Below are 57,671 nucleotides of genomic sequence, written 5' to 3'. Positions count from 1 at the left end.
CGTGATCTGGAGGCAGCTATCCTGCGGCAGGATCCGGCACTGGATTCGACTGCGTCACCCGGCCGGATTTCGCTGTCCGACGCGCGGATCGAGCGGGCGCGGCTTCCCTCGGTCGCCTCAGTGGTGGTCGGACGCTCCGAGGAGCTCGGCTTCATCAATGCAGTACGCGACAGTGCCGGTGCGGAGGCCACAACGTCCGCGGTGGCGATCACCGGCATGGCAGGCGTCGGCAAGTCGACCTTGGCACTGCGTTGGGCTCATGATGCCTCGGCAGGCTTTCCAGATGGTCAACTTTACCTCGACCTTCAGGGCTTCAGCAGTGTGACGATGCCGCTCGGTTCGGAGGAAGCGCTGAGGAAGCTTGTCAGCGCGCTGGGAACAGCGCCGGATCTGCAGCCGGCAGACCCAAGCGCTCTTGACAATCTCTACCGGACACTGCTCGCGGGCCGTCGCGTGCTGATCGTTCTCGACAATGCCGGGAGTGCTGAGCAGGTCCGGCCCTTACTGCCGAGCTCACCGGGATGTATGGCCGTCATCACCAGCAGAGTGGACTTAAGCCCGTTGGCGGTCACCAACAGTGCCCATCAATTGCGCTTGAAGCCGTTAAGCGCGATGCACGGCCGTGAATTGTTCCGCAGTCGGCTGGGCATGAACCTGGCGGCCGATGGTGGTGCTGACCTCCAGGAAGACATCCTGCGCCTGTGTGCCGGTCTGCCGCTCGCACTGGCGATCGCGGCCAGCCGGTGGCCGAACCTGCCCTTCGGCTGGTTCGGCAAGCCGTGCCTACTCTCAGGAGCGGATGTGCTCGACGCGCTAAGCGGGGGCGACGTGACGACCGATCTGCGAGCTGTCTTCTCGGCGTCCTACAAGGCGCTGAGTGAGTCGGCCGCCGCACTCTTCCGGCAATTGGCCACAGGCCATCAGAACGGCTCGGTGGTCTTCGCGGATCCTTCCCGGAAGACCGAGTTCGGTGAGCTCGTCCGGGCGAATCTGATCGAGGTCGACGAGCGCGGCTGGCTGACGATTCATCCTTTGCTCCGCCGCTACGGTGAGGAGATGGCTGCCGAGGCGGAGAAACGCGCCGAAGGTAGCCGCGCCGGCGAGCGCGGCTACCTGGATGGCTGTCAGCTGCCGGAATGGACTTGGCTCACGGGCCAGGAACGACGTTCAGACAATTCGAGTTGAGGAGCACATCCGTGCTGTCCACCACCACCGTGTCGAGTCGAGGCTCGCCAGTGCCGTTGCCGCAGGACACCTTGTCCCGGACTCCCGGATCGTTGAACACGTAGATGTAATCCACCCCGCCATCGGCATAGATCGTCTTTGTCCCGGTACCACCGTAGAAGGTGTCATTGCCGTTTCCGAGAGAGATGATCGTCGAGTTGCCACCGGCTGTTCCCACCTCGCGGGAGTGCGGAATCCGGACTGTGTCGTTGCCACTTCCCACATCCACGTGGGCAGCCAACGTGGGAATGTCCATTGTGATGTCGTTGTCCGCAGCCGAGGCGTTGGTGACGCTCACCTGGGCAACCGGGTAGCCGTTGAAGGTCGTCGGGCAGACGGCTGTGTCGACCGCGGTCTGCTGGCACGGCGCGGAGATGACCAGACCGCCCGCGGCCGCGCTGGTCAGCTTGACCGTGACACTGCTCGAATCGGCTGCCTCAGTAGCCGTCACCGTGATCGGATCCGCGGGGTTGCCTACGAAACGCACCCCGCCGATCTTGATGAAGCTTGCCCCGATGAAAGGGATCGAGCTCATTTGCACGTAGTCGCTGTTCACTCCGGCCGCCTGCGCGGTGACGGGCGGCATCAGTGCGGCACTGACGACGATCAGCGCCGCTGCGGCCGCGGCCATCAGGCGGGATCGAACTCGCGTTCTAAGGGTCAAAATCAAAGCCTTTCTTCATGCGACCTCCACGCCCTGAAGCAACGCTGCTGTTCCAGCCGATAAGGCTTCAGTCGCTGGGCACAGAGAATCGTGGACCGGGTGACACCGTGGGCGAGAATGGTCAGCCGAGGTGCTGACGGCTCGCTGAATTCGAGCTGACTCGCAATGAGCTGGGGTGTACGACGGTCTTCAATTGATCCGTGCTTGGACCGTGAGGGTTCGCTGGATGCTTTGCCCGCCGCCAGTGGCGGTCAGCAGGTACCGGTGCACTTGGCTGGAGCCGGGAGTTCCGGCACAGCCGAAGGGCAATTCAGCGGAATGTGTGCTCGGATAGCTTTCGTAGACGCCGGGGCCATCGATCGAGATCGTCACCTTGTCGGTATCGACGGTCTGCCATTCCAGTACCACGGGGCTGCCCGGCGTTGACGCGTTCGGTCCGCTGCTGGGACAACTCGGGCGGGTCTTGATGATGAAGGTGTTGATCACCGGCCGGTTGAGGCTGGGCGATGGCGACCCGGCTCCCTTGCTTGTGGGGCTGCTCTTCGGGCTTGTCGGGCTGCCCTTCGTGGGCCGTGCCCGCGATGGCGTCGGGACACCGGTCACTGTGCCGGTGGGCTTGTGAGTGGGCGACTGCTCGACTGGCCTCTCACTCAGAACCGGCGGCGACGCCTCGCCACCAGTGCTCGAATCGGCGCAGCCGGTGGCCAGGACAGCCATGGCGATGACACCCGGAATGACAGACCGACGGAGCATGTGGATTCCTTCCCAGCCAGCTGTGGACAACCTTGACAGCATCTCGCTTCAGCCTGATGCCGGGCTGGAGTTTCACTTCAGCGATCCTTCAGTTACGCATCAGTTTTCGCTGGACCCTGATCGTGCTGACCGACCGAAGGGGTAGGCATGGCACCGGACTTCATGCGGGTGAGATCTACTGGCCGTCGCGGACGGGCAGAGATCTGGTATACGACCATCACGGACCCGATCACCGGTGCGGGGGTCTGGCTCCATCACGAGTTGATCGCTCCGCTTGACGGGGCGGCACCGTTCACACAAGGCCACGTCGCGGTGTTCCTGCCGGGCGAAGATGTCGTCTTCGAGCGCTTCGGCCCGGAACCCTGGACCGGAGCGCCCGCCTTCGCCAGTGGCCCGGTCTCTTTCGATCGGGAACGCGCCGCCGGATCCGCTGGCGGTATCAAGTGGGATCTGACCTGCGCGACCGCAGGCCCGCCGCTGTTCACCTTCCCAGTTTGGGCCTGGCGCACACCCGTACTGCCCGCTGCACACATGGTTCCCGTTCCGGCCGGCAGCTACACAGGTGTCGTGCAGGTCGGCACCTATCAGCTGACGTTGCGTGACGCACCTGGAGCCACTGGGCGGATCTACGGACACGGCATGGCTCAGCGGTGGGCCTGGTTACACGCGGATCTTGGTGGCGGTGACGTGCTGGAAGTGGTGGCTGCGATCGCTCGCCGGCCGCCGCTGAATAAGCTGCCTGCGCTGGCTTTCGTGCGGATGAGGCTCGACGGCACCGAGTGGCCGAAGGGCGACCAGCTGCTGGCCACCAGGCTCTTCCGTACGGAGCTGTCCTTGCCGGTTTGGCGGGTCGTCGGCGGGACCTCGCAGCGTCGGCTCGACGTACAGGTGACACTGCCGCCGGAACGGGTGGTCGCGGCGCCGTTCACCGATCCCGACGGAAGCCAGGGGACGTGTCACAACAGCGAACGCGCTGACGCGGAGGTACGGCTCGAACGGCGGCTGAACCGGTGCTGGTCGGTCGAGCGGCAATGGGCCCTGCAGGGGACCGCTCATGCGGAGGTGGGGGTCAGGTAACACCATCCATCGGTTGACGAGGAGGACCCGGATGCGTATTCCAGCTCTGATCTGTGCCTGGCTGACCGCGCTCGCGGTGCCGTTCATGACGGCCCCCGCAAGAGCGCACGCGGTACCCGACGGCTACCTCGATCCACCCTTCGGCGCGACTTGCGAGATCCACCGCTTCGGTGAGGGGGAGTGGCCGCCACTGGAGCTGTGGACCCGGAACCCACTGTGTGTGGAGTACTCCAAGCGTGACATCACGGCCGACAACGGTGGTGCCCTTCGCTTCCTGCTCGCCGAGCCGTCTCGCTTCGCGATCGCCATACCCTCTTGCCGCTACTGGCAGCAGGACCACTGGAGCGTACAGACCACAACTGGTGCGGTCGCGATCGTCAGCTGGGACGGCAGCTACTGGTTCGACAAGCGCGATCGGATCGCCGCCGCACGGTTGACGAACTTCCGGATCAACGGAACAACGGTGGGGATCGGTGACGTGGTGCTCGCCTTGCGGGCCGACTTCCCCGAACTCGCGGCGGCCCTGTCGGTCTACGGGACCGAACACGGTGAGACCGGGCTGGCAGCCGCTTTGCCGTACTCCCTGTGGTGTGGCTCGAGGTGAAGGCGTGTACCGGCGTAGCTTCCTGACCGCCGCCCTTGGCGCGGCCGTCGCCGCCGCGGTGCCGACTCCCGCCATGTCCTTGACCACGACCTGGTCATGGACCGTTCAGACTCTCGAAGCCTTCACCGACACCCTCATCCCAGGCGCCAAGCGATATCCCGGTGACATCGCGGTGGCAGGATCGGCACCCGGGCCAGGTGGTGCCGATGCGGGTTATCTGGCCTTGCTCACAGACCCCGCCGTCGGCACCTCTCACTTGCTCGGTACGGTGGCGGGTTTGCTCAACGTTCGCGCGACGGCTTACGCACTGAACAAGGGCATCATTCTGCCGTCACTGTACCCGCCGTTCGTCGGCCTCGCCTTCCGTCATCGCACGGCCGTGGTGCACGCGGCGTTCGGCCTTTCCGATCCGGACCGGGATCTGTGGGTCATCATGGCGCTGCTCTCGAGCCTTTCTTTCGATGCCGCAGTCCATCTGCACACACGCACCGCGCTCCAGCAGCATCATCCGGGACTGCGCTGGCTCGGGTTCCCCGATCCCGGTGCGGATGGGCTCTGGCGCTATCCGGAGCACTCCTATCGCCGGGTGCTGGCCGATCTTCACCCTGGCACGTCGAGTGGAGGGAACCCCGCATGAGCAGCGCATCCGCACCTGACTTGTACGACGTCGCGGTCATCGGCTCAGGCTTCGGCGGTGCCATCCCGGCGTACCGTCTGGCCGCAGCCGGTCAGCGGGTGGTGATCCTGGAACGTGGCCCGCACCTCACGGCCGCCGACTTTAGCCATGATCTCCGGTTGGGGACCTTCAGCCGAATCGTCGACGCGATCAAAGGCGACGGCATGACCGTTGTCGCAGGCAACTGTGTCGGTGGCTCCAGTGTGGTCTACTTCGCCGCCTCGCTGCGGGCTCCCGCCTTCGCTTTCGAACGGATGGGTGGAACCGGACGTCGATTGTGGCCTGTCGCGATCACGCGTCAGTCCCTCGACCCCTACTACGACCTCGTCGAGCAGACCCTTCCTGTCGCGACGCAGACCTGGAACGACGTGAGTTACGCAGGTGGCTTGTTCGCCGCGGCTTGCCGTCATACCGGGCATACCGCCAATCCCATACCGGTGGCGGTGGATCTCGCGACCTGTACCAACTGCAATTGGATGCTCTCCGGCTGCCGCTTCGACGCGAAGCGATCTCTGCTGCTGAACTATCTCCCCGCGGCCACCGCGCACGGTGCCGAGATCCGGGCGCTGCACGAAGTCCAGGTGATCACGCCAGCCACCACGCCGGGCTACCGCTACCGGGTCGCCTACACCACGGTCGACTCCACCGACTACCGACAGCCGACCGGCGCCGGGTGTGTGGAGGCACGCACGATCGTGCTGGCCGCGGGTGCTGTCGGCACACCGGTGATCTTGCGGCGCTCGGCACCGTTCCTCGGCCCGATGCCGGCCGCCGTCGGCAGATACCTGTCCGGCAACGGAGATCGCGTCTATCTGGCCACGGTGAACGAGCGGAACGCCGAGGCTGTGCTGGGCCTACGGCGCTCCGCAACCACGGCGTACGAGGCACACCACATTGGTAAGGCCATCAACACGATGACGTACGACTACCTCGACCCTACGCTGACCGAGCATCATCGAGCCGGCTTCCAGCAGATCGCGCTGCCGGCGGTGACGAATCTGCTCGCGGCGGCGCCTGCGTGGTACGGCGTGGAGAAGAAGACGCTCCGGGCTCGCTGGCGGTCGTGGTTGACGCTGCTGGCGATGACTGAGGAGAACGGCACCGGCGTGTTCGGCGAGCCGCCCTTGAGCGGATCATTCACCCGCATTGGGCCGGGTCTAGGGCTGGGGCACTTCGGTTATCGTCCGGACGTCGCTACGACGGCGGGTTGGCGGCAGGCGGACCAGCGGCTTGGCTCCATCCTCGAGCCGGACGGGGTGGCGACGGTTGAGCCATGGAGCAGTGATCCAGGTGGGGTGGTCACAGCTCATCCCCTGGGGAGCTGCCGGTTGGGCGAGGACCCCTTGACCTCAGCGCTCACGGCCGAGCATGAGCTGCGTGGACATCCGAACCTGTTCGTCACCGACGGCTCGGCGGTGCCGACGGCATTGACCGTCAATCCGTCGCTGACCATCGCCGCCCTAGCCGAGCGGGCGAGTGGACATCTTGTACGGCGCTTACGGCGCCCGCCGCCGCCGTTGGTTCAGGGAGAGATCAGTACGCCTTCAGGCGCAGTAGTCACGGTTCGGTAGGTATCCGCCTGCCTGTGAGTCCTCGCAGCGGATCGACTACCAGCCGAGGGGGACGGGTGACGGATCAGCTCATGGTGCGAGTGCTGGGGCCGATCGACGTCGTCAACGGCGGTGCGATCCATCCAGTGGCAGGCGTACGGCGCAGCGCCGTCTTGGCCATCCTCGCGCTGCAGCCCGGACAGGTGGTCAGTGCCGAGCGTCTGATCGATCTGGTGTGGGCTGACGATGCGCCCGCCACCGCTCTCAACACCCTGCAGAGCACGGTCTCATTTCTGCGCCGCACTCTCGGGCTCCGTGACACGCTGTTGGCCAGGTCGTCGGGCTACGTGCTGTCGGTCGGCGGTGAGGGGGTGGACGCCGTGCTGGCCGAGCGGCTGATCCGCGAAAGCCGGCATCTGGAGGATCCGGCGCAGATCGTCAAGCAGCTCGGCTCGGCGCTGGCGATGTGGCGCGGCGAGCCGCTCGGAGGGCTGGCCGGCCAGTCCTGGTTCGACGATCACGTGGGCCGGCTCCAGATGCTCCGGCGGAGCGCGCTCCAGTCGCTCACCGATGCGAGGCTTGCACTGGGGGAGCACGCGCTGCTGGTCGGCGATCTGGAGCAGGCTTGTGGGCGAGAGCCCTTGAACGAGGAACTGCACGCGCAACTGATGCTCGCCCTTTATCGTTGTGGCAGGCAGGCGGAGGCTCTGGCCGCCTTCCACCGTTTGCGCCGCAGGTTGGCCGACGACCTCGGCCTGAGCCCCGCTCTGAGCGTGCAAGACCTGCACACGGCGATCCTGCGACAGGATCGGGCTCTCGATCTGAGCGTCGGTGAACCGGTCGAGGTCAGTGTGACGCGCCCTATCGTGCCCGCGCAGCTCCCGGCCGTGACCGGGTCGTTCGTGGCCAGGGAACAGGAGCTCCAGCAGCTCGATCAGTACCTCGACGGCCGCGCGACGGGCACCGTGGTGCAGGCGATCTCCGGACCGGCCGGCGTGGGGAAGACCACGTTGGCCCTGCATTGGGCGCATTGGGTCGCGGCCCGCTTTCCCGATGGCCAGCTATTCGCGAATCTGCACGGTTATGACCGCCAAGGCCGTGGCCGTGATCCCTACGACGTGATGGCCGGCTTCCTCGAAGCTCTTGGGATACCGCCAGCTCGGATACCGGCGGAGCGTGATACCCGTGCCGGGCTGTATCGCAGCGTGATGGCAGGGAAGGAGATCTTGATCGTCCTGGACAATGCCCACGATGCCGAGCAAGTCCTTCCGCTGCTGCCGGGGGCGGCGGAGGGCATGGTCATGGTCACCAGCCGGGACCGGCTCATTCCGGTCATGGTCGCCGTCGATGCCCGGTCACTTGTCCTGGAACCGCTGAATGAGCAGGATTCGCGTGCCTTGTTGTCGGCCCGTCTAGGGGAGGCACGGCTGACGGCAGACCCACGTGCCGGCGAGACAATGGTGTCGCTGTGTGGTGGATTGCCGCTCGCTCTAGCGATCGTCGCTGCTCGCGCTGCCACCGAGAACAGATCATCGCTGACGGCCCTCGCACACGAGCTGGTCGAGAGGCCGTCCCTGCTCGACGCGCTGACGGTCGGCGATCGCAGGACCGACGTGCGCTCGGTACTCTCCTGGTCCTACCAGTCGTTGGATCGCTCCAGCGGTGACTTGTTCCGGCGGCTTGGGGCCCATCCGGCCGGGGACTTTTCGGCGCGGACGGCGGCGAGCGCCAACGGGAAGCCGCTGTCGCAAACCGAGGAAGCGCTATCCGAGCTGACGCGGCGCCACCTGATCCTGCAGGATCTGAAGGGCCGCTATCGATTTCACGATCTCGTACGCAGCTACGCCATGGAACTGCTGGATCAGCGGGCTGAGGACCGGGCCAGAACGATCCGCCGCGTCATCGATCACTATCTGCGGTCCGCGTTCGAAGCCACCCTGCTGCACACACCGCAGCGACACCCGATCATCGTGGTGGAGTCGGCGGAGGGTGTTTCGCCATACCATCCCGCGAGCCTGGGGGAGGCGCTCAGTTGGTTCAGCGCGGAACGAACGGCCTTGGTCTCCTGCGTGGAGCTCGCCCTCCAGCACGGCTTTCTCGAACATTGCTGGCAACTCGCGTGGTGTACGACCACCTTTCTCGATTGGGTCGGTGCCTGGCGGGAGCTGGCCATCGTGCATCGAATGGCGTTCAAGGCAGCGGAGACCCTCGGTGATGAGGCCGCGCGAGCGCACGCGGTGCGGGGATTGGCCTTCGCCTGCCGGGCCAACGGTCAGTACGACGAGGCTGCTCATCACCTCGATGACGCCATCGAGGTTTTCGCCCGACTCGGCGACTTGAAGAACGAGGCGCGGCTACATCTCAACTACGCGAACCTGCATGATCGCCGCAGCGATCCGAGTGCCGCGCTCGAGGAGGCGTTGGAGGGCCTGCGGTTGTACCGGCGGGCCGACGACGTCGTCGGGGAGGCACATGCGCTGAACGCCGTGGGCTGGAGCCGCCTTCGGCTCGGCGATCCCGAACTCGCGCTCCAGCACTGCGAGGCCGCTCTGCGGATCCTGCGTCAGGACGGCCATCCGGATGGCCAAGCCGTCACGCTGGACAGCATCGGCTACATCCATCATCTGGCCGGTGCGGCACCGCGAGCGATCACCTATTTCCGCCAGGCGATTGAGATGCATCGCGCCCTTGGAGATCGCTTCAACCAGGCCGATTCCCTGGACCACTTGGGGGACGCGCACTGGGAGGTCGGTGACGCCGCTGCCGCTACCGAGGCCTGGGTCGCAGCACTGGCCATCCTGGACGAGCTCAAGCATCCCGCGGCGGAGAGGATCCGGGCAAAGCTGTGAACTTCAGCGTCGCATCAGCGCTCGGTCAGGGCGGGCCGTCAAGGTGAAGGGCGGTCGTATGTCTGCGGCCCATTTACCCCTGACATCTAGGAGAAACGTTGAGCCAGCCGAACGGGATGGTTACCCCCATGCCAGCCGAGGACCGCAGCCGCCCAGGTGCCTTGAAAGCCGCGCGTATTCTCGCGCTGCTGGCGGCCGCGTCCGGGATCACCGCCGGTGTCGCCGCGATCGCCGGCGGCAAGGAGGCGATCAGGCAGTTCGTGACCGATACGGTCGGCGGATCGCTGAGCGGCGAGCTGTTCCAGACTTTCATCGAGAAGGAACTCGAGTCCGCCTATTCGCTCGTCGTCACCAAGTCCTCTATCGCGATTGCCGTCGCGGCCCTGGTGGCTGTACTCGCGCTGGCGGTTGGCAGCGCTAAGCGGTCGGTGCGTGTTCTGCTGGCAGTTCTTCTCATCGTCAACATGGTGACGAGCGGCCTGCTCGGTACCGAGACCGAGGTGCTGCCCGACTTGGCACTCTTCGGTGCCTTTCTCGCGGTCGTACTGAGCATCGCCACCGTTCCCTTTCTGTTTACCCGGGCAGTGGGGCGCTACGGCTCCCGGCGTGCTTGGAAGGCGAAGGCTTAGCCCACCGGCACGAGCCGGCCGCGGTTCCCCGGGGGCGCCGCAGCCGGCTCATCAGAACGCGGTCATAGGTCGAAGGGCGCCGGTACCATTAGCCGGGTATTGCGGTCAGCCAGGGCGCCGCGTCGGTCAACCGGGTGGCGCGCCTGCCAATCGTTGGCGGCCAACTCGCGGCCGAGGGAGGCCAGCATCCTGGGATCGCCAAGATCGCCATTGTGGGAGAGTTCCGCGTCGAGGTCGACCATCGTGGTATGAATCGAAACCACGCCGCTGCCTGCGCTCAGCTCGATAATCCGGCTTTGCTGAGGCCAGTCGATATGCGACGCGGTGTTCACCTCCCAGAAGCCTCCGGCGGCTGCCCAGGCGGACGGCCTTGCGTGCGGTGTGATGGTGTTGCGATGGGTGTGGCCGTTCACCAGCAGTACAACGTTCGGATAACGCAGCAGGAGTTTGCGGACCTCCGCGCCCGAGTAGCGCTTCGACCAGTCGAGCCAGCCGTTGTCGGTGTTGTCCATGGTGTTGAGCGTGTGATGGGCGAAGAGCACGAACAATCGGTCGTGGACGTCCTGCGTCACGGCAACACCGTCCGGCCGCAGATACCGCGAGCTGCCGGCCCGTAGTTGTCGCTCGAGCCAGGCGTACTGAACCTCGTCGAGTGAGCCGGCCCGGCCGCCGTGCAGGTTGGTGGTATCGAGCACCAGGCACCGGACCCGGTCCCGATCGAAGGCGTAGTACGCCGTTCCGCTCGACGCCGAGCCAAATCCATGGCCGTTCGGAGTGCCCGTGGTGTCGAAGTGCGCGTTGATGAACTGGCTGCGTGACAACAGACGCCTGGCAGGGTCCGGTGTCACCGTCCGAATTGTCGACGAGGTGAGGGCGTCGTAGATCTCCGCGGCGCTGATGCCGTCGCCGCCGTCGGGCACGGGGAAGGCCACCGGTTTACGCGAGCCGACGGCCAAGGCTTTCAGGGGGTCGCCGGGCAGAAAGTCCGGTGCGATATTGCCCTGGACAAGACCGTCGTGATTACCGTACGCGGCATACCAATCCATCCCGAGTCCATGGCTTTGGAAGGGACGCCGGGCGTACATCAGCAGACCGTTCAACTGTGGGTACCCGAAGGTTGCGGTCGGCCGGTCCAAGGGATGCAAGGGGGGCCGGTTGCCATGTGGATGCCAATAGTGGGTGTCGTAGCCGAGCGAGTAGCCGGACACACTCTCGTCGCGCGTCAGGTCCCCGGAGTCAGGACGAACGAGTCGCCCGTCGAGGAGGTCGATGTACCAGCGGACCTCGTTGTACTGACAGTTGTCAGCGCTGTCGCCGGTGACCACGGTGAAGCCGAGTGGCAGCCCGGTGCCGGGACCGGCGGTGATCCCGGCCAGCGCTCGGCACATCGCATCCACCGTGTGCAGCGACAGCATTTCCTGCGGGCGATACGCCGCGTCAAAGGGGAATCGCCGGTAATAGGGGAAGCCGTCGTCAGCGCCGCGGTCAAGGAACTCGACCCTGAGCGGTGACTGGTGGTCGACGACGTGCAGATCGGTCATTTGGGCGAACGCCAGAACCGGGCGAGGCGTCGCCGCGTTGATGGCGAGGTCGGTACGGACCAAGTGCGGTTCGGGCGGTCCGGTCACGAGCGGTCGGTAGCCGCCAGGGCCCGCCGGTCCGCGCAGAAGGGTGCGATCGAGAGTTGTGATGGACGGCAAGTTGATCGTTCGGTGTGTGGTAGCCGCTGATCGATCGAGCGAGATGACGTTTGATAGGCCGCTGAGGCTGAGGCTGAGGAGAAGGGTTCGCCGGGACAGGTGCATCGGGCCTCCTTGGTGAGGCGGAGTCGCCCGGAAGCGACTCGGCGGGCGGATCCGGCCTCCCACCGTCCCGGTGGCGCTGATGTGTCGCTGATGTCCCACTGACGCCAGAGTGCCGTGCCGGTGCGGCACTGTGGCCATTGCCGGTAACTCGGCGTAATCACGCTGGCTGCTTCAGTGACACTCCAGTGGCGCGCCAGCCAGCCAGCTCATGCTCATCGAGTCGACGCGTTACTGCTCCGTAGCCGGAGCGACGGGGGTTCTGCTCACGACTTGCCTAGGAGAAGGTGTTCCCCTTGACCAGCGCTCAACTGACATTTCAACGCATCCCGGCCGGACTTGGTCCGGCGACGAACCGCATTCCCTTCCCCGTAACACCCATCGTCGGTCTTCGCTCGTTGGCGCTGTTCGCGGCAGGTGCGATGCCGGTCTTGTCCATTCCGCTGCACGTCGCCGGGCTGCTACAGCTGCGAGTCGCCGCGCTCATCCTCGTCATACCGCTGGCGATGGTTACCGTCTTGCTGATCCGCGCCGGCTCGCGGGAGGCGAACTGGGCGGGCCGTGGTCTGCTCGCGGGACTGGTGGCGGTCGCCATGTACGACGCCGTCCGGATGCCGATGGTCTGGACCGGCATCTGGCCGGACTTCATTCCCGCCCTCGGCGGTTGGATCACCGGTGCTGGAGGGGAGAACGCATCGGTGGGCTACCTATGGCGATACCTAGGCGACGGTGGCGGCATCGGCATGGCGTACTTCGTGTTCTGCGCAGCCGTGTACAGCCTTCGCCCGACCTGGGTTTCACGCCGCCCGTTGCTGCTGTCGGTGTCGTACGGTGTTTTCATCTGGACCGGTCTGGTCGGCACCGTTGCCGTGCTGCCCAGGGGCGAAGAGATGATGTTCAGCTTGACGCCCGCAAGTCTGGGACTCAGTCTGCTCGGTCATCTCATCTACGGCATGACACTCGGCCTCTTCCTCCGGCGGATCTGCCAGGAGTCCCCTCGTGACCTCCCCCTCTCGCTTCATTTCCTTCCGTTCGCCGTTCGCCGTGCTTTGGGCAGCGCGAGGCGACCCGAGTGATCACCATCATGCCTGTGATCGCTGAAACCGACCTGGAATCGCCCTGAGAGCAACAGTTGGCGGTATCCGCCCCGCCGCGGAGGCGCCGCCAACCAGGTCAGCAAAGTCTGGAGGCCGGCATGGTCCGTACGCGGTGGTTGATCGGGCTTTATCGCACTCTCGCAGTTCGCAGAGGCATGCTCGCCCTGGTGGCGGTGTGTCTGGCCGTGACCGGGGCGACGCCGGCCACCGCCGCTCAGTCCGGCAGGTTCGCGGCCGGATCTGCGATGGAAACGCCGGCTACATCGGTCGCGTACGGTCGGCAGACGGTCCGGATCGATCAAGCTACGCAGGTGCAGGTCTTCGTGGACGCCCTGGCGACACCCAACACGACGATTCTGCTGGCCGACCACGTCGAGCTCGACTTGAGCGGCCGCCAGTATCTGGATGTCATGCCGGGGGTGCATATCATCGGCCGGCGCTCATCGACCAACTCTGGTCCCAGGCTTTTCACCACGACGAAACCGGCCGTCCTGCTGAGGATCGGGTCCGGCTATGAGTATCACCATGCCGATGGCGTGCGGATCAGCGGTATCCGCCTCGACGGCGGCAATCTGGGCATCGCCGGCGCGAGCGCGCCCGGGCCGATCGGGATCTCGGTCAACTCCAGTGTGAATATCGAGATCGCGAACAACGAGATCTACGGCTGGGCGGGCATCGGTGTCCAGGTCCTCGATGACCAGCAGCGCATCAGCCTCGCGAATGCGACCGCGGTCCGCATCCATGACAACTACATCCATCACAATCGGCACTGGCGCCAGCAGGGTTATGGAGTCCAGGCCAATAGTGGCGCGTACGTTCTGATCGAACGGAACGTCTTCGATTACAACCGGCACGCTATCGAGGCCTCCAATACCGATGGCATCGGATATCTGGCGTACGCCAATCTCGTGCTGGAGAACGGCGGCGAGAACTGCTGCTACGGCGTGCCAATCCAGTACACGCACCAGTTCGATGTTCACGGCACCGATACCTGCGGCTTCAAGACGTACTACTGTGGCGAGGCGGGTGAGTATTTCGACTACCGGTACAACGGACTGGCCTACACCTCCGGGGACGCGCTGAAGATCCGCGGCGAGCCCGACATCGGCGCCGATGTCGCCAGCAACGTGTTCGCCAAGTGTGCGTACGGCGAGGCAATCGTGCAGACCGACGGCAATAACCTCAAGGACCACGGCAACAACCAGCTCTGCCGCTTCAGCGAGCTGCGAGAGGTCGAGGCCCGAGCCTGCGACTTCGACGCCGACGGGTATCCCGACGATTTCCGGTCGACCGGCTCGACCTGGTGGTTCAGGGGTGCCACCCGGCAATGGCAGCACCTCAACACCGAGTTCGGCAGCAACTGGGACAGCCAGGCCGAGGATCTCCTCGAGTTCCGTGACGTAGACGGCGATGGGCATTGCGACGTACGACATCGTCTTACTGGCAAGGTGTTCGGCGGTGGCCGTTCGAACTGGCTGGTGAATGGTACTGAGGCCGCGCTCAAGCGAACCGACCTGGTCTGGCAGGCGGCCGAGGGGGGTGGCGCCACGGTCTGGGAGCTGAATTCCACTCTGAGCGGTGTCGCCAGAACCAGAAACCTGGCGATCCTCTCTGGCCAGCGAATTGTCGCGACCGGTGACTTCAACGCGGACGGCAACGCAGACGTGCTGACTCGAAGTGCCGCCGGGCAGATCGCCGTCGTACTCCTGGATCAGCGCGGGACGGCCATCGCACCGATAGGCGACAGGTCTCCGATCAAGGGCAGCGTGCCGTCGGCCACCTCGCTGGCTGGGACGGGCGATTTCAACGATGACGGCAGATCCGACCTGCTCTGGCGGCATGGCAACGGCCAGCTCGTGATCTGGTTCGCGGGCGAGAGCGGCAATAGCGCGAAGGTGAGCTGGAACAACGAGACCGACACGAACGGTGCACCGGCCGATGACCCCGCGCCCAACCTGGCCTGGCAGGTGAAGGGCGTCGCGGACTTCGACGGTGACGGTTTCAGCGACATCCTCTGGCGGCACGAAGGCGGCCAGGTCGCGATTTGGTTCATGGTCCACGGCATGCACGTCGGTGACGCCTATCCGGGTACCAGCGATCCGCAGCGGCTGTGGGCCATCCAAGGCATCGGTGACTTCGATGGAGACCAGCACAGTGACGTTCTTTGGCGCCACAACGGCGGCGCGCTGGCGATTTGGCGTGATGGTCAGTACGACACCGGCTGGCGGCCCAGCTGGGAGAACCGGCCGGGCTGGGTGGTCGGCCAGGACTGGACGATCAAGTCGGTCGGCGACTTCAGTGCCGACGGCAAGGCCGACATCCTGTGGCGCCACGACGACGGAACCGTGTCCATTTGGCGGATGAACGGTGGTTCGTACCTAGGCGAGTCGGCCCGTCTGCCCATGGACAACGAGTGGAGCCTGCGTGCCCTTGGCAGTCAGCGAATTCGGACCTTGTTCCTGCAATAGGCGGCGGCTTCAGGCGTTCTTCAGCCTGAGGCATGGCATCGATGTGACGATGCCGTGATCAGATCGGCGCCCGTGCCTCACTGCCCTGGCAACGCGACGCCGTGGTTTGGTCACGGCTCGTGAGCAGCGCTTCGGATGGAAGGATCTCGGATGAACCGATGGCTGAGTAAGTCTGCCGCAGTGGCCTCGTCACTGGCATTGCTGATCACAGGAGCAGCGGCGGTAGACGCCCCTGAAGCGGTCGCGTTACCGACTGCACCACCCCAACCGATGAGCAGTTGCTTGCCAGGTGTCGCTCCGAAGGCAGCCGGAGCCGTGTCGCCGGATCGCGAGGAATTCGTGAGCCCGGCGGCACCGAAGGCCCAAACCATTGGCTTCGGTGGCGCTCAGGTTGTCGTGCGTCCGGCCGCAGTGTCCGAGCCGGTCAGGATCGGGATCTCGGCGCTGACCGGCACCGAGGTTCCCAGCATTCCCTCCGCAATGACCAATGTCACCGGGCGGGCACACCGCAGCGGTTTCCGTTTCACGCCGCACCCGCACAAGTTCAAAGCCCCGGTCGAGGTGACCTTGCCGTATGACCCTGCGCTGCTGGAGCCTGGGTTCTCGGGGGCGGACATCCGCACGTACTTTTTCAATGACGTGGCGCAGTGCTGGCAGGCGCTCGAGCTTGTGACAGTCGACCAGACGAAGCACACGGTCACCTCCCGAACCGATCACTTCACCGACATGGTCAACGCGACCGTCACGGTGCCTGAGCATCCGGAGAACACGTCATTCAACCCGAACCAGATCAAGGGCATTCAGGCCGCCGACCCGGGATCCAAGGTCAATCTGATCGCGCCACCGACCGCCAACAACGCCGGTGACAACCGGCTCAGCTACCCGGTTGAACTGCCGCCCGGCCGGCTCGGGGTACAGCCGCAAGTCCGCCTCTCGTACTCTTCCGCGGCGAGCAACGGCTGGCTCGGCGTGGGCTGGGACCTGGCCGTACCGAGCGTCACGATCGATACCCGCTGGGGTGTCCCGCGGTACGACGCGACGAAGGAGACCGAGACGTATCTGGTCGACGGTGAGCAGGTGACGCCGGTGGCACATCGTGGTACGCCGGTGGCTCGCACCGCAGAGAAGGTCTTCCACAGCCGCGTCGAAGGTGGCTTCGCCAAGATCGTTCGGCACGGCAGCAGTCCGAAGACGTACTCGTGGGAGATCACCGACAAGTCGGGTACCCGTTGGATCTATGGCGGCGCCGGTGCCACCTTGTCGGACGACGACGGCAACGGATTCCTGTGGGCACTGCGCGAGCGGCGTGACCGCCACGACAACCTGGTTCGGTACCACTACGCGCTGGTCGAGGACGCGGGCATCGACGGCAGCACTCAACTCGGCCGGAACCTGTACCCGCGGAAGATCACCTACACCGGACAGGGCGGGACCGAGGGACGCTATTCGGTCACATTCATTCGCGATCGCGAGCTGAATGAAGCAGCCCGGGTCGACAAGATCATCGATGCCCGGGGCAGGTTCAAGCGCGTGACGGCGGACCGATTGCGCCGGATCGAGGTGAAGCTGGACGACGAGCTGATTCGTCGTTATGAGCTGACCTACACGACCGGGGCGTTCCACAAGACCTTGTTGCGTGAGGTCGCTCAGCAGGACGACAAAGGTGCCTTGTTCAACAAGCACGAATTCAGCTACTTCGACGACATCCGTGACGCCAGTGGCAAGTACCAGGCGTTCCAGTCGGCACAGTGGACCGTACCAGGCGACGGGCTGACCAACGGCAAGCTGAACTTGACGCCGGACAACGGCGGCGATGCGAGCGCGCTGCAGGCGAACCGGGGCAGGGACGCCGGTGGCCATCTCTACGTGGGTGCTGGCCTGTCGCCGACCAAGTCGGGGTCGATCGGAGTGAAGGTCGGGGGCAGTCACGCGTCGCACGACGGCGTACTGGCCTTGATCGATGTCGACGGAGACGGGCTGTCCGACAAGGTCTTCCGCAACGGCGGTGTCGTGAAGTACCGCAAGAACCTGTCCGGACCGAACGGCCAGGCGCGGTTCGCCGAGACGGCTCAGACGCTGCCCTTGCCGGGGATCATGAGTGAGTCGAACGAATCCATGACGTTCGGTATTGAAGGCTACAAAAGTGGCGTCGCGGCTCAGCTGAACTACGTCAACGCCTTCGCCACCACGGACCGGTACTTCCATGACGTGAACAACGACGGAATCACAGACCTCGTAAATGGGACCAGTGTGTTGTTCGGCCGTCTCGGCGGCAACGGTGTTCCGGTGTACGGCGTGAGCGCTGATACGCCCGTCGAGATCAAACACGGCACCCTCGACACCAGCAAGCTATTCGGCGATTTCGCGCAGGACCGCAATCGCCTGACCGAGTCGTTCCCGCTGCTCGACACGGTTCGCCGCTGGGTCGCGCCGTTCGACGGCAAGGTACGGATCGACGGTGCCGTGCGGCTTGCTCCGGAAACGGAGGACGAGCGTGCGACGTCGAAGACCGCCGACGGCATCAAGGTGTCGATCCAGCGCGAGGACAGCGTGCTGTGGTCGCAGGCCATCGGTCCTCGCGACAATGCGGAGTACCAGCCTGAAGATGTCGCCGAGGTCACCGTTAAGCGTGGCCAGCGGTTGTACTTCCGGGTGCAGTCGGTTTTCGACGGCAGCCTGGACGCGGTGTCGTGGAATCCCAGGGTCAGTTACGTGGGTGTACCGGACCGCGCCGATGTGAACAACCTGCCGTCGTACCGGTATGAGGCGTCCCGTGACTTCACGCTGGGCGGGCGCAGTTCGGAGCTCAAGGCTCCACTCACCGGCACGCTGCGTCTCAGCGGTGACCTGAAGAAGATGAAGCCCACCACGGACGACGTGACGGTTCTAGTCACTCGGGACGGCCAGCCGGTGTTCCAGCAGACGCTGGCCGCGGGCGTCGCCGGTACGGTGCCGATGAACACCGACGTCGTAGTGCACAAGGGACAGACCCTGAAGTTGCGCGTGAAGGTCGATTCGCCCATCGATCTGGGCGTTCTCGAGTGGATTCCGCGCGCCCATTACACCGTCGCGGAGGGAGTGGACCGGGTAACGGACCAGGACAGCAAACCACTCATCGAGGTCCTCCCGCCTTTTGACGTGGACATGTACCCCGTGAATGGGCTGGAGCAGCCGCAAACGCCATGGATCGTGGACACCGCCGACGGCGCTCCGATCACCGTTCGCCCCAAGCTGGCATTCAACTTTGAGGGTCAGAAGCCGTCCGGACGGGTGACGTTCACGGTCAAGCGTGCGGGCGCTGAGTATGGTGAACTGCTGGCCAAGTCGCACTTCGACATCGTCAATGGCGTCGTCACGGCACCAGACCCGGTGCATCCGTTCGTGTGGCCGGGCGACAAGCTTTACTTCGACTTCAGCACGACGAATCCCAAGCTGCGGCTCTTTCTTTCCAACCAAACGGTGGCGGTGGACGAGGCCGTCAACCCGGTGCACAGCACGTTCCACAGCGCGGACGAGGAGGGCGCGTTCGCCCAGGCCTACCGCGGCTGGGCGGCGATCGGCTACAACGGCAACCGCGACCGTGCGACCAAGCCGATCATCCAGAGCGACCTGGTGATCGACGAGAGCTACACCTCGGACCTGCCCGATGAGGTGGACCCGCAGGCGCAGAAGGATGACTTCGGCAAGGACCCTCGAGTCACTCCACCACGGATGGTGATGTTCGTCCCCTCACCACAGCAGCGTCGCTGGGGTGTTGGCGACCACTCGTGGGTCGCGGCAGGGCAGGCCAGTAGTTCACGGATGGGCGCACCATCCATTTCACTGCCCGGGACCGGTGACCTGGCCGGCGCCATCGCCGTACCGCGGGTCGCGCGCTCGGAGCAGATCTCGCTGACCGGTTCACTGGGTGGTCCGGTCGGTTCGGTCGGAGGAAGTATCGCCACCGGCAAGTCGCAAGGACTGGTTGACTTCCTTGACATGAACGGCGATGGCTTTCCTGACGTCGTCGGTTCTCGCGGCATCCAATACACCGATCCCACGGGAGGCCTCGGCACTACGAGCGGCCTGACACCCGATGGCGCCGTACGTCGCAGCAAGAACATTGCGGGCAATGCGAGTGCCGGTAGTGCCGCGCGCACCATCAGCACCGGTCGTGGCGCCGGTTCACCGGGCCGGACGCCGGCCGATACCGCGCGGGCGGGCAACGACATGCCGCCGCTCGGGGTTGGGCTGGCCCTTGGCAGCAACAGTTCTGATGCCGAGTTCGACCTGCTCGATGTCAACGGCGACGGATTGCCTGATCGGGCCTACGAGGACGGCCAGGTGGCGCTGAATTACGGCTACCGCTTCGGTGCTCCGGAGGCCTGGCGGAACCCGGCCGCCCTCACCAAGGGCAGTGGAACGAATACCGGTCTGAGCCTCGGCTTCAATACTGACTTCTACGGTTTCGCCGGTGGCGGGTCGTATCACCAAGGCGTAACCTCGGCCGCCGGAACGCTGGCGGACATGAATGGGGACGGTCTCGCCGATCGCGTCTTCAGTGGCAGCCCGATCAAGGTCGCGTTCAATACGGGTAACGGTTTCGAACCCGCCGTCGAGTTCCACGGGAGCCTGGCGGGGATCAGCAAAGACCGCAACGCGACTCTTGGCGGCGGCGCCTACTTCACCTTCCCGATCTGCTTCATCGCGGCCTGCGTGGTGATCAACCCGGGAGTCCACGCCTCGACCAGTGCCAGCCGCAGTGAGCAGGGACTGCGGGACCTGAACGGTGACGGCTTCGTCGACCACGTGGCATCCACCAAGGATGACCAGTTGGTGGTCGCGCAGAACCGTACCGGGCGCACGAACCTGCTCCGTGGCGTTTCCAGGCCGCTGGGCGGCAGCATGCAGTTCAACTACACCCGGGACGGCAACACCTACGACCAGCCGGGGTCGAAGTTCGTGCTCTCCGAGGTCAGCGTCAACGACGGACGGCCGGGTGACGGGCAGGACGTGCAAGTGACCACCATCGAGTACAGCGGTGGCGTCTATGACCGGCTCGAGCGGCAGTTCCGCGGCTACGCCAAGGTGGTCAACCGGGTCCGCGATGCCGGTGCGAACAAGGCGGTTTACCGCAGCGTCACCGACGAGTATCGCGTCGACAGCGTCTACACCCAGGGACTCGCGACCCGCTCGACGGTGACCAACGCGGCCGGTGCCAAGTTCCTCGAGACCGAGAACACCTACGCGGTCCGCGACGTTGGTAATCCCACCGGTACGGCTGACCTGTCCAGTACGACCGCCACGTTGTTCCCGCACCTTGTCCGGACCGACAAGCGCTTCTACGAAGGGCAGGACACGGCGGGTAAGGCGACGTACAGCACTTGGGCGTACGACGAATTCGGGAACCTGAAGCGTTCCTTCGACGCTGGGGACACAGGCACGGCCGACGACCTCGAAACACTGGTCGGGTACGCAGTCTGTCCCGCCACTCACATCCTCGGTCTGCCGAATGACAACGAGGTCCGGACGGGTACCGCCGTGCGGCGCAAGCGCCAGTCCACCGTCGACTGTGCGACCGGTGACGTGACGCAGGTGCGTTCGTACCTGGCCGACGGCAGTGCCGCGGTCACGGACATGACGTATTTCGGCGACGGCAACCTGCGCACTGTCACGGGGCCGGCCAACAAACACGGGCAGCGGTTCCGGCTGGAGTACGGGTACGACAGCACCGTCGGCGTTCACGTCCAGTCCGTGACCGACAGCTTCGGCTACAAGTCGAGCTCGACCTATGACTTCAAGTTCGGCGAGGTGACGAGCAGTACGGATACCAACAACCAGGTCGTGACGAACGGGTACGACTCGGTGGGCCGCCTGATCGAGGTGACCGGCCCTTACGAGGCGCCGGAAAACCGTGCGACGATCGGGTTCGAGTACCACCCGGAGGCCGCCGTACCCTATGCGGTCACCAGGCACGTCGACAGGGAGGCCGACAACACCGTACGCACGGACACGATCGACACGATCGTCTTCGTGGACGGCCTTGGCCGCAAGATCCAGACGAAGGCCGACGCGGCGTTGTCGACGGGGGAGAACACTCCGGCGGCGGACAGCATGGTGGTCTCGGGCCGGGTGTTCTACGACTTCGCCGGCCGTGCGGTCAAGGAGCACTTCGACGTCACCGAGCCGAAGGGCGCCGCGAATACGTCGTACAACGCGACGGTCGATCCCGTCCAGCCGACGGTCACCAGTTACGACATCCTCGACCGCGTCACCCGCACGGTGCTGCCGGACAACACGACGGCATCCATGGCCTACGGATTCGGCCCCGATCGGGCTGGCCTGACCCGCTTCGAGACCATCAGCACCGACGCCAACGGCAAGTCGTCGCGCAGCTACCACGATGTGCGCGAGTTGCCTACAGCCGTTAAGCAGTTCAACCCAGTGGGCGGACAGCCCGTCATTTGGACGAGCTTCGGGCACAACGCACTGGGTGAACGCACCTCCATCACCGATGACCACAACAACGTCACCACGATGGAGTACGACAACTTCGGCCGCCGGACCGCCGTGGCGAGCCCGGACTCCGGCCGTACGGAGACCGAATACGACCTCGCAGACAACAGGATCAAGACGATCACTGCCAAGCTGGCGGCTCAGCAGAAGGCGATCGAATACGACTACGAGTTCAACCGGCTGAAGCGGGTCAGGTATCCGATCTTCACGGCGAACAACGTGACCTACACCTATGGCTCGCCGGGCGCACCGAATAACAGCGCCGGCCGGATCACTGGCATCGTGGACGGAGCGGGCAGCGTCGCGCGCGAGTATGGACCGCTGGGTGAGGTCACGAAGGAGACTCGCGTCGTGGCGGGACAGGGCAGCCATGTCTACAACCTGACCACTCGCTACCAGTACGACACCTGGAACCGGATGCTCAAGCTGACATACCCTGATGGGGAGGTGCTCTCCTACCACTACAACAGCGGCGGCGAGGTCGATTCCGCTCGCGGAGTCAAGGCAGGCAAGACCTATCCGTACTTGGCGCGCCTTGAGTACGACAAATTCGGGCAGCGAGCCCTGGTGGACACCGGGAACGGCACTCGTACCCGGTACACGTACGACCCGGTGACCCAGCGACTGGAGAACCTGAAGGCCAAGCTGGCCCAGGGATACGAGTTCCACAACCTCGAGTACACCTACGACAACGTCGGCAACATTAAGACGCTGAAGAACAACACGCTCGCGCCGACCGCCTCCGTGAAGGTCGGTGGCCCGGCGTCGGAGACCTACCAGTACGACGATCTGTACCGCCTCACGAAATCTCAGGGCAGCTACCGTCCGAAGGCGGCAAAGACAGATCAGTACAGCCTGGTTACGACCTACGACAGCATCGGCAACACCACGAACAAGAACCAGTTGCACACCATCACGTCGAACGGCGGCACCCAGGTCGATGCCAAGCTGACGTACAACGATAACTACGCCTACAGCAGCACCCGACCGCACGCGGCGGCGACGATCGGAATCTATACGTTCCAGTACGACGCCAACGGCAACCAGGTCAGCCGCAATCAGCAGTCCGGGCCTCGGCGGCAGTTGGTTTGGGATGAAGAGAACCGTCTCGCGTGCAGCCACGAGAACGTTCAAACCCAGACGCTGCCCCAGATGCCGGCCTCTTGCGACAACGCCGGTGGCACGACGAGTAGCAGATACCGCTACGACGACCAGGGCGAGCGGGTGGTGAAAGACGAGGCGAACTTCCACGTCTACCCGAACCAGAATTTCTCCCTCCGCGGCAACAAGGAGTTCAAGCACGTCTACATCGGCGCGACGAGGCTGGTCACCAAGACCGTGGAACCCGTGCAGCAGGTGGAGGATCAGCAGTTCTACGCTCACAGCGATCACCTCGGCTCGACCGGCTTCGTGACCGATTCCGCAGGTGCGTTGGCCGAACACCTCAAGTACATTCCCGGCGGCGAGACCTGGGTGAGTGAGCAGCCGTCTCAGCCGGTGCCCTACGAGTACACCGGCAAGGAGTTCGATCCGCAGACCGGCTTCTACTACCACGGTGCGCGCTACTACGACCCGCGCACTTCCAATTGGCAGGGCACCGACCCGGCCTTGCCGGACATGGCCAAGAACTCAGGCCATCTGTCCACCTACTCGTACGCCGGCAACAACCCGATCCGCTTTGTGGACCCGGACGGCCGCACCCCGCGCTTCCCATCGGATACCGGACTCTCCGGGGCGGACGCGGCGCGGTTCTGGCCCACCGGCGAGATAATCCCGAACGCGATCCCCACCCAGGGGCAGAGGGTGCTTAACATGATTCGGGAGAAGGGACACAAGCCGCATGGCTACACAGGCGGACAGGTCTTCAGCAACGCCGGTGCCGATCCAAGGACGGGAAAGCCGAGTGCGATGTTGCCGAAGCAAACCGCATCAGGGGCCGCGATCACTTACAGGGAGTGGGACGTAAACCCTCATGTCAAGGGGGTCGATCGTGGCGGCCACCGGCTCGTGACGGGCAGCATCGATGGCAAGACGGTGCACTCGGCCTATTACACGGCCGACCACTATGACACCTTCCGGGAGATCGATATCGACAAGAACCTCGGACCGTCCACCGTCAAGCGCGCCCCTGCGGTCAATGGCTTCACCGGCCGGGTCTTCGCCGCACCGACCGGCAGCAGCAACTGGTTCGGCGGTGCGCTGCGCGGTGCGAAGACAGCAGGCAGAGTGGGCGGCGTTCTCGGGGTCATCCATGGTTTGAAGGGCGACTACAAGAATCACCAGGAGGCGAAGAGCCGCGGGATCTCGCTCGACGACCTGTACGACGAACAGGCACGGAAGAACGGCGGTAAGGTCCGTCATCTGCTTCCGGGCCTGACCCGGGACCGCTGCAGTTACAGTCCGGGCGCCTGCGAGATCAACTGACCAGTTCGGCAGCCGTGTTCCGGTGAGTGGGGTCCGGCCCACTCACCGGAACACGTTCCCCGACGCCGCCTGAGGCCATTCCAGGTTGGCGCCAGCGCCTCTCCAGCGCAGTTGGAGATCGTGGAACGGGCGGCGGTCTCGCGCCGTCTGCCGAGAGGGCGCAGAGAGTGGTGGGCACAGGTGAAGCATGAGCAGGACACGGCGCAGGCTGACAAAGCTCTCCTGATCGATGTGGTCAGGGCGGTGCTGGACCGGAATGGAGGCCAGCGCTGGGTGGTGCGGCCCGAGACTGGCTGGTGTTATGTCCATCCGCCGGATTATCCGATGCGAGCGCACGGCTGGAAGCTGCACGTGTCGGCGACCGCGCTCTCCGCACCGCTCGTGCTGGCACGATCGGCTGAAGTGCTGGTGCGTGCGGACTGTTCTTTCAAGTTCGGCACCGACATCCCGCGGGTCATCGAGCTGAATGGAGCCTGGTACCAGCGCGGCGCGGGCGGCAAGTTCGTCACCGTCTATCCACGAGACGACGAGCACTTCCGGCAACTGGCCGTGAGTCTGCACGAGGCGACCAGCGGAATTGCGGGCCCCGAGATCCTCTCCGATCAGCCTTACCGACCCGGCAGCCTCGTGCATTATCGGTACGGCGGCATCAATGGGCAGAGGGTCTTCACCGACGACGGGATCTCCGAACACCGGATGATCGGACCGGACGGCACGGTGGTCACGGACGAGCGCCTCGCCTGGTTCATGCCACCGCCATGGGCTAGTTCGCCGTTCGACGAGCAACCCATCGAGGTCGCGGAGGCCCCTGAATCCCTGCTGCTCGATGGCCGGTTCCGCGTCAGCAAGGCTATTAGGCATGCCAACAAAGGAGGCGTTTTCCTGGCGATGGACGAGCACGACGGGCGCGAGGTTGTGGTCAAGCAGGCCAGGGCGAACGTGGCTGCGGGTCTAGACGGCCGCGACGTCCGCGACCGGCTCCGCGACGAAGCCAGAATGCTGGATGTCCTCGGGCCGCTTGGCGTCGTACCCCACAAGATCACGGTGTTCGAGCAGCAGCGGGACCTGTTCTTGGCCCAGGAACTGGTGTCGGGCGACGCTTTGAGCGATTGGGCTGTCGACCGGTCCACGGGCAGTGGCGACCAGGTGAAGCAGGCACTGACCGTGGCCCTCGGCCTTGCGCGTGCGGTTGTGGCCGTCCATCGTGCCGGTTATGTGCTTCGCGACCTGAAGCCGCAGAACGTGATGGTCACGAAGGATACAGAGATCCGCCTCATCGATGTCGAGTTCGCGGTACCGCAGGGCGAGGATACGCCGGTGGTTGGCACGCGCGGCTTCATGGCCCCTGAAGTCAGCGACGCGATGAATCGGGGCGGGAACCATGCAGCGACTGCAGCCCTGGATTGCTTCGGACTCGGTGTGACGATGTTCTGTGCATTGACCGCCTCATCGCCGATGCTGATCTCCGGACAACCGCGGGGTGTGCGGGACCTCATCATCTCGGAGTTGGTCCGGCATACTCCTGTACTAGGTCCGTTCGCCGAGCTCGTACTCGGGCTCACGGAGGTCTCCCCGGTCGAGCGATGGACGTTGCCGGAGGCCATCACCTACCTGGACAGATTCGGCGATCCATCGACCGTCCGGCTTTCGCCACGGGAGCCGTTGCCATCGGAACGCGTCCGCCTGGCAACCGGCGTCCTTGATGAACTCCTGGCCGACGGCCTCACCGACCTGGTCGATCGCATGACGCCACACCGGCCGGCGCTCTGGCCGCCCGACGCGGGTGAAAGTGGCGAACGGGACGCGAGTACGGCGTGGAGTGGCGCGGCCGGGATCCTGGCAGTGCTGACCCGCGCGACTGCCGCGAAACCCTCGGAGGCCCGTCTTCGGCAGGCCGTCGAGATCGCCGCCCATTGGCTCGGCGAACGGGTACTCCAGGTACCACGCGTGCTACCGGGGCTCGGCTTCGGCCGTGCGGGAACCGCATGGGCCCTGTACGACGCCGCGCAGCTGATCGGTGATCAGCACCTGTCCGAACGGGCAATCGGATTGGCGATGCGGTTGCCGACGGACGGGCCCAGCCCTGATCTGACCCATGGACTGTCGGGCGCTGGTTTGGCCCATCTCCATCTGGCTGGTCTGACCGGTGACGCCGAGCTCACGCGACGGACATCCGTGCTGGCTGACGGCGTCGTGAATGCGGCTGTCCGCCGTGACCAGACGTGGACCTGGCCGACCGCTCCGGAGGCAGATTCGATGCTTGCCGGAAGCAACGTTTATGGGCTGGCTCACGGGGTGGCCGGAGCCGGACTCTTTCTGTTGGGCGCCGCGCTCAGTGGTGCCGATAGTGACGCGAAGTATCTCGAGGCGGCTAGGGGGGCCGGCGAGACGCTGCTCGAAGCGGCCGGGGCAAAGGACGGATCGATCTCCTGGCCGAGAGCGGTGGACAGCACTGAACACACGGTTACTGGCCAGTGGTGTGGTGGCCCAGCAGGCATCGGTGTGTTCGTTCTGCGATTGGGGATGGCGACCAATGATCAGCGCTATATCGACCTTGCCCACCGCTGTGCCGCAGCCGTAATGACCGACCCGTGGCGACTGACCACCGGAGCGTGTTGTGGCCTGGCGGGAGCCGGGCAGTTCCTGCTCGATCTGGCGCAGTATTCCGGACGAGAGGTCTACCGCGACCACGCGACTCGACTGGCAGGGGTCCTCAAGCTGCAACTGTGGGCGGACGATAGGGCCGAGACGGCGCGGCATCGAGGAACGGACAGTAGCTACGCGTACGGCTCCGCCGGCGTGCTGGGATTCCTGGTTCGGCTGCGGTACGGCGGTCCGGCGCCCTGGATGCCCCGAATCCTGACCGCGGCGGCCGGCTCGTGAATGACCCCTTGTTTGGCAGCGGCATCCAGGCGAAAGGGCGCTGGATCAGCCACCACACCCACACGTCGGAGGTCGGCTTCTGGACGACCGTACGAAATCTGCCCCGCGTGGCCGCCGTCGCCTGCGCGTTGGCCTGGGCAGCCGATCGCCGTGCTGCGCTTGTCGCGGGTTTCGCGAATATCGGGCAGGCACTTGCAGCGGCTCTGAGTCTGCTGGCGGTCAACGAGGTACTGACAAACCTGGTCGCTGCCGATCCAACCCCAGAGCGGGTCAGAGCGGCGCTTCCAGCGTTGCTCTGGGCGCTCTGCTTGGCGGTGTGCGGCTCGCTTTGCCGCGCTCTTGCCACGGCTGCTGGTGGGCAGTTGGTCCCCAAGGTGCAGCGAGTTGCGGAGCAGAAGCTATTGGAGCGAGTGGCCAATGTGGAGCTGGCCGTACTGGAGGATGGCGCCTTCCAACGCTCCCTAGCCGGCGGGCAGCTCGGCGTTCGGGCGATCGAGCAACTGATACCGGCGGTGCTTTCGTCGTTGAGCGCGCTGGCGGGGGTCGCTGCCACGGTGGGCGTCATCGGCGTGCTCCACCCGCTGCTGATGCCGCTACTCGTGTTGGGCGTCGTTCCGCAGGCTTGGAAGGCGGTTGCAATGGGGCGCCGCCAGTACACCTCGGCGGTGCGATGGCTCACCGAGTCACGGCAGAAGGACATCCTGGTCGAACTGCTGACTGACCAGGGATCACCTGCAGAGGAGATCCGGGTTCACGGACTCGCCGGTTTCCTGCTTGGTCACTACCGGCGCTTGGCCGGTGTGCTGGAAAAGGAACGGATGCGCCTGTCGCGCACCGAGGCCAAGATCGGCGTTCTGGCCGACGCCGCGGCGGGAGCCACCCGGTTGGCCACCTACATCGCCCTGGGGGGTCTGCTGCTGGCAGGAGAACTGAGCGTGGCCTTAGTCGGTACCATGATGTACGCCATGACGAGGGTCACCGCCCAGCTGTCATCGCTGTTGACCCAGTTCAATGCCTTGTACCGGCACGGCTTGTTCGTCGCCGACTATTCTCGAGTGCTCGAATCGGCCGGTGCGGCTGCTATTTCCAGGGGTGGGATCCGAGACGCGGTCTGGCCCGAGGTGATCTCGGCTCATGACCTCGTTTTCAGCTATCCGGGAGCCGCGGAGCCCGCGCTCGAAGGCGTCGACCTGGAGCTGCGGCGGGGTGAGGTGGTCGCGTTGGTGGGAGTGAACGGGAGTGGGAAGAGTACTGTCGCCCGGCTGCTGGCAGGTCTCTATCAACCGCAGCACGGAACCATCAGGTGGGACGGAATACCTGTCCAAGAGCTCGACCGGGAGACGGTCGCAGCGCAGATCGGATGGATCGGCCAGAATTTTCAGCGGTGGCCATTCACTGTTCGCGCCAATACCATCGTCGGCAGGCCTGACGCCGAGGCCGGCGAGGAACGACTCGCCGCAGCGGCGGATTTTGCGGATGCCACGGAGACGATCTCGGGTCTGCCGGACGGCTGGAATACCCTGCTCGCCCGGGACTTCGAGGGCGGGGTCAACCTGTCCGGCGGCCAGTGGCAGCGAATAGCCTTGGCTCGGGCGACCTTCCGTGATGCTCGAATTCTCATCTGCGACGAGCCGACGTCAGCTCTGGACCCGCTCTCCGAGGCAGAGACGTTCGAACGGTTGATGGCTTTGGCCGGCCGGGACCAGACCGTCCTGCTCATCACTCACCGCATGGGGTCGATTCGTCATGCGGACCGCATCTATGTGCTCGACTCCGGCCAGGTCGTCGAGAACGGTACCTACGAGCAACTGATGGCCAGAGGGGGCCTGTTCGCCACCATGTATCTGAAGCAGCGCCGACAGTTCGACCTGTCGCCACCGGCCCAAGAGACGCCACTGCGAGACGCAGTCAAGTCGCTCGACTGACGAAGCAGCCCTCGATCCCGAGCAGCACGAAACAGCAGCGGACGTAGCGATGCCCGGTGGGAACCTCGGTTCCCACCGGGCATCGGCTACCTGCGATTGTTCAGTGAGTTGAACGACGGATCAGCCGGCGGTGGTGATCGTCGAGCCGCCCGAGTGGTACGGCTTGCAGGGGTTCGCAGTCGGCGACTCGGAGTCGTAGCGGCAGATGGCCTGCTCGGGGCGAGCCTGGATCTCGGGCAGCATCTGGAGGGCACGGATGTCCATACTGAATTCCCTTCGGTAGCGTGGCGCGACCTTGTGCCGACCACAACCGCAGCTTCACAGAATGAGCTGAGTTGTCGCTGGACGACTGCTGACGTGTCGTTTGCCCGCACTGTTTCAGCAACATTTCAGGATGACCTCAGCTGTGCGTAAGAAGCTGAGAGAGCGGCGATACGACGAACGCGACAGTTCGCCGACTCTCACGGCTCGACGCAATGCGAGCGTGATTGACCTGACTGAGAAGGAGATCTGGTGCCGGAGATGCAGGGCGGGGAATTTGCCGCGGTGAAGGCGAAGCAGCAGCAGACGTGGTCCTCCGGGAACTATGCGGTGATCGGCACGATGCTGCAATTGACCGGGGAGAACCTCTGCGAAGCGGTGGATGTGGTCGCGGGCGAGCGGGTCCTCGACGTCGCGGCCGGCAACGGAAACGCTTCACTCGCCGCCGCGCGGCGGGGCGGACAGGTGACCTCGACCGACTACGTACCGTCCCTGCTCGAACAGGGGCGGGCGCGGGCGGAGGCGGAAGGCCTGCCGATGACCTTCGAGACCGCCGACGCCGAGGCGCTGCCCTACGAAGACGAGTCCTTCGACCTCGTGCTCTCGACGTTCGGGGTGATGTTCACGCCCGACCAGGCGCGAGCGGCCGCGGAACTGACGAGAGTATGCCGCGGTGGTGGCCGGATCGGGATGACTGCCTGGACGCCGGGCGGCTTCATCGGGCAGGTTTTCAAGATCGTCGGCTCGTTCGTCGCGCCGCCGGCCGGGGTGGCGTCGCCGCTGCGCTGGGGTGACGTCGACGCGGTAACGGATCTCTTCAAGGGCCAGGGCTCGGTCCGGGTCGACACCCTTGACTATGTCTTCCGCTCCCGCTCCGCACGGGAGTGGGTCGACATGATGCGCGAGTACTACGGTCCTATTCACAAAGCGTTCGGGGCTCTCGAGCCGACTCGGCAGGCCGAGTTCGAGGCAGCGTTGATCGAGCTCGCGGAGGGGATGTCGACCACCGGCGATGGACAGCTGAGGGTGCCGTCCGCGTACCTGCAGGTCGTGGTGACCCGAGACTGACCAGATGACTCGCCCAGGACATCGGTCCATCACATCGACCGACGCCGCGCGATGCGGGCCGATGTCCTGGGGCCGCTGGAGGTACGGCTGGCCGACACCGCGCCGCTGGACCTGCCACAAAGCCGCGCGAGCTATTGGCCGCGCTGACTCTCCGGCTCAACCACTGTGTTCCCGCGGGCCAATTGGTCGACGCGCTTTGCCCGGCACACCGCCTGCTAGCGCGGAGGTCACCTTGCGCAGCCACGTCGCGCAGTTGCGACGTGTTTGGTCGCCGATGCGGCGGCCCGGTGGTGACGCGGGCAGCAGGGTACGGGCTGTTCCTCGACCCCGATCAGGTAGATGCGTTCCGTTTCGAGCGGCTGGTCGACCACGGCCAGCAGGCGCTCGCCACCGGTGATCCATTGCTGGCCTCGCGGTGTTGGAAGAGGCTCTCGGCTGTTGGCGGGGGCCGGTGCTCGCGGATCTCGGCGAGCCCCTTTTCGCGGAGCCGGACCGGGCCCGCCTGGCGGAACTGCGACTCGTCGCCTTCGAAGACCGGGCCGAAGCCGAGCTTGTCCTAGGACGGCACCAGCGGGTGATCGGAGAGTTGGAATCGTGCTGGCCGCGAATCCGTTCCGCGAAAGGCTTTGCGGCCAGTTGATGCGTGCCCTCTGCCGGTCTGGACGCCAGGTCGACGCGTTGTCCCTCTACACCGCCACGAGACGACGGATGGACGATGAATTCGGCCTCGAAGCCAGGTCCAGAGCTCGCCGAACTCGAGGCGGCCATCCTTCGGCACGACCCCACTTTGACCGGGACCCCTACGCCCGTGACCCGGACGGGGAAAGGGGAGAGCAAGGCCCCACCGGCGTCTGCGTGTCACCCACCTCGCGTCGCAGGTCCGCCGCCGGACGCGGCATTCGAGGCGGCGATGATGACGTTCAGCGTTTATCACCTGCCCTGGCAGGAGGCGGACGCGCTGTGGACCTGGAGTCACGCGCTGTCCCCGGTGGACCCGCTGCGGTCGCGAAGTAGAATGTGGCTGCGACGATCTTGGCCGGCATCTCGGCCGATCCCCGATGGCAGTCGTGGGGGGCTCGATCTTGAGCGACGGGCTGAGAGCGCCCTGCCATCGTGGCTGCGCCTTCAGCGGGAATTCAGGACTGTCTGTCACGGTGTGCGCTGATCGTCGGCCATCCGCACTGACAAGAAGTAGGAGAAAGAAGCGCTCTAACCAGGATCTTCGGTCCCACGACCCTCGCGGCGAGTCGTGAGCCGGCTGCCTCTGCGTGGCGACTCGCGCACGCACCTCATGCCGAGGGTTCTGTGGGGCCAGTGGCTGGGCGGGATGGCGGCGCATTCCGGTTGCTGACGTACGGCAGCATGACACGTGAGGATGAGTTGTGAATGAAGTATCAAGGAGTAGGCGGGCAGGTGTGACCGCGAAGGGGAAGAGTTCGCGGGCGATCGCGCTGCTCGGCGGCACTGGCGCGTTGGCGCTGGTGCTGGGTGGCGTCACGCTCGCGATGGCGTCGTCGGCGTCTGCCGACGGCATCGTGGAGCCCGGCAACCCGACCTGCGCGCAACTGGTGCCGGGATCGACGGAGATCAAGTTCGACCCGCCGACACCGGGTTCGAAGACCGCGAATGGCGTCACGGTGACGTGGACCGAGCGTGAGGTGCTCGATGACGATGTCGACGCCCCGGACCATCCAGGCGACCAGACCGGCGGTCAGCTCGTCGACTTCACCGCTACCGGCGGTGTCGTGCTCGGGGCTATCGTCAAGGGCGGTCCGAACGCGAACTTCTACGACTACCGCCCGGGCGGAACCGTTGCCGGACTCGGGCTGCACACTCCGGTGAACAAGAACGACAAGTTCTATGGCCTCAGCCATCTCAAATTCTGCGTTGCCAAGGCCTCGACCACGCCGACGCCGAGCGAAACCCCGTCTGAGACTCCGAGCGAGACGCCGACGCCGAGCGAAACCCCGTCTGAGACTCCGAGCGAGACCCCGTCGCCGAGCGAAACCCCGTCTGAGACTCCGAGCGAGACCCCGTCGCCGACGCCGTCCGAGACTCCGAGCGAGACGCCGTCGCCGAGCGAAACCCCGTCTGAGACTCCGGGCGAGAACCCTTCCCCGACACCGACGCCGTCGGGGACGACGAGCGTCACGCCGACCGGCTCTCCGAGCACGCCGATCGCGGTTCCGACCGAGATCGACGCCGGTCTGTCCGGCGGGATCCAGAACACGTCCGTGGTCACCGGTCCCGGTCCCCACGGCGCCGGGGGCATCGCGTTGCTCTGTCTCGGTGGTGTACTCGTGTTCGCCGGTGTGCTGAAGGCACGGCAGCGTCGCGGTCAGCACTCAGCCTGACATGACCGGAAAGCGTCGCCGCCCGGGACGCGCTCGTCTGTTTCGATGGACCAGCGTGGCCCTGGCGGCCGGCGCGGTGCTGCTCCTGATCGGCGGCTACCAGCAGCTCAGGAGCAACACATCGGCCGCTGACGGCCGGCAGCAAACGTCTGCCGGCCCGTCGTCGGTTCCAAGGACCTCACCAGCGAAGTCGACCAGCGCCGACCCGGCCCGCCCTTCGCCGAAGCCCACCAGGCCGACGCCCCCTGCGGAGATCAGAAACACGGGTCCACTCAAGCCAGGCGACCCGGTGCGGGTCGCCGTGCCCAGTCTGGGCGTCTCCGCCAACGTGCTCAGGATTCGCGCCCGCGACAGAGCTCTCATCCCGCCCTCGAATCCCCGCTTGATCGGTTGGTGGTCCGACGGCGCCAGACCCGGTGCGGCCACAGGCGCTGCCGTCATCACCGGTCACACCGTGCATGACGGTGGTGGCGCCTTCGACCAACTCGACGAAGTGACGGTCGGTGACGCGATCACGGTGACCACCACCGGGCAACGCACGGTCCGCTACGTGGTCGCGTCGGTGACCATCTATCGCAAGAAGGCCCTAGCCAAGCAGGCCGCGCGAGTCTTCAACCAGAGCGGTCCGGGCCGGCTGGTCCTCGTCACCTGCGAGGACTGGGACGGCACCGCCTATCTGAGCAACGTGGTCGTGATCGCCAAACCCACGACGTGAGCCCCGCTAGCTGATTCCTACTCCAACACCCGACCTGGCGATGCGTCCATCCGGCGGCTCTGCCGTCCATACCTGCGTGGCCGGGTGTAGCAGGGAGTGCTCTGCGGGCCGGACGTACTGATGGATCAACGGAGAGGTAGCTGACGATGGAACCGATGCCCGAGTGGCAGCGCATGCTGGCGGTAGTGGCGCATCCCGACGACTTGGAGTACGGCGCGGCATCGGCCATTGCGCGCTGGACCGCCGAGGGGAGGTCGGTTTCGTACCTGCTCGTCACCCGCGGCGAAGCCGGCATCGACGGGCTTTCCCCGGAGAAGGCAGGCCCGATCCGAGAGGACGAACAGCGCGCGAGTGCAGCGGTGGTGGGGGTCGAAGACGTCACCTTCCTGGACTACCCCGACGGCACGGTGGCGTATGGCGTGGACCTGCGTGCCGATATCACCGCGCACATTCGCCGGGTGCGTCCGGATGTCCTGCTCACGACCACCGGCGAACTGACCTATGGGGAACGCAGTCTCAACCAGGCCGACCATCGAGTGGTCTCGCTGGCGGCACTAGACGCCGCGCGCGACGCCGGGAACCGCTGGATCCATCGGGATCAGCTCGATGAGGGTCTGGAGCCGTGGAACGGTGTGGAGCACGTCTACCTGATAGGCACGCCGACGCCGACGCACGGCGTGGACGTGAGCGATTGGCTCGACAAGGGCATCGCCAGTCTTTGTCAGCACCGTGCCTACCTGGACGGTCTAGGGCGGGAGTTCGACCCTGAGATGTTCATCCGCATGATGACGGCTCATGGCGGTCAGCTGTTCGGCTCGGCGCACGCCGTGGTGCTGGAACAGATCCAGCTCGCAGGCGTCTGACCTGGCTTAGGCCGGGGCGGTATGTGGATCGTGCGCGCCGTCCCGGCCGCTCTCCTTGCAGGCGCAGCTGCATTCGCCTGGGCAGGGGGCGATCTCGAGCACTGCGCCACGGGCGTCGCGTTCGACGTGACAGCAGCCTTCGACCAGGGTGCGCAACTTCGTCCGACCTCGCTGGACCCGCGACTTCATGCCGGAGACTGATACCCCTGCCGAGAGCGCTGCCGCTTGATGCGTTGAGGCGTCCATGTCGACGATCCGGAGGGCATTCGCCTGATCGTCGGGCAGGCTGCCAAGCATGCCGGCAGCACAGCTCGCCGCACGTTCACCGGCCTGGTCATCCTCGATGCTGGCGTCGAACTGGCCGACGCCGTCCGGGACGGCGGGCACGGCAACTTCCCGCCGTTGGGATGCCCGGCGGTAATGGTCGATCAGAACCCGGCGCGCGACGGTGTAAAGCCAAGCCGGCCCGGGCTGCTCGGGCGGCGTACGGACCGCGCGGAGGAAGACCTCCTGCAGCAGGTCATCCGCATCTTCGGCGCTGCGGACTCTACGCAGCAGGAAGCGGCGGACATCGTCGGCGTGCAAGCGCCACAGTTGATCGAGGGGACTCATGCCGTGCTCCAGGGGATGTGCTGCTCGTTGATTAGATCTCCATCTAATTTGACACAGGTCGATGCTCTCGGCAAGTACCAACCCGGACCGACGCAGCCGATGAAGTGGCTGGCGACGGCAAGTGAGTGGCCGAGCGCACCGGGTGGCAGCTGCGTCCATCGAGGCGACGGACCGTCCGTAGGCACGCAAGATCCGTACCCTGAGAAGGAGTCCCATGTCTGTCGCCACCACTCACGACGGGTCCGCGTCGCCACCGCGGCCCCAGCGGACGTTCGCCGACCACGCCGCGGCGTTCGCGGTCCGATATCGCCGGCAGGTGCTCGTCGCGTGGCTGATCCTGCTGCTGGCCGCGGCTCCACTCGCCATCTCACTTAAGGGCTCGCTTTCCGGGGCAGGATGGGCGGCGTCAGGTTCCGAGAGCGAGCAGGTACGTCACGAGTTGCGGCACGACTTCCCCCAGGTCGGCGCCGAGGCCGCGGTCGTCGTGGTCCAAGTGCCGGCTGCCACTGCACGCGATACCGCCGTCGCGGCCGTGCTCGCCGTACTGAAAGACCGGCCGGTGGTGGCCGGGGTCACCGATCCTCGTGCGCACGGCGTGACCGGGTTGCTGAGTGGAGATGGCCGGACGGCGCTGATCCCGGTGCAACTGAGTGCCAGCGAGGATGCGGATCGTCCGCACGCCGCGCAGGAAGTCGCCCACCTTGTCGACACCGCCGACCTCCCTGCTGGGACGACCGCCGACGTCACGGGGGAGTGGGCGATGTGGTCTGACTTCAACGAGTCCAACGAGAAGGCCATGATCAAGGCCGACATCCTCAGCGGTGTGCCGATGATGATCATGTTGTTCTTCGTATTCGGCAGCCTGGTCGCGGCCGGCATGCCGATGATGCTGACGATGGTCGGTATCGGCGTCTCGTACGGCATCCTTCGCCTGGTCGCATTCGTGCTGCCGCTGTCCGTGTGGTCCATGAATATGTCGATGATGATCGGTATGGCGCTGGGCATCGACTATGCGCTGTTCATGATGACCCGCTATCGCGCCGAACGTCGGCGTGGACAGGACGTCGAAGCAGCGCTCGCGACCACGTTAGCCACTTCGGGTAAGGCGATCATGCTGTCCTCGCTCGCGTTGGTGATGGCGATCGGAACGGTCCTGGTTCTGCCCGTGATGGTCTTTCGGTCGATGGCGTTGGCGATGATCGTCGCCGTACTGATCGTGGTTCTGGCGGCACTCACGTTGCTGCCGGCCGCGCTAGCCGCCGTCGGCGATCGCGCCCTGCGCGGAAGAGTGCAGGGCGGTGGCCGGAGTGAGGTCCGCTGGCGCGCTTGGTCGCTGCGGGTAGTCCGGCGGCCTGTGCTCGGCCTTGCTGTCGGAGTCTTGGTGCTGGGGGGCCTGATGGCACCGGTGGCCGGTGTCGAGCTGAACATGCCCGGCGCGCGAGTGGTCGATACCGGGTACGACAGCCGCGACGGCTACGACCGCCTAGTGGAGGCGTTCGGACCCGGCGCCGGCTCGACCGTGTTCGTCACCGTCCCGGAGAGCGACTCGGGGAAGGCGATCGACATCGCCTCGGGGGTCACGGGGACCAACGCCGTGGACCGGGTCTCGCAGCAAGCGGCTTCGGGTAGGACGGTTCTCCGCGTCACACCTCAGACAGGGATCGACGATAGCCGCACCGGGGAGCTGGTCCGGGAACTGCGGGCGGGACTTGACGCCGCAGGCCTTGAGGCACGTGTCGGTGGACCGGCGGCGCAGAACGTCGATATGACCGCAGCGTTGTCCGCCTCGGCCCCCTGGATCATCACGCTAGTCCTGGTGTTGTCCTTCGTGATGATGCTGCTGGTGTTCCGCAGCCTGGCCATCGCACTGCTGTCGTGCGTGATGAACCTATTCACCGTCGGGGCTGCCTTCGGAATCGCGGCGCTGATCTTCCAGCACGGTGTGGCTGCCGCACTCATCGGCATCGAGCCGCAGGGCTTCATCAACGCCTGGGCGCCGGTGTTCTTCTTCGTGATCTTGTTCGGGTTGTCGATGGATTATCAGCTGTTCTTGCTCGCGTCGATCCGGGAGAAGTACGAGCTGACCGGGCAGACCCGCGATGCGGTGCGTGACGGCATCGCCGCGACCGGCAGGCCCATCACGAACGCGGCGATCATCATGGTCATCGTCTTCGTCGCCTTCGGTGTTACCGGCCCGCTGCCGCCGACCGAGCTGGGTATCACGCTGGCCAGCGCGATCATTCTCGACGCAACGGTGGTCCGGATGCTCATCGTGCCGGCCGCACTCGCCGCCTTCGGCGAACACACCTGGTGGCTTCCGCGCCAACTCGAGCGACTCCTACCGAAGTTCACCTTCAAGCACTGACACGCTCCGACCGAGAGTGGTCCATCCAGCTGGCGCGCGTCAGTAAGGAGAATCCGCGTCAGTTTGCCAAGGTTGCTCCGCCAACCAGGGTGACAGGATCGTCACTAGGAATGCCGATATCGGTCAATGGACGGTGACTGGGCGCACAGTACCTGCGCTGCTCAGCTACACACATGCGTTCTTGGTGCGGAAGCAGGGCCGAGCTATGCCTCTTGAGGCGAAAACTCCTTCGCATCAAAGGGCGTCGTCACGGTCAGCAGGTGACACATTCTCGGACTGACGACTCCTTGCGGCTTGTCCTGCCCAGCGGTTCGCCCAAGTTTGTAGCGGGCTCAGAGCATCGTAGAGTTCCCTGCCGAGTGGCGTGAGCTGATGAGCCTTCGAGTCATCCTGCTCGGCAATGCCGGCGTCGCGCAGCTCACCGAGTCTGGTGTTCAACACAGTCGGCGACAGGTCGCCACAGCGTTGCTGGAGCGCACGGAATCCGACCGGGCCACCGCGCAACTCCCAGAGGATCCGCAGAGTCCACCGGCGGCCCAGGAGATCCAGGGCCGCCATGATCGGCCGACCGGTGCTCGATCCCCTCACTGGATTGCCTGTTCTCGCCATCTCGCTCCTCCTCTTGCGCTACTAAAAACGTAGCGCTACGTTCTCAGTAGCATTCTATCTGAGGAGGAGATCGCGTTGTCTGAGCTGTTGTCACCATTGGCACCGCCGTACGACCCGGATACCGAGGCTCTGCTGGCGAAGTTGATGCCGCCTGGCAGCGCGTTCGAGCCGCTACTGCTGTTCCGGCTGCTTGCCGTCCACTGCGACCTGGCCGACCGTGCCCGCCCCATGGCCTCGGGTCTCCTCAACAAGGGCCTGCTGCCGGCGCGGGATCGCGAGATTGTGATCAGCCGTACGACGGCCCGGTCCGGCGCGGAGTACGAATGGGGTGTCCACGCGGTCATCTACGGACCGATCGTGGGCCTCTCTCCGGAATTCCTGAACGCGTTGGCATCTGCGGAGGCCTCTACATTCGAGGGTCACGACCGGCTGCTCGTAGAGGCTGTAGACGAACTGCTGTCGCCACAGCCGACTCTATCCCCTGCAACGCTTGCTGCACTCAGAGCCGTCTACACCGAAGCCCAAGTGCTAGAGCTCCTTCTACTCGCCGGGTGGTACCGAACGTTGTCGACGGTGATCCTCTCGGCCGAGCTGCCACGCGAATCCTGGGCCGCGCGATTCCCCTAGCTGTGGTGAATTGATTCGCCTCCACTGAGTTGGACTCGACCGCCCAGGGAGCTCTCAAAGCACGCTCTCGTCAGGTGGCTGATATCTGCAGACCTCGAAGCCGACAGCCCGCTGTCCGCGGCGATCATCCTCGACGCGTCCGTTAGACCGTGTTTGCGTCCTTCCGGCTGGAGTCTCGTCTGTAGGGGAGCCGACGACGATTCGATCATGAAGGGAAACTGAAATGTCGCAATGTTGTTCCACGGATGAACTCACAACCTGCTGCGAGCCCCAAGCCAAGGAGAGTTGCTGTGGTTCCGCAGCGGACGCCGCCAACCCGGCAGAGTCCGCAGACGCCGAGGGCCAAACACCGCCGTCCACTTGTGGCTGCCGCTGAGTCAGTGGCTATAGGGATCGACCGACCGTTCTGTGGCCGGGCAAGAGTGAAGGCCTGACCTCTGCTCTTGCGCCATCACCCAGAACGGAGTGGCCGGCCTTCGACGCCGCGGCCCAGCACACACTGGGCCCGGTGAGCGGTACACACGGCCAAGCCGTGCTCACGGGAGGGAAGTATTGGTGAGTATTCTATCGAGTTGCGAGCCGGGCGAGCGCCTGTTGTCGGTCGACCCCTGGGCGGCTCAGCAGGGCGCCGCCCCGATCGCGACGAGCGTGCCGGATCCGTTGCAGGTCAGGCTGCTCGGTACGGTCGACGTGGTCGCCGCGGGTGTCGTGCGACCGTTGGCCGGTCTTCGCCGGAAGGCAGTGCTCGCGGCATTGGCGCTGCACGCTGGTCAGACCGTCGCGAGCGACTTCCTCATCGATGTGGTGTGGTCGGGCCATACGCCGGCGACGGTGGTGAATACGTTGCAGAGCCACGTTTCATACCTGCGCCGTGTACTCGGACGGCCGGATGTGCTTGTCGCCAGTGCGCCGGGGTACCGGCTGGAACTGGGCTTGGGTGGGACTGATGTGCAGGCTCTGGACGTGCTGCTAGCTGCGGCCGGGCGAGCCACGGACCTCCAAGTCAAGAAGGCACGCCTCCGCGAGGCTGTCGGGCTCTGGCGCGGTGTGCCACTGGCTGAGGTGACGGGCAGTGCCTGGCTCGCCGATCAGGCGGAACGGCTCAAGCGGATGCACCACACCGCCGTGACATCGCTGATCGAAATACGGCTGGCACTCGGAGAACACACGCAACTCGTCCCAGAGCTCGAGGACCTGACGGCCGAGCATCCGTTCGATGAGGACCTGACCGGACACTTGATGCTCGCGCTTTACCGGGCAGGAAGGCAGGCTGACGCACTTGCGGCCTTCCGGCGAGTCCGGCAGCGACTCGACGATGAGCTCGGTATCGACCCCGGCCGTGCTCTCCGGGCACTGGAGCAGGCGATTCTGGAGCAGTCCGACTCACTCGAATTGCCCAGTGCCACGATTTCCTTACAGGAGGTCGCAGTACAGCTGGGGCCGGCGGCCCAATTGCCGCCGGTTGCCGGGGAGTTGACGGGCAGACAGCCGGAGCTTGAGCGAATGGATGCGGCGTTTCAGAAGAAGCACCGCACGGTCGGTGCTGGGCCCCGGACCGTCGCAATCTCTGGAATGGCCGGTGTCGGCAAGTCCATGCTGGCCTTGCAGTGGGCACATCGGAATGTGTCTCACTTCCCTGACGGTCAGCTGTACCTGAACCTTCACGGATTCGACGCCACTAAACCTGCCATGCAACCTGAGAACGCATTGCAGGTTCTGCTCGCCCTTCTTGGTGTTCCGCCTCGGCAGCTTCCCGTGGATCTAGGGGCGCTCACTGGCCTCTACCGGAGTTTGCTTGCGGGGAAACGGGTTTTGATCGTCCTGGATAACGCGAGGGACGCTGAACAGGTACGACCGCTGCTTCCGGGCACGTCGGAAGGAATGGTCCTAGTGACGAGCCGAAGCGATCTGTCACCCCTGGCGATCACCAACAGCGCCGATCTTCTGCAGCTTAAACCGTTGGACGCAGGGGCAGCGTATGACCTCTTGACGAGTCGGCTTGATACGGTGAGTACGAGCGTCGGTGACATCGAGGCGATCGCCGCCCGCTGTGAAGGATTGCCACTCGCTTTGGTGGTCGCGGCCGCACAGGTGAATCTTCGTCCCTACGCCGGCGCTAGTGACCTGGTCGACGGGATGCGGACCAACACGGGGCTCTTGGATATCCTCGACGGGGGAGACTCCGCTACTGACTTGCGGAGGGTGTTCGGCGGGACGTACCGGCGGCTCAGCGATCAGGCAGCTGAGGTCTTTCGGTCGATCAGCCGTTTAGAGGCAGCGGAGATCACCCCGGCGGGAGTCGCGCGTTATGCGATGCTCCCCGAACCGGAGTGCCGTGCGCGGCTGGCGGAGCTGGCTCGTCTCAATCTGGTGGAGCTACGAGGACGCGATCGGTATGCCGTTCATGGTCTGCTGCGGGCGTATGGCGCTGAACTCGATCGTGGAAGTTCTGCCGTCGCAGTTGCGTGAGGAGTTCAGAGCTGCTTCAGCGATGTCCGCGAGCCTGGTAATGGCCGATGGTGATAAATCGGGCCCTGGAGGGTTTCCTTGCTGAGCGATGACATCACGAAATTCCGTGCGGCACTCTGCGACGGCCATGTCCTTCGGTTCGCGCTTCGGGCGGACCCGATCGATCCGTTGCCGGTTGACCGGCGTGGCAGTCTCTGGGCTGATGGCGCGCGAGGTTTTCGCTTGCGCATTGAGGAAGAAGTCTTTCACGACGGTAGTGGCGCGCGGGGCGGCCCGCGCACCGAGTTGCTGGACCAACATGAACTGTTTGGCCTCCTTGAGACGCTCAGGCGTGCCGGCGCGACCTTTGAGATCGGTCCTCGCTGGGAGCGATCTGCGTGGGCAGAGGCGGGCGATGAAATTCGAAGGTTTACCGGGGTCGCCGCCGCCGCGACATATGAGGCGTTGCATCACGAGGCGAATCGCTGGCTTTACCGAAGCGCAGGCCTGTCCCGGCTCGTGGACGTAACGGTGCCGAGAAGGGCCGGCGAGATCCTCTACTTCCATCGGGAGGCTGGCCTGCTGCTCAGTGCGATGACGCTGACTGACCTGGATGCGCATCCCGGACTATGGGAACTTCTGAGCGCTGTGGACGCGCGACTCGCTCATCCGCGTGACGACGTGGATCGCCTTATCGGGCGGTTGGTACACCATGCGCTGCGGGGGACCAACGATGGCGCGGTGTATGTCCCAGCCGTACGGCGGGTCTACCTCTCAGACCTTCAGCCGACTCCCCACCAGGTGGCGCTCTGGTGCCATCGCAGCCACTTCAGCCCGCCTTCAGCCGATCGCTGAGCCTTGGCCTCGAGCCAGCGGAGCGGCGGCCGACTACCTTGCCACCATCGCCTTGCCTGCTCGGCTGTCGGGCGACCGAGTCGACTTGCAGTGCGATCCGGTACCGCAACCGACGCCACAGAGCACGTAGCGAGCAATGCGACCGGACGATCTGCACACCACGATTCTGAAGACCTCCCGGAGGTGACTGCGATGAAGACAGTTCGATTGCTCGTAGGTATCGCGGCTCTGATCTCGGTGTTCGCCGGGACCGCAGTGGTGGGTGTGGCGCCAGCATCAGGCGTCCGGACCTATCTCACGGTGATTTACGGGAACAGCTACCCGGAGTTGGGCATCACGTACTTCACCAGCGAAGGCGCGGACGTGGTGAGTGTCGAGGTCGAGTCAGGTGACAATGGCCGGATCATCTTCCGCGATCCGAATGCGGCGGCCATGAGCTTGATCGACGATCAGCCTGGTACGGCGTGCACGCTGGACGACGCCGTCACGATCAGTTGCGCAAAGTCTGTTGTGGATGGCAACAATCCGCCGAGTCTGCGGCGAGTTCACAATGTCAGCGTGGTGAGCTGGGGTGGCGACGATGTGATCGCCTCGGCAGGCTTCGGCATGGTGATGGGTTCCACCTACACGCCCATCACCGTTACTCTTTCCGGTTGGGAGGACGCCGACACCCTGACCGCGACCGGAGGCCGTTCCCGGTTGATCGGCGGTACCGGCGACGACCGGTTAGTGAGCGGACCGGGTACGCCGAACTTCCGGGATTCCCTCGACGGCGGTGAAGGTAACGACACCATCGACAGCGTCACCGGATCCCCGGATCTCGACGGCGTGTACTGCCGGACCGGGACCGACCACGTGGTGAAGGACACGGGCGACATCCTTTATGACACGGCCAGTTGTGAGTCTGTGACGACGCCATGATCTTCGGCGCCCTGCCCAAACCGACGGGCCTGGCAGCCCGCGTGACGGCAGGGCCGCCATGAGATCTCGTTCCAGTCCGAGGCCAGCGAGAGTTCATGAGTAGCCACAAGAATGTTGTTGATAGGTGCCTCCACGTGCGGCGGACTCGAAATCTGGAGAATATGTTGCTTCGATCTCGTGCATTGCTATCGGCTGTGGCCGCTGTCCTCACCCTTGCCGCGGGGATTCTGCTGGTGCCATCTGCCCAAGGGGCAGGCTCGGTGCCTTTGTCCGTGTCCTTGTCGGCGCCGGCATCCGGCGTCTATGGCTCTACCATCGATCTGACGGGCGCGGTATGGCGAACCGGAACCTCGACAAGCCTGCCCGGTGTGACCGTGTGGTTGCAGCGATCGGTCCATGGGCAGAACAAGTACGGAAATCTCGCCTCTACCCGCACCAACTCCTCCGGTGGTTTTGCCTTCAAGGTGACACAGGGCGGCGCGTTCGACTATCGCACGTACTACGCGGGCTCGGGCACCTATGCCAGGGCGTACAGCCCGGTGCGGTATCCGGTGACGAACCGCTACCTGGCTCTCGAGTCGCTCTCCACGACCTCTAGCCGCACTGGAGTACTCACCGCCAAGGGGCGCGCCGTGCCTGCGCCGCCGGACGGGACGGTTGTCTACCTGCAGCGGTATTCAGCCGAAGGGAGGGGATGGGCGAGCTTGGCGACCGGAAAACTGGTGTCGGGGCATGTGACGATCAACGCAGCTCAACCGGGTTCGAGGGCGACCTATCGGCTGGTGACCGGCGCCCTCTATCCGCTCGGTCCGGGCGTTTCGACCTCGAAGCAATTCAGCCACTACGTGTGGCGCGGTGCTTTCGTCAAGCCTCTGAAGTCTCGCCATTCGAACGTGGGCTTCGGGATCTCCCAGATGCCTACAGAGCCGACTGCGATGTTGGCTGTTTCATCGAGCGGCACGAACGGGTCTGTTCTGATCAATCCCGACATCACGGGCTGTTTGAGCGCCCATTCCGTCACCAGCTTCGACAACGGGTTCTTCGTCAAGCCGGTAACCGTGCAGTTGGCAACGGACAAGTCGCACGTCTCCGGCGCGATCGAGTCCGCAACCGCTACCCGCGAACTCGGCTTGGACATCGCTGGTGCTGACTATCTGCGGTATGCGGTCTCATCCGACGGCACTTTTGATGTTCTGGCGAAGCTCGAACTGCTCTGCGCCAACTGACCAACCAGAGAGCCGGTCCGGTGAGGCACAGGTTCGTCGGCGATCGTCAGGCTGTCGATTTCAGCTTGAGATCAGCATCGGATCAGGTTGTCTCCAGGAACTGGAGCCATGCTGAATCTCAGCTCGCTGGAACCCGGTCCCGTTCATCCGATGCGTCCGGAGCGCGATGGCCCACCTTAAGCTCTCGTAGATCGCCGGCACAGCAGCCCGCGATCACTCCAGCGGGACGGTGAACTCGCTGACAGATCGGAGTGGGCAATGAGACATGGCTCGATCCCGGTACTCGCGTTGATCAGCGCATTCGCGTTGGCGACAGGGACCGCAACAGCAGTTGGAGTGCCGTCTGGACACGGCCCGGCTGCCCCCAGCGACGCGGCGTCGGCTGCGCATCGGCACCTGGCGCTTGTCCGCGCCGCGGCAACCGGCGGTGACGGTCCGCCGGCGGCCAGGATGTCGGCGACACAACTGGCCGCCTCCATCGACGCTACCTGGGGCGAAGGCCTACCGACGGCCCGCAAGCTGGAGATCTTCGATGGGTTCTGGACCGCCGTCGACCAGCGCTTCGCCGCATTCCAGGGCATTGAGCATGTCGACTGGCCGGCGCTTCGTGATCGGTATCGGCCGGAGGTGGCCGCGGGCGTCAGCCGCGGACGTTTTGCGGCGATCATGAATCACCTCTCGATGGCGCTGCGAGAGTCGCATACGGTTGCCCTCGATCGTGAGGTCAATCAGAACACGTTGCCGGCTCCAGGCGTACCGTTGCTGTGGCATGGTCCATGGCTGACGAACACGTTTGGAGCTTGCACAACGGCGCAGGCGGACGGATCTGCCCTGATCATCAAGGTGTCGCCGTCACATCCGCTGGGGCTCGACCCCGGTGATCGCGTGCTTGGCTTCGAAGGTCGGCCGTGGACCGAACTGTACCCGGAATTGCTCCAAGACGAGTTGCCGATCTACCGCGCCGGCCTCTGGGGTTCGTCGCCCAATGCATTCCGGGACAACTGGATTGCTTCGGGGCCAATGAACTGGTACCTGTTCGACACCATTGACGTTCTCAAACATGACACTGGGACGGTCCAGCATCTCGCGACGGCGCCATTGGCGACTGGCCCAGTGAGTCCGCCCTGTAGTGAGCAGGTTGACCTGCCGGGGATCGCCAAACCCCAGCTCGGCAACAACAACACGGTCACCTGGGGCATCTTGCCGGGGACCAGCATCGGCTACGTCTATGTGTGGGGGTGGTTCGGGGATGCCGCGACGAAGTTCACCCAGGCGATCGAGGAGCTCACCCAGCAGCGGCAAACCGACGGTCTGATCCTCGATTTCCGGTTCAACCTCGGCGGCAACATGTTCTTCAGCGATGCCGGCATGGCCATGCTGTTCGATGGACCGAAGGCCACAGTCGGTTTCGATGTACGCAAGTATCCGCATGATCACTTCGCCATGAAACCTGGCTTCGAATCGGGGCCGTCCTGGTACATCGTCGACAACAACGCCGATCCCCGTTCCTATAACAAGCCGATCGCGGTTCTCACCGGACCGGGCGCGGTGAGTTCCGGGGACCAAGTGGCGCTTCGCGCGGCACTGCACCCAAACGCTCGCGTCTTCGGGAGGACGACTGCTGCCGCATTCAATGCCGCAGAAGGTGCCGGTCTCGACGCGGGCTGGCTCAGTGCGGTCGCGGTGTGGGAGGCCTATCGTGTTGGTGCACCCAATAACTACCTGACCCACGACGAGTTCGCGGTGGACGAACCCGTCTCGCTGACCCCCGACGATGTGGCTGCCGGACGCGACACCGTAGTCGATGCGGCCGTCGACTGGATCAGCACCGGTAATTGAGCTAGCGGGAAGGGCGTCGGCATCCTGACGCCGACGCCCTTCGTACCCGAAGACGGCGGGACCTAGTTGGCGCAGCGCAGCTCTAGTGTTCCGAACAGGGCGTTGCTAGAGCCCTCAAGGTGCAGAGAGTGCTTCAGGCTGCCATTGGAGAAGTCGTGATCTGGATTGGCGGGCGTGGCCAAGGAGAGGCCCGCACCGGCTGCCGTTCCGAGTTGACCGGACTCGTTGAGTTGCTGGGTCGGGCTCAGCGAGATGGACCCGGTAAGGATGATATTGGTTGGACCACCGGTCACCCGGTTCGAGGTGTACGACCGGGCCTGTTTGCAGCCCGCGGCGGCCGGGTAGATCCGCAGGACGCCGTCTTTGACGGTCTGCTCAGCGTAGAAGGCGTAGCGCCTGGGGTCTTGGGTGGGGGTGGAGAGAGTGAAGGTCCCGTCGCCTGTGACCTGGGCAGGCTTGGTGAACGCGCCGCGCCACACATAGTGGGCGAAGCGCCTTGTGGCGGAGATGCCCGTGCCGTACGGCCAGAGTCCACCTATCGCCAGGCGGTAGGAACCGATGGAGCCGGGCTGTTTCGCCTCGACTGTCACCTTGCCGTCGGTGACAGTCCTGCCGGAGGCGAGGTAGGCCCACGTCTTGGATTCGGGGGAATAGCGCTGCAGGTAGACGGGCGTACCCGCAGGCGGCGCCGGGATCGCCTGCCCGGTCGCCCGAAGTTGGCCCGATTCAGCGTCGATGGTGGCGATGGAGCTGAACCCCAGATAGCGGTTGGTCACCGGGTAGCGCACGGGGCTGTAAGCGGGCCGGTACGTCGGCGAACCGGCGAAGTAGGTGCGGTATTCGTAGGCGTAGGCCTGCCGGATGGAGAACGCGTACGTCCCGGTGCTGCTGGTACGGGTGGTGGTGAGGTTGCCGAACTTGTTCTGGCCGCGCACCGAGCGCTGAAGGTAGACCAGCGTGTTCGGTAACTTGGTCGAGGTCCCGGTTCGCCACAACATTCCGGTCAGCTTGATCGTGGAGCCGTACACCCCCGACGCCGGCGCCGTCAGGCTCAGAGACGAACTGACACTCCCTGCGGCCCGAGCAGCCGGCACACTGCTGGGCAGGGACAGCCCGCCCACCGCAATCACCATTCCCGTTGCTAAGGCTGCGAACCCGCGAGCCCTCATGGCACCCTCCATTTCACTGTGCGGTCAGCTGGGGCACACCGCCCCTCACAACCCTCGCCCACCGGCCTGACAAGACGCTGAAAGGTGTCTGAAGCAACGGTTGCCGAGTCAACGCACAGGCGCCAATGGGGATCACCGGTCACTTCCGGGTTTCGTACTCAGCGCGACGTCAGCTTGGCTTCAACCTCCGGGGCGATGCTTGCGTGGGGAGACGTAGCCGACGGTGCCGATCGACCTCATCTGGCCTGCCTGTGTTCTCGATATCGTGGGGGTTCAAATGGATTCTGTTCGTTGGTTGTCGCCTCGTGGGATTATGGTGCCCGCCGTGGCCTTGGTCGCCGCTGGGATCGCGGTGATCGCGATAGTCCTTGCGCCGGTGGCCAAGGGAACTGCGGCAGGTGCCGTACCGTCGTCCGTGTCGTTGAGTGCGCCGGCGTCGGGTGTGTACGGCTCGACGGTCACCTTGACCGGTACGGTGTGGCGCACTGGTACCTCACCTCTAGTGAAGGTGCCGGGCGCGACGGTGTATCTGCAACGGTCGGTGCGGGGGCAAAATCGGTTCGGCAATCTGGCCACGACCCGGACATCGTCGTCAGGTGGATACGCGTTCAGCGTGCGGCAGACCAGCGCGTACGACTACCGTGCCTACTATCCGGGTTCGTCGACGTACCGGGCTGCAGTGAGTCCGGTCCGGTATCCGGTGACCAACCGCTATCTGGCGCTCAACTCGATCACGACCACCAACGCCGACACCGGTGCATTGCGGGTGACCGGCAGCGTCATCCCCGCGCCGACTTCCGGGACTGTGGTGTATCTGCAGCAGCATCTGCCCGAGTACCGGACATGGGCCACTGTCGGCTCCGGAAGAACGGCCGCTGACAAGGTCACCATCACGACCAGCCGCCCGGGGTCTGTCGCGTCGTACCGCCTGGTGACCGGCAGTCTGTACCCCTACGGCCCAGGGACCTCGACATCGAAATCGTTCGCCCACTACGTTTGGCGCAGCGGCTTCGCCAAACAACCGATCAGCGTCTATGAGACCGGCAGTGCCACGGCGATGTCGAATAACAGCCGGGGTGGACTCATTACGATCCTGCGTGACAAGAACTCCCTCTTCGTGCTGCCTGACGCCATAGGTTGTCGTCAAGCTAGGTCCATCACGGCCCAAGAATCCGCCAGCAGCGGCGCTGCATCGATCGACCTAGGCTCCGCGACTGGGACCCTTGCTGCGGGAGGCGCGCCTGTGAAGTTGAACGCCGACATCGGACCAGGCTTCGACATCGGCTATGGGATCTCTGCGCTCGCTGCCTCGAGTCAGACGAACACTACTCTGGAATTGCTCTGCCCGAACTGACCCGCGATAGCCGGTCTGGGAACGCAATCGGCTGGGTCCATCCGTAGGCGTAACGGATACTTGAGCCATGAACGGGGCGATGGGACGGCGGGTTTCCAGTTCGCGGCTGATAGGGCGCGGGGACGAGTTGGCGGCGCTCAAGGAGTTCTTGGCCGGCCTCCGACAAGGCGAGCCGGGAGTCGCGATGGTGTCCGGCCGGGCCGGCTCCGGGAAAACGCGGCTGATTGCCGAGCTGGACAAGTTGCTGAGGAAACAGCGAGTGACGGTTCTGAGAGGAACCTGCCTTCCGCTCGACGCCGGTGGCCCGCCGTATCTCCCACTGCACACTGCGCTTCGTCCAGCCCTGCCGCATGAGGCGCCGGTGTTGGCCGCACTGGCCGATCCTGGGTTGTTGAGCCGCACGCAGCTGTTCGAGCAATTGCGAGTGGCGATGGAGGCGTTGGGAGGACACGGCCGGTGCGTGCTCGTGGTCGAGGACGTGCATTGGGCAGACCGAGCAACGCAGGATGCGCTCTTGTATCTCGTCGCGCAGATGACGGCCGGGCGGTGGGGACTCGTGCTGACTATGCGCCCGGAAGACTATTCCGGCGGAAACACCCTGAGTGATGCTCTGGAGCGTCGACCCGTTCTGCGAGTGCAGTTGGGAACCATGACGCAAGATGAGGTTCGAGAGCAGGCGGCCGCCATCACGGGCACCATGCCGACCGAAGATGACGCCGCGATCCTCCATCGACGAACGGGCGGGATCCCTTTGCTGGTCGAGGAGGTCCTCGCCGCGGGCGGTAGCGGCGTACCGGACCATCTCCGAGCGATATTCCTCTCCAGAATCAAGGCACTTGGAGCGGACGTCGGCGAGGTACTGAACGCGGCCGCGGTGGTCGGCCGTGTTTGCGATGAGCGGGTCTTTGCCGAGGTGCTGGACCGAAGTCTGAACGGCATCCGAGAGGCTTCGAGGCTTGCCGTTGAGGGCGACTTGCTGGCTGTCGAAGATGGCGGTTACCGGATCCGCCACGAGCTGCTGAAGGACGCGGTGTACGAAGCGCTGCCGCCGGCGCGGCGCAGGGAACTTCACCTTCGGACGGCGCGTGTGCTCACCGGTCTGGGCCAGGCAGACGCCGCAGAGCTGGCTCACCATTGGCACCGCGGCGGTGCGGCTGAAGAAGCAGCCCGTACGTCGCTGGTTGCGGCGGCGCTCGCGGAACGAGCGGCGGCCCCCGGCGCGGCGTACCTCCATTTCGAGCGGGTGCTGGCACTCTGGTCCGCCGCTGGCGAGGAATTCCAGTCAGCCGCCGGTGGGCGGGCTGAGGTGCTCAGGCTCACCGCTATCGCAGCCGAGCGTAGCGGTGCCTTCGACGCCGCGGTGGCGCTCACTGAAGAGCGGCTTGGCCATTGCCGGGATGTGGATCTGCCATTGGTGTGGGAGCGGCTGGCCCGTTATCGCTGGCAGGACGGGGACGGTCTCGGCGCCGCCACTGCCTACCAAGAGTCGATTCAGCGCCTGCCGCCCGATGCGCGCTCGGATGCGCGTGCCAAGGTGCTATCGGGCTACGCCTGGTACCTCAGTCTCAGTGGTTCTGCCGATGACGCGATGAGTGTCTCGGCGGCTGCCCTGGAGACGGCGCGGGACGTGACAGATCCAGCTATCCGATGGCAGGTGCTTTTCAGCTGGGGTCTTGCCAGGCTCGACACTTCGGCGGGGCTCGAGGCACTCGAGCAGGCACGCGAACTCGCCGCGTCCTTGGATGCGGGATATGACGTGGCCATCTGCGACCTGCAGCGGAACGTGAGCTTGCGCAGCCTCGGAAGGTACTCCGACTGTGAGGCGGTGCTGCGCAATGGCCTTCGATACGCGGCTGCTCACGGCCTCAGCCGAAGTGTCGGGGCCGTGTTGTCGTACATGCTGGCCGAGCGGCTGATCGAGTGCGGTGACTGGGCCGAAGCCTCCGAGCTCCTTCGGTCTGCACGGGCACAACGCACTCGCGGAATACCCGCCTACTTCACCGGCGGGTATCTCGCCCGGCTCGCCGCTTACCAGGGTGACGACTCGCTCCTAACAGACAGCGTGGCCGAGGTCGAGAGCATCGCGGTGACAGTCCCGCAGCAGCCCGTACCCCATGCGATGGCGCTGCTGGCGAAAGCCGAGCGTTCGCTGTGGGCCGGTCAGCCCAGTTCGGCCGCCCAGTCGAGTGCGGCGGCCATGGAGGTGCTGGTAGGGGAGACCGGCTATCGCGCGAACGCCGCCGCAGTCTTGGCCCGGGCTCAGGCTGACATGGCGCATTCCGCCGTCCTGAGGGGCGACGTGGCCTACCGGCCGATCTTGTCACAGAGCGAACTATGCAGGCTGGCAGCGGAGTGGCGGACGTCCACTCATGAACCGGTGCGCGCGTTCTCCGCCCTGGTACGAGCCGAGGCGGACCGAATGGACGGCGCTCGCGATCCAATCCCTTGGCGGAACGCCGTCGAGGCGTGGTCGATCGCCGGTTGGCCATACTGGACGGCTTACGCGCGGTGGCGGCTGGGCTGGGCCCTCCTGCGTGAGCGCTCGGGCCGCCCAGAGGCCCGGCAAGAGCTCCGTGGCGCCTACGAGACGGCCTGCGCACTTGGCGCGGAGCCGCTACGAGGAGCCATTGAGGAACTGGCCGTGTCTGCGAGGTTGCAAGTGGTGCCTGGCGCTGATCGGGCCGAAGTATGGGCCGCTGACGAGTTCGGGCTCACCGCCAGGGAATCGGAGGTGCTGCCGCTGCTGGCGGCCGGCCGGACCAATGCCGAGATCGCCCAGATCCTGGTGATCAGCCCGCGCACGGTGGGTGAGCACGTATCAAGGATCCTGCACAAGCTCGGCGCCGGTCGCCGTACCGAGGCAGCCGCGATCGCACGTCGGGCCGGACTGATCGACACCTCGGCTGGCGAGGACGGAATACGTCGTTCGACGGATGTATGACCGAATCTGCCTGCCTACCTTCGGCATCACCGAAGGATGAGGGAGGATTCGATGAGCGGGCCGTTCGTCGTGGTGAGCAGATCGCGGATCAGGGCCGGGCGGGCGGCAGCCCATGCGCTCTGGTACGAAGCGCTCTGCCGGTCGGTCGAGGAGAACGAACCGCGGATGCTGGCATTCAACGCCTACGAGTCCGAGGACCGTCAGGTCTGTGTGGTGGTGCAGATCCATCCGGATGCGGAGTCGATGGAATACCACCTCAGCTTGTACGCCGACAAGGTGCTGGGAACTCCCGAGTATGACCAGGTGGAGTCGATCGAGATCTGTGGAGCACCCAGCGAGGCGCTTGAACGCAGGCTGCAGGCGGACTTCCCGAATCTTCCGGTGACTGTCGTGCGGGTCCATCGTGCCGGTTTCACCCGGCTTCGGGAGGTGTCCGATGTCGTTGCTGGCTGAAGTCGCGAGCCGACCACAACCGTTGCTGTTGGGGAGTCGCGCGCAAGTAAGGCTGCTGGGAACCGTCGATGTGACAGTGGACGGCGTACCGGTCGAGATCACCGGTGTGAGGCGGAAGATGGTGCTGGCGGCGCTAGCAATAAGTGCGGGCCAGGTGGTCAGCAGCGATCTGCTGATGGATGTCGTCTGGTCCGGTAAGGCACCGGCGACGGTGATGAACACATTGCAGAGCCACGTCTCGTATCTGCGCCGAGCGATCGGTGTTCCGGGTGCTCTGAGCGCGGCATCTCCCGGGTATCGCCTGAACCTCGGGCTGGAGAGCACGGATGTGCAGCTGGCTGAACGACTCATGGCTGAGGCCATGGACTCGCCCGATTTGGCAGTGAAGGCGCAGCGTCTGCAGTCGGCGGTCGAGTTGTGGCGAGCGCGGCCGCTGGCCGATATCCGGGGCACCGCGTGGGTCGAGGAACAGGCGGCGCGGCTGGAGCGGATGAGAGATCAGGCGCTCAAATCGCTTATCGATGTACGGCTCACCATGGGCGAACATGGTGCGCTGCTGCCCATCCTCGAGGATCTGGCCGGCCAAAATCCCTTCGACGAGGATGTCAGCGGGCAGCTGATGCTGGCGTTGTACCGAGCTGGAAGGCAGGCTGACGCGCTGGCCGTGTTCAGGCAGACCCGAGACCGCCTGGCGAATGAGCTGGGTATCGACCCGGGAAGACGTCTGCGGCAGCTCGAGCAAGCCATTCTGCGACAGGACCGGTCCCTCGACATCCACCCCTCGGCTGATGACCGGACGGACGGTGACCTGGCCGGATTCCCCGTGCCCGCGCAGCTGCCGCCGGTGGCGGCCGGCCTGGTGGGTCGAGCGGCGGAGATCACCGAGCTGGACGTGGTGAGGACCAGCGTGCGTCCGAGCGGCAGCGTCGGCGTGACCCCTGTCGTCGCGATCACCGGTATGGCCGGAGTCGGTAAGTCGACGCTCGCCCTCTCGTGGGCTCACCGCGTCGCACCCGAGTTCCCGGACGGCCAGTTGTACGTCGACCTTCGGGGTTTCTCGGTGGTAGACGATCCGATGTCGCCAATTGAAGCACTGCTGGGACTGATCGAGTCACTAGGCGTGTCGGCGCAGCGAGGCACTTCCGATATCGGCACGTTGACCGGCCGGTACCGAACGCTCTTGGCCGGCAAGAAGGTTCTCGTCATTCTGGATAACGCGCACAATGCGGAACAGATCCGGCCGCTGCTGCCCAGTACAACGGGTTGCATGGTCGTGGTGACGAGCCGCTCGGACCTCAGTGCGCTGAGTGTGACCAACGGCGCCCAGCAACTTCGCTTGAGGCCACTTGCAGTTTCCGAGAGTCGTGCGCTCCTGGACGCACGTCTCATGGGTGGCCAATCGACCGACCGCGATGCCGGAGATCTCGACGAGCTACTACGGTGCTGTGGCGGGCTGCCGCTTGCCATCGCCATTGCCGCCAGTCGCTGGTCTTCGGCCGGTCAGCGGCTGGCTATCTCGAGGGGATCTGGACAGGACGGCTCGAGGATCCTGGACGTGCTGAGCGACAGCGACACGTCGGCTGATCTTCGGTCCGTGTTCTCTGGCTCCTATCGGTGGTTGAGTCATGAAGCAGCTCAGTTGTTCCGTGTGCTCAGCACAGGTGATCACGCGGAAACGTCAATCGGGCCGCCGCAACGTTCGGGGGCGCCGTTCAACGAGCTGGCGCGTTCCAATCTCCTGGAACGCAATGGGGACGGTGCTTACAGCATGCATCCGCTCTTGCGCGCCTATGGCCAGGAGTTGGCTGCAGCCACGCAGCAAACGGCGATGAGTTCCTGACCGTGGAGGGTCGGCGTCGTCGGATGTTGTGGCGTTGATGGGTTTGTCCGATTTCAGCGCTGCTTCAGGCTCGGTCGTTACTGACCTGTGATGCTGACTTGAAGTGTGTCGATGTTGGTTCAGTGTTTTCGGTTCGTTGCAAGGGGCGTGGATGGTGTTGAAGGTACGGAAGATTGCGGCGGTCGTGGCGACTGGCGTCGCGGTGGTTGGTGCGGTGCTGGTTGTTCCATCGGCTCAGGGTGCCGGGTCGGTAGCGTCGTCCGTTTCTATGGCTGCGCCCGCTTCTGGGGTCTATGGGTCGACAATCATGTTGACGGGGCGGGTAACGCGTTCGGGAACTTCAACGGGCTTATCGGGGGTGACCGTCTATCTGCAGCGGTCGGTGCGTGGTCAGGGCCGGTTTGGGAATTTAGCCAGTACGCGGGCGGGCTCGACGGGCGCGTTTACGTTCTCGGTGGTGCAGACTTCGGCCTATGACTATCGTGCCTATTACCCCGGTTCGGCGACTTATGCTCGGGCTTTCAGTCCGGTCCGGTATCCGGTGACAAACAGATATGTGGCGCTGGATTCTGTGGTGACGACGAGTTCTGAGACGGGTGCGTTGTCGGCGACTGGTCGTGCGATTCCTGCGCCTCCAGATGGCACTGGTTTGGTTCTTCAGCGTTATAGCGGTGAGGCTGGCGGTTGGATCAACGTCGCTACTGGGCGTACGGCGGGAGGCAAGGTGACGATCTCGGCTGTTGTTCGCCCAGGTTCTTCGGGCACGTATCGGCTGGCCACGGCAAGCCTGTATCCGTACGGACCGGGCACGTCCGCGAGCAGGTTCCTCGAGCACTTCGTCTGGCGCGGCGCCTTCACCAAAGCCCCTGTCCGTACTAAGAGCGACGGCGACAATGAAATGGTGATCAACGATCAGGATCCCACCTTCGGCACGATGCACATCACGACCTACGAAGGCCAGCTCGGCCCGCAGGTACTCCCGGATGACCTGCATTGCACCAAGGCTCGCGCACACTCCGCCCTGCTCGACAAACCGTCCCACTCGGTGACCGTTTATCTCACAGCGGGCGCTCAGAACCGGGCCAAGGTGCTTCCTGCCGGATTTCACGGTGAGGTGACAATCGACGTGGACATCATCGGTGCCCTTCGAACGAAGTACTACTTCCAATCTGCGGGCGCAGTCAAAATGTCGACCCGCATCGAACTGCTCTGCAGCAACTAGTGTCGCGTAAATGATGCTGCTCTGACCTGGGGTGGCGTGGTGTCCTGCCTCGCAGGAAACGTTGGGGTTGTAACCGTGTCGGGTTGGCCCGACCGGTGGCGAGTCTGAAAGCTGGTTGTCGGAGGTGGTGATGGCTCGACAGCCTGAGGTGTTCGTGCGCTCGCTGGAACCCGAGGAGATCAGGTGCCAGGCCACAAAGACGTGGAAGGCCGGCCGGGATCCGGACTTCACGGCGAAGATGGCCCGTGTCCTCAGCCTGTACGACGATCCACCGACGTCCGGACACATCATCTGTGCCGACGAGTTCGGTCCGTCGAACCTTCAGCCCAGGCCGGGCCGGGGATGGTTCCCCACCTCCAACCGGCCCCGGCTGCGCGCTACCTGCAACCGCAACGGCGGGGTGCGGCACATGTTCGCCGCACTCGATCTGGCCACCGGGCAGATGTTCTACCGGTTCCGAGACCGCAAACGCTGGCAAGAATTCCTCACGCCCCTGTCCCAGCTTCGGGCCAGGTTCCCGACCGGGACACTGCACGTGATCTGCGACAACTACTCACCCCACAAGCGAATTGAAGTCGCCAACTGGTGCAGCGCCAACGCGGTCGAGCTGGTGTTCACCCCGAGCAACGCATCCTGGCTGAACTGGATCGAGTGCGAGTTCACCGCACTGCGCTACTTCACCCTCGACGGCAGCGACTACCCCAGCCACACCGTCCAAGAGAACGCGATCGCGATCGCCGGCTACGTCCGCTGGCACAACAACACGCCCAGCCCAACGACACTTCGCCATCGACTCCAAAATCCGCCGACCCGATTACCTACCCAACTGTGAGTCTTTGCTTGACGCGCCATTAGCATCGCGTTTGATCGACAAGGGCCCCGCTCCTCCGGATCTGGAGGAGCGGGGCCCTTGTCTAGTCTGCCATGCGGGAACCAGCTCGGCCTCCCGCTGGCGGCACCAGCGGCTGTCCATCCTGTCGCTGGCCCCTGCGTGCGCGGCCAGCTCGGCGGCGGTACTCGGTGCCGGTACTGGCGCGGCACCTGTTGGCTCGATCGGTTCCAGCGCGGGACTGGCTGACGGGCAAGAACCGGCTTGGTAGGCATCGCAGTGACCTTTCGCTCGTTGACACGAGTCGTGTCAACCAGGCTCGACGTGCTCAAAGGTCATCCCTGGCCAGCCAGACCTGCAATACTTTGACGGTTTACCGGGTTAGCGGGGTGGCGCGGCCCTTGCGGCTCTTGCCGCGGCAGCGAACCTGCGCTCCCGTACCGCGGTGCATGTCGGCGACGGGGAGACTGGTCAGCTCGGAGACGCGGAGTCCGGTCTGGCAGGTGGCCAGCAGCGCGGCGTAGCGGAACAGGGAGCGGAGCGCCGCGAGCCGGGCGTTGCGAGTGGTGCCCTTGGCCCGCTCGGTCCTCAGATGCTGCAGGAACCCTGCGATGAGCGGGCGTCCAGGCCGGAGAGGTCCAGGCGGTTGGCTGGAGCAGGTGCTGCGCCAGCCGAAGTCCAGCAGCAGCCGGCAGGTGTCGCGGTAGGCGGCGACGGTGTTCGGGCTGGCCTGGCTTGCCCGTGAAGAACCCCTGCAGGATCGGGGCGAGCGGGCCATGACTGTTCCCCGAACGCCGTCTCAAGACGATCGGCGGCCAGCGCGAGCAACTCCGAAATCGCCTGCAGATACCAGTACGTCGACCTCGGACCCACGTAACCAGCCAGGTGGACAGCCACGGCAGCCGGGCTTGGACGTCGCCGCCGTCGCGGTAGAAGTCCAGCAGCGTGGCGACCGTGAACGCATGCCGCAAGTCCTGCATCCGCGTGCGACGTCGTGCCGGCGGCGCTTGGATCCCAGCGTCGTTGACCAAGTCCGCGCAGATGTGGGTGAGGTTGTTGGGGCCCTGCCGCGTGCTCCGGGTGGAGACGAACAGGGTCGGCGCTGCCGGTGCGGACACCAGCGGTCGCGGCACTGTTGATAATTGCGCAAACCCGGCGACGGTGGACGAGTACAGGAACACCTGGCGGGAATTGCCGACTTGAAGTCGGCGATCACCAGCACCCTGGTGTCCAGGTCGACCTGGACACGGTCAATACGGCAGGCCTCGGACTTGCGCATGCCGGTGACCGTGAGCCGGCCGATCGGTGTCTGCCAGGTCACGGCCCGCAGCGGCGGGTTGAGCCGACCCGCCGCTGCGATCAGCGCTGTGATCTCGCCGGGTGCGGTGCGGCAGCGCCGAAGATGCGCACCACCATCAGGGCGGCGGCCCAAGGGCCTTCGTCGCTGCTGGCGCGCGGTGTCGGGTCGTCCAGTCCGTGTTCGAGGCGGGCAGAGGTGGCAGGTTCCAGGCGAAGTGGTCCGGGAGCTGCGTTCGCGGATCCCGGGCCACCTCATCGCGGGGAAGGAACGTGTCCAACTCAATCGTTGCTGAGCATTTGAGGGTCAGTTGGAGCAAAGCATGGAGAGATTCGCATCGATCTGGAACGACTCGTCGGAATAGGCGGCGTATCGCAGCTGGTCGATGCCGGCGAGGTCGGTGGTGACCTCAGGTGTATCCCCCACGGTGTTGATCCTCTTCGTGGCGGTGCCCTTGTTGGTGGCCAGTTGAACCGTGACAGGCTTGTTGAGGACCGCTCGGGGCGCGATGCCAGTGATAGCTTTCGCGCGGACACAGCCTGAATAGTTCGGATAGATGACGACCGATGGGCTCGTTCCCGACGCAGCAATCGCCAGTGAATAGAAACGGTCCGCCGGGATTGGTGCGATGTTCGCTGCTGTGTTGGAAATGGTTCCTGTCAGTGGTTTGGTGAGTGCTCCGC

40 protein-coding genes (1 of these 40 running past the window's edge) are annotated in these 57,671 nt (G+C 64.9%); 31 read left to right on the top strand and 9 right to left on the bottom strand.

Annotation, left to right across the window (positions count from 1 at the left end; genetic code table 11):
* A protein-coding gene (locus ACFFGN_RS18265) for an AfsR/SARP family transcriptional regulator (RefSeq protein WP_380049067.1) crosses the window boundary here: on the top strand, positions 1 to 1,185 show its 3' portion. It extends 807 nt beyond the left edge of the window; 1,185 of the gene's 1,992 nt are visible here — the last part of the coding sequence; its start codon lies beyond the left edge, outside the window; its stop codon occupies positions 1,183 to 1,185.
* Here the strand turns inward: ACFFGN_RS18265 and ACFFGN_RS18260 are convergent.
* A complete protein-coding gene (locus ACFFGN_RS18260; protein WP_380049065.1) occupies positions 1,148 to 1,855 on the bottom strand; it encodes a hypothetical protein in 708 nt (235 codons plus the stop codon). The genes ACFFGN_RS18265 and ACFFGN_RS18260 overlap by 38 nt on opposite strands.
* A gap of 222 nt (positions 1,856 to 2,077) precedes the next feature.
* Complete coding sequence (locus ACFFGN_RS18255) at positions 2,078 to 2,374, bottom strand: hypothetical protein (RefSeq protein ID WP_380049063.1); 297 nt, start codon at positions 2,372 to 2,374, stop codon at positions 2,078 to 2,080.
* A gap of 414 nt (positions 2,375 to 2,788) precedes the next feature.
* Here ACFFGN_RS18255 and ACFFGN_RS18250 point away from each other — a divergent pair, with 414 nt between their 5' ends.
* The 6 genes from ACFFGN_RS18250 to ACFFGN_RS18225 all read left to right on the top strand — a co-directional run bounded on the left by ACFFGN_RS18250 (position 2,789) and on the right by ACFFGN_RS18225 (position 10,026).
* Positions 2,789 to 3,718 carry a tocopherol cyclase family protein gene (locus tag ACFFGN_RS18250; RefSeq protein WP_380049061.1) on the top strand — a complete coding sequence of 310 codons (930 nt, stop codon included), beginning with the start codon at positions 2,789 to 2,791 and terminating at the stop codon, positions 3,716 to 3,718.
* 31 nt (positions 3,719 to 3,749) lie between these two features.
* Positions 3,750 to 4,322, top strand: a complete 573-nt coding sequence (locus ACFFGN_RS18245) for a hypothetical protein (RefSeq protein ID WP_380049059.1) — start codon at positions 3,750 to 3,752, stop codon at positions 4,320 to 4,322.
* Positions 4,323 to 4,326: 4 nt separating this feature from the next.
* On the top strand, positions 4,327 to 4,959 hold the full coding sequence (locus ACFFGN_RS18240) for a DUF5987 family protein (protein WP_380049057.1): 633 nt from the start codon (positions 4,327 to 4,329) through the stop codon (positions 4,957 to 4,959).
* A complete protein-coding gene (locus ACFFGN_RS18235) occupies positions 4,956 to 6,569 on the top strand; it encodes a GMC family oxidoreductase N-terminal domain-containing protein (protein WP_380049055.1) in 1,614 nt (537 codons plus the stop codon). Before ACFFGN_RS18240 ends, ACFFGN_RS18235 begins: the two co-directional genes overlap by 4 nt.
* A gap of 56 nt (positions 6,570 to 6,625) precedes the next feature.
* Positions 6,626 to 9,397 carry an AfsR/SARP family transcriptional regulator gene (locus ACFFGN_RS18230; RefSeq protein ID WP_380049053.1) on the top strand — a complete coding sequence of 924 codons (2,772 nt, stop codon included), beginning with the start codon at positions 6,626 to 6,628 and terminating at the stop codon, positions 9,395 to 9,397.
* A gap of 128 nt (positions 9,398 to 9,525) precedes the next feature.
* Positions 9,526 to 10,026, top strand: a complete 501-nt coding sequence (locus ACFFGN_RS18225; protein ID WP_380049051.1) for a hypothetical protein — start codon at positions 9,526 to 9,528, stop codon at positions 10,024 to 10,026.
* Positions 10,027 to 10,088: 62 nt separating this feature from the next.
* Here the strand turns inward: ACFFGN_RS18225 and ACFFGN_RS18220 are convergent, their stop codons facing one another.
* Positions 10,089 to 11,831 carry a TIGR03767 family metallophosphoesterase gene (locus ACFFGN_RS18220; RefSeq protein ID WP_380049049.1) on the bottom strand — a complete coding sequence of 581 codons (1,743 nt, stop codon included), beginning with the start codon at positions 11,829 to 11,831 and terminating at the stop codon, positions 10,089 to 10,091.
* A gap of 293 nt (positions 11,832 to 12,124) precedes the next feature.
* Here ACFFGN_RS18220 and ACFFGN_RS18215 point away from each other — a divergent pair, with 293 nt between their 5' ends.
* The 5 genes from ACFFGN_RS18215 to ACFFGN_RS18195 all read left to right on the top strand — a co-directional run bounded on the left by ACFFGN_RS18215 (position 12,125) and on the right by ACFFGN_RS18195 (position 29,120).
* A complete protein-coding gene (locus tag ACFFGN_RS18215) occupies positions 12,125 to 12,904 on the top strand; it encodes a hypothetical protein (protein WP_380049047.1) in 780 nt (259 codons plus the stop codon).
* Between the two features lie 119 nt (positions 12,905 to 13,023).
* Positions 13,024 to 15,393: a right-handed parallel beta-helix repeat-containing protein gene (locus ACFFGN_RS18210; protein ID WP_380049045.1), complete on the top strand. Its 2,370-nt coding sequence runs from the start codon at positions 13,024 to 13,026 to the stop codon at positions 15,391 to 15,393.
* 270 nt (positions 15,394 to 15,663) lie between these two features.
* A complete protein-coding gene (locus tag ACFFGN_RS18205; protein ID WP_380049043.1) occupies positions 15,664 to 24,312 on the top strand; it encodes a SpvB/TcaC N-terminal domain-containing protein in 8,649 nt (2,882 codons plus the stop codon).
* A 180-nt stretch (positions 24,313 to 24,492) separates the two neighbouring features.
* Positions 24,493 to 27,195, top strand: coding sequence for a class IV lanthionine synthetase LanL (gene lanL, locus ACFFGN_RS18200; protein ID WP_380049041.1), 2,703 nt, complete (start codon positions 24,493 to 24,495; stop codon positions 27,193 to 27,195).
* Positions 27,192 to 29,120: an ABC transporter ATP-binding protein gene (locus ACFFGN_RS18195; RefSeq protein ID WP_380049039.1), complete on the top strand. Its 1,929-nt coding sequence runs from the start codon at positions 27,192 to 27,194 to the stop codon at positions 29,118 to 29,120. Before lanL ends, ACFFGN_RS18195 begins: the two co-directional genes overlap by 4 nt.
* 120 nt (positions 29,121 to 29,240) lie before the next feature.
* Here the strand turns inward: ACFFGN_RS18195 and ACFFGN_RS18190 are convergent, their stop codons facing one another.
* Complete coding sequence (locus ACFFGN_RS18190; RefSeq protein WP_380049037.1) at positions 29,241 to 29,384, bottom strand: hypothetical protein; 144 nt, start codon at positions 29,382 to 29,384, stop codon at positions 29,241 to 29,243.
* A 258-nt stretch (positions 29,385 to 29,642) separates the two neighbouring features.
* On the opposite strand from ACFFGN_RS18190, the gene ACFFGN_RS18185 reads away from it, so the two are divergent.
* The 6 genes from ACFFGN_RS18185 to ACFFGN_RS18160 all read left to right on the top strand — a co-directional run bounded on the left by ACFFGN_RS18185 (position 29,643) and on the right by ACFFGN_RS18160 (position 34,381).
* Positions 29,643 to 30,449, top strand: coding sequence for a class I SAM-dependent methyltransferase (locus ACFFGN_RS18185; protein ID WP_380049107.1), 807 nt, complete (start codon positions 29,643 to 29,645; stop codon positions 30,447 to 30,449).
* Between the two features lie 415 nt (positions 30,450 to 30,864).
* Positions 30,865 to 31,089, top strand: coding sequence for an AfsR/SARP family transcriptional regulator (locus ACFFGN_RS18180; protein WP_380049035.1), 225 nt, complete (start codon positions 30,865 to 30,867; stop codon positions 31,087 to 31,089).
* Positions 31,044 to 31,463, top strand: coding sequence for a BTAD domain-containing putative transcriptional regulator (locus ACFFGN_RS18175; RefSeq protein WP_380049033.1), 420 nt, complete (start codon positions 31,044 to 31,046; stop codon positions 31,461 to 31,463). Before ACFFGN_RS18180 ends, ACFFGN_RS18175 begins: the two co-directional genes overlap by 46 nt.
* A gap of 401 nt (positions 31,464 to 31,864) precedes the next feature.
* A complete protein-coding gene (locus ACFFGN_RS18170) occupies positions 31,865 to 32,803 on the top strand; it encodes a hypothetical protein (protein WP_380049031.1) in 939 nt (312 codons plus the stop codon).
* A 1-nt stretch (position 32,804) separates the two neighbouring features.
* A complete protein-coding gene (locus tag ACFFGN_RS18165) occupies positions 32,805 to 33,518 on the top strand; it encodes a class F sortase (RefSeq protein ID WP_380049030.1) in 714 nt (237 codons plus the stop codon).
* Between the two features lie 146 nt (positions 33,519 to 33,664).
* On the top strand, positions 33,665 to 34,381 hold the full coding sequence (locus ACFFGN_RS18160; protein WP_380049028.1) for a PIG-L deacetylase family protein: 717 nt from the start codon (positions 33,665 to 33,667) through the stop codon (positions 34,379 to 34,381).
* A gap of 6 nt (positions 34,382 to 34,387) precedes the next feature.
* Here ACFFGN_RS18160 and ACFFGN_RS18155 read toward each other — a convergent pair whose 3' ends face one another.
* On the bottom strand, positions 34,388 to 34,993 hold the full coding sequence (locus ACFFGN_RS18155; protein WP_380049026.1) for a sigma-70 family RNA polymerase sigma factor: 606 nt from the start codon (positions 34,991 to 34,993) through the stop codon (positions 34,388 to 34,390).
* Between the two features lie 214 nt (positions 34,994 to 35,207).
* On the opposite strand from ACFFGN_RS18155, the gene ACFFGN_RS18150 reads away from it, so the two are divergent.
* On the top strand, positions 35,208 to 37,358 hold the full coding sequence (locus tag ACFFGN_RS18150; protein ID WP_380049024.1) for an MMPL family transporter: 2,151 nt from the start codon (positions 35,208 to 35,210) through the stop codon (positions 37,356 to 37,358).
* A gap of 234 nt (positions 37,359 to 37,592) precedes the next feature.
* Here the strand turns inward: ACFFGN_RS18150 and ACFFGN_RS18145 are convergent, their stop codons facing one another.
* A complete protein-coding gene (locus ACFFGN_RS18145; protein WP_380049105.1) occupies positions 37,593 to 37,916 on the bottom strand; it encodes a winged helix-turn-helix transcriptional regulator in 324 nt (107 codons plus the stop codon).
* A gap of 126 nt (positions 37,917 to 38,042) precedes the next feature.
* Here ACFFGN_RS18145 and ACFFGN_RS18140 point away from each other — a divergent pair, with 126 nt between their 5' ends.
* The 6 genes from ACFFGN_RS18140 (at position 38,043) to ACFFGN_RS18115 (ending at position 45,883) form a co-directional block, all read left to right on the top strand.
* On the top strand, positions 38,043 to 38,594 hold the full coding sequence (locus tag ACFFGN_RS18140) for a carboxymuconolactone decarboxylase family protein (RefSeq protein ID WP_380049023.1): 552 nt from the start codon (positions 38,043 to 38,045) through the stop codon (positions 38,592 to 38,594).
* 555 nt (positions 38,595 to 39,149) lie between these two features.
* Positions 39,150 to 41,063: an AfsR/SARP family transcriptional regulator gene (locus tag ACFFGN_RS18135; RefSeq protein WP_380049021.1), complete on the top strand. Its 1,914-nt coding sequence runs from the start codon at positions 39,150 to 39,152 to the stop codon at positions 41,061 to 41,063.
* A 78-nt stretch (positions 41,064 to 41,141) separates the two neighbouring features.
* A complete protein-coding gene (locus tag ACFFGN_RS18130) occupies positions 41,142 to 41,897 on the top strand; it encodes a hypothetical protein (RefSeq protein ID WP_380049019.1) in 756 nt (251 codons plus the stop codon).
* 192 nt (positions 41,898 to 42,089) lie between these two features.
* The gene (locus tag ACFFGN_RS18125; protein ID WP_380049017.1) at positions 42,090 to 42,818 is read left to right on the top strand and encodes a hypothetical protein; all 729 of its coding nucleotides are present in this window, start codon (positions 42,090 to 42,092) and stop codon (positions 42,816 to 42,818) included.
* A gap of 194 nt (positions 42,819 to 43,012) precedes the next feature.
* The gene (locus ACFFGN_RS18120) at positions 43,013 to 44,044 is read left to right on the top strand and encodes a hypothetical protein (RefSeq protein ID WP_380049015.1); all 1,032 of its coding nucleotides are present in this window, start codon (positions 43,013 to 43,015) and stop codon (positions 44,042 to 44,044) included.
* Positions 44,045 to 44,302: 258 nt separating this feature from the next.
* Positions 44,303 to 45,883, top strand: a complete 1,581-nt coding sequence (locus ACFFGN_RS18115) for a S41 family peptidase (protein ID WP_380049013.1) — start codon at positions 44,303 to 44,305, stop codon at positions 45,881 to 45,883.
* Positions 45,884 to 45,945: 62 nt separating this feature from the next.
* On the opposite strand, the gene ACFFGN_RS18110 is transcribed toward ACFFGN_RS18115, so the two are convergent.
* The gene (locus tag ACFFGN_RS18110; RefSeq protein WP_380049011.1) at positions 45,946 to 47,016 is read right to left on the bottom strand and encodes a hypothetical protein; all 1,071 of its coding nucleotides are present in this window, start codon (positions 47,014 to 47,016) and stop codon (positions 45,946 to 45,948) included.
* 259 nt (positions 47,017 to 47,275) lie between these two features.
* On the opposite strand from ACFFGN_RS18110, the gene ACFFGN_RS18105 reads away from it, so the two are divergent.
* The 6 genes from ACFFGN_RS18105 to ACFFGN_RS18080 all read left to right on the top strand — a co-directional run bounded on the left by ACFFGN_RS18105 (position 47,276) and on the right by ACFFGN_RS18080 (position 55,694).
* Positions 47,276 to 48,406 (top strand): hypothetical protein, encoded by a 1,131-nt coding sequence (locus tag ACFFGN_RS18105; RefSeq protein ID WP_380049009.1) that lies wholly within the window; start codon positions 47,276 to 47,278, stop codon positions 48,404 to 48,406.
* Between the two features lie 67 nt (positions 48,407 to 48,473).
* Complete coding sequence (locus ACFFGN_RS18100; protein ID WP_380049007.1) at positions 48,474 to 51,347, top strand: helix-turn-helix transcriptional regulator; 2,874 nt, start codon at positions 48,474 to 48,476, stop codon at positions 51,345 to 51,347.
* Between the two features lie 51 nt (positions 51,348 to 51,398).
* Entirely contained in the window at positions 51,399 to 51,800 is a 402-nt protein-coding gene (locus tag ACFFGN_RS18095; protein WP_380049006.1) for a hypothetical protein, read from the top strand.
* Positions 51,784 to 53,640: an AfsR/SARP family transcriptional regulator gene (locus tag ACFFGN_RS18090; RefSeq protein ID WP_380049004.1), complete on the top strand. Its 1,857-nt coding sequence runs from the start codon at positions 51,784 to 51,786 to the stop codon at positions 53,638 to 53,640. Before ACFFGN_RS18095 ends, ACFFGN_RS18090 begins: the two co-directional genes overlap by 17 nt.
* Positions 53,641 to 53,791: 151 nt before the next feature.
* Positions 53,792 to 54,862: a hypothetical protein gene (locus ACFFGN_RS18085; RefSeq protein WP_380049002.1), complete on the top strand. Its 1,071-nt coding sequence runs from the start codon at positions 53,792 to 53,794 to the stop codon at positions 54,860 to 54,862.
* Between the two features lie 130 nt (positions 54,863 to 54,992).
* Positions 54,993 to 55,694: an IS630 family transposase gene (locus ACFFGN_RS18080; protein WP_380049000.1), complete on the top strand. Its 702-nt coding sequence runs from the start codon at positions 54,993 to 54,995 to the stop codon at positions 55,692 to 55,694.
* Positions 55,695 to 56,064: 370 nt separating this feature from the next.
* Here ACFFGN_RS18080 and ACFFGN_RS18075 read toward each other — a convergent pair whose 3' ends face one another.
* Together ACFFGN_RS18075 and ACFFGN_RS18070 are read right to left on the bottom strand one after the other, a co-directional pair.
* A complete protein-coding gene (locus ACFFGN_RS18075) occupies positions 56,065 to 56,469 on the bottom strand; it encodes a site-specific integrase (RefSeq protein ID WP_380048998.1) in 405 nt (134 codons plus the stop codon).
* 825 nt (positions 56,470 to 57,294) lie between these two features.
* A partial coding sequence (locus ACFFGN_RS18070; protein ID WP_380048996.1) for a hypothetical protein occupies positions 57,295 to 57,671 on the bottom strand: 377 nt, incomplete at its 5' end.

The sequence above is a fragment of the Kribbella deserti genome, assembly GCF_042434725.1.
GTDB lineage: Bacteria > Actinomycetota > Actinomycetes > Propionibacteriales > Kribbellaceae > Kribbella > Kribbella deserti.
The sequence above is the reverse complement of the archived record's forward strand: the minus strand, read 5'-3'. Positions and strand labels throughout refer to the sequence as shown.

Coding starts and splice junctions, on each gene's coding strand:
- ACFFGN_RS18260 (WP_380049065.1), bottom strand. CDS start 1,855: ATGGCCGCGGCCGCAGCGGCGCTGATCGTCGTCAGTGCCGCACTGATG.
- ACFFGN_RS18250 (WP_380049061.1), top strand. CDS start 2,789: ATGGCACCGGACTTCATGCGGGTGAGATCTACTGGCCGTCGCGGACGG.
- ACFFGN_RS18245 (WP_380049059.1), top strand. CDS start 3,750: ATGCGTATTCCAGCTCTGATCTGTGCCTGGCTGACCGCGCTCGCGGTG.
- ACFFGN_RS18235 (WP_380049055.1), top strand. CDS start 4,956: ATGAGCAGCGCATCCGCACCTGACTTGTACGACGTCGCGGTCATCGGC.
- ACFFGN_RS18225 (WP_380049051.1), top strand. CDS start 9,526: ATGCCAGCCGAGGACCGCAGCCGCCCAGGTGCCTTGAAAGCCGCGCGT.
- ACFFGN_RS18220 (WP_380049049.1), bottom strand. CDS start 11,831: ATGCACCTGTCCCGGCGAACCCTTCTCCTCAGCCTCAGCCTCAGCGGC.
- ACFFGN_RS18210 (WP_380049045.1), top strand. CDS start 13,024: ATGGTCCGTACGCGGTGGTTGATCGGGCTTTATCGCACTCTCGCAGTT.
- ACFFGN_RS18205 (WP_380049043.1), top strand. CDS start 15,664: ATGAGCAGTTGCTTGCCAGGTGTCGCTCCGAAGGCAGCCGGAGCCGTG.
- ACFFGN_RS18190 (WP_380049037.1), bottom strand. CDS start 29,384: ATGGACATCCGTGCCCTCCAGATGCTGCCCGAGATCCAGGCTCGCCCC.
- ACFFGN_RS18185 (WP_380049107.1), top strand. CDS start 29,643: ATGCAGGGCGGGGAATTTGCCGCGGTGAAGGCGAAGCAGCAGCAGACG.
- ACFFGN_RS18165 (WP_380049030.1), top strand. CDS start 32,805: ATGACCGGAAAGCGTCGCCGCCCGGGACGCGCTCGTCTGTTTCGATGG.
- ACFFGN_RS18160 (WP_380049028.1), top strand. CDS start 33,665: ATGGAACCGATGCCCGAGTGGCAGCGCATGCTGGCGGTAGTGGCGCAT.
- ACFFGN_RS18155 (WP_380049026.1), bottom strand. CDS start 34,993: ATGAGTCCCCTCGATCAACTGTGGCGCTTGCACGCCGACGATGTCCGC.
- ACFFGN_RS18150 (WP_380049024.1), top strand. CDS start 35,208: ATGTCTGTCGCCACCACTCACGACGGGTCCGCGTCGCCACCGCGGCCC.
- ACFFGN_RS18145 (WP_380049105.1), bottom strand. CDS start 37,916: ATGGCGGCCCTGGATCTCCTGGGCCGCCGGTGGACTCTGCGGATCCTC.
- ACFFGN_RS18125 (WP_380049017.1), top strand. CDS start 42,090: ATGAAGACAGTTCGATTGCTCGTAGGTATCGCGGCTCTGATCTCGGTG.
- ACFFGN_RS18115 (WP_380049013.1), top strand. CDS start 44,303: ATGAGACATGGCTCGATCCCGGTACTCGCGTTGATCAGCGCATTCGCG.
- ACFFGN_RS18110 (WP_380049011.1), bottom strand. CDS start 47,016: ATGGTGATTGCGGTGGGCGGGCTGTCCCTGCCCAGCAGTGTGCCGGCT.
- ACFFGN_RS18100 (WP_380049007.1), top strand. CDS start 48,474: ATGAACGGGGCGATGGGACGGCGGGTTTCCAGTTCGCGGCTGATAGGG.
- ACFFGN_RS18095 (WP_380049006.1), top strand. CDS start 51,399: ATGAGCGGGCCGTTCGTCGTGGTGAGCAGATCGCGGATCAGGGCCGGG.
- ACFFGN_RS18090 (WP_380049004.1), top strand. CDS start 51,784: ATGTCGTTGCTGGCTGAAGTCGCGAGCCGACCACAACCGTTGCTGTTG.
- ACFFGN_RS18085 (WP_380049002.1), top strand. CDS start 53,792: ATGGTGTTGAAGGTACGGAAGATTGCGGCGGTCGTGGCGACTGGCGTC.
- ACFFGN_RS18080 (WP_380049000.1), top strand. CDS start 54,993: ATGGCTCGACAGCCTGAGGTGTTCGTGCGCTCGCTGGAACCCGAGGAG.
- ACFFGN_RS18075 (WP_380048998.1), bottom strand. CDS start 56,469: ATGGCCCGCTCGCCCCGATCCTGCAGGGGTTCTTCACGGGCAAGCCAG.